This window comes from Pseudonocardia sp. TMWB2A, from assembly GCF_017312135.1.
Map to the genome: position 1 here is coordinate 5,523,955 of NZ_QKQY01000002.1, position 55,168 is coordinate 5,579,122.

Here is a 55,168-nt window from a genome sequence, read left to right on the forward strand (position 1 = left end):
GTCGAAGTCGACGAGCTCCACGGACGTGGTCATGCCCTCACCCCTGCAACCTCCGGGACACGGGCGATCAGCGGACCGCCCTCGTCGGCGTCGCGGGCGGCCTCGAACGCCGCCCCGACGCGGTACATGACGGCCTCGCCGAGCGCGGGGGCCATGATCTGCAGACCGGTCGGGAGCCCCTCGGAGATCCCGTTGGGCACCGACATGCCGGCCACCCCGGCCAGGTTGGTCGGGATGGTGGCCAGGTCGTTCAGGTACATGGCCAGCGGGTCGTCGACCTTGTCCCCGATCGGGAACGGCACGGTCGGCGCGGTCGGCGACACGAGCACGTCGGCCTGGGCGAAGGCCGCGTCGAAGTCCCGGCTGATCAGCGTGCGGACCTTCTGCGCCTGGCCGTAGTAGGCGTCGTAGTAGCCGCTGGACAGCGCGTAGGTGCCGAGCATGATCCGCCGCTTGACCTCGGGCCCGAAGCCCTGCTCGCGGGTGTTGGCCATGACCTCCTCCGCGGAGCGGCCCTCGGCCGCGCGCAGGCCGTAGCGCATGGCGTCGAACCGGGCGAGGTTCGACGACACCTCGCTCGGCAGGATCAGGTAGTACGCGGCCATGCCGTACTCGAAGTGCGGGCAGGAGACCTCGACGATCTCCGCGCCCAGCTTCTCCAGGCTGCGCAGCGACGCGTCGAACGCCGACCGGACGCCGGGCTGGTAGCCCTCGCCCCCCAGCTCGCGCACGACGCCGACCTTCAGCCCCGACAGGTCACCGGTCGCACCCTGGCGCGCGGCCTCGACCACGGCCGGGACCGGCCGGTCGATCGAGGTCGAGTCGCGCGGGTCGTGACCGCCGATGACCTCGTGCAGCAGCGCCGCGTCCAGCACGGTGCGCGCGCACGGCCCGCCCTGGTCCAGCGACGACGCGCAGGCGACCAGCCCGTAGCGGGAGACCTGGCCGTAGGTGGGCTTGACGCCGACGGTGCCGGTGAACGCGGCGGGCTGGCGGATCGAGCCACCGGTGTCGGTGCCGATCGCCAGCGGCGCCTCGAACGCGGCCAGCGCCGCCGCCGAACCGCCGCCGGAGCCGCCCGGCACCCGGGTGGTGTCCCACGGGTTGCGGGTGACGCCGTACGCGGAGTGCTCGGTGGACGAGCCCATCGCGAACTCGTCCATGTTGGTCTTGCCCAGGATCGTGATCCCGGCGGCGCGCAGGCGCGCGGTGACCGTCGCGTCGTAGGGCGGCTGCCAGCCCTCGAGGATCCGCGAGCCGCAGGTGGTGGGCATGTCCGAGGTGGTGAACACGTCCTTGAGCGCCAGCGGCACCCCGGCCAGCGGGGACTCCGGTGCCTCGCCCGCGGCGATCCGCTCGTCGACCAGCGCGGCGCTCGCCAGCGCGGACTCGGCGCCGACGTGCAGGAACGCGTGCACCTCGCCGTCGACGGCGGCGATCCGGTCGAGGTGGGCCTGCGCGGCCTCCACGGCGGAGACCTCACGGGAGTGGATCTTCTCGGCGAGCTCGGCGGCGGTCAGCCGGATCAGGTCGCTCACTGCTCCTCCCCCAGGATCCGCGGGACGCGGAAGCGCCCGTCCTCGGCGGCCGGGGCGCCGGCGAGCGCCTGCGCCTGGTCGAGGCCGGGGCGGCGCTCGTCCGGGCGGAAGACGTTCTCCAGCGGGACGGCGTGCGAGGTCGGCGGGATGTCGTCGGCGGCGACCTCCCCGACCCGGGCCACCGACCCGATGATCACGTCGAGCTGCGACGCGAAGGTGTCCAGCTCGGAGTCGGTGACGGCCAGGCGGGCCAGCCGGGCGAGGTGTGCGACCTCGTCCCGGGTGATGACCCCGCCCGTCCGCTCCGCGGAATCGGCGGTCATGCCCCTCCTCTTCGATGGTGTCCGATGATGACGACGGCGGGTGGACGGTCGCGACGGTGCCGTGGCAGCGGCGACGACGGTGCGACCGCCGGTCCGGCTGCCGACACGACCCGGTCGCTCCCGCGCGCGCCGGTCTACCTGCCCGAGTCTATTCCCGCCGGTCCACCGGCCGATCGCCCCCCGGTGACCGGGCGCGCGCAGCCCGCTGCGGGTGGCGGGTGACCGACGGGCCCGCGGGTGGCAGGATCATCGTTCCCGCCCGGAACCGCTCCCCGCCGCTCCGGTGCGGTGCACACGCGTGCCGACGAGGCGCCCGCTGTCGAGGGAGAGGATCCACTCCGTGTCGTTCCTGCTCCGGGTCGTCCTCCCGGACAAGCCCGGCAATCTCGGCGCCGTCGCCTCCGCCCTCGGCGGGGCCGGGGCGGACATCCTCAGCGTGGACGTCGTGGAGCGCGGCGACGGCCAGGCGGTCGACGACATCGCCGTCGAGCTGCCGACCAACCGGCCGCCGGACGTGCTCATCACCGCCGCCGAGTCGGTGCCCGGGGTGTCGGTGGAGTCGGTGCGCCCGCACACCGGGCAGCTGGACACCCACCGCGAGCTGGAGCTGCTCGACGAGATCGCCGGCGACCACGCCCACGGGCTCGACCTGCTCGCCGCCGAGGTGCCGCGGCTGTTCCGCGCCGGCTGGGCGCTGGTCGCGGTCAGCGAGCACGGCCGCTCCTACCGGATCGCGGAGAGCTCCGCGGCGCCCGAGACCCGGTCCGGGGACCTGCCCTGGCTGCCGCTGGACCGGGCGATCGCCCTCGACGAGAGCCACTGGGTCCCCGAGCCCTGGCGGGCGATGGACACCGAGCTGGCCGCCGCGCCGTTCGGGACCGGGGTGCCGCCGAAGACGCTGGTGGTCGGGCGGCCGGGCGGGCCGGTGTTCCGGCCGTCGGAGCTCGCGCGGCTGGCGCACCTCGCGGGGATCGTCGCGACGGTGCTGAAGGCCTGACCGCCGCTGCCGCCCGCCGTGACCGCGGCGGGCGGCCCGGTCAGACCCGGATCGACAGGGCGGTGCGGACGAGGTCGTCGTTGCCGGTCGCGAGCCAGCCGTCGGGGCGCACCAGGACGTCCTCGAAGCCGATCCGGGTGTCGATGTTGACCCGGGTCGCGTACTCCAGCACCGGCCAGGCGCCCTCCTCCTCGCCGTGCAGCAGCACGGGGACGGGGGGCTGACCGAGCGCGCGCAGGATCCGGATGCCCTCGGCGACGGCGGTCTCCGGGTCGATCACCGTCGACTCCGCGATCACCCGCCGAGTACCCGGGGGCAGCCCGTTCTGGCGGAGGGTGACGGCGTCGCCGCTGGTCCAGACGCCGAGCTCGACGGCGATGCCGACCGACCACGCGGCGTGGCAGACCTCGGTCCAGCCGAGCTCGTGCACGTTGACGCCGCACACGTCGGGCTTGCCGGAGCCGAGCCGGCCCCAGGACAGGACGGTCTCGACGCGGTCCTTCGGGTCGGGCTGGATCCAGCGCCCGGTCGGGACGCCGATCTCGATGCCCGGGGCCTCCTGGCGGATCAGCGACACGACGTCGCCGACCACGGCGGGCTCGATCGACTCGGCACCGCTGTCGTCGCGCGGGTGCACGTGCACCGAGGTGACGCCGAGCCGGGCGACGGCCCGGGCGTCGCGGGCGAGATGGCGGGCCAGGGTCGGCAGCGCCGGGTGCGCGTCCGCCGGTCGTGAGCCGTTGAGCGCCGCCTGCAACACCGTGTGTTCCCCGATCCGAGTGGTCGTCCTCCCGCCGGGAGGACCCCGCCGTGCAACCGAGAGTAGGCGGTGATCGACCGCGGCCCGCGGCCGGGCGCGGGCGCGCCCGGGGGACGTCGACGTCCGGCCGCCGGGCCGCGCCGGACGTCGAACACGCCCGGTGAGCGGTCGCTCACCGTCGGCGTGGCGCACGCCGAGTCGCCGGACGGGACGGACCGGCCGGGTGCCCGGACCGGCGGTCAGGCGTCGGCGGCCTGCTCGCGCGCCGCGTCGGGACCGCGGTCGAGCAGGACCGAGAACCCGGCCTCGTCCAGCACAGGCACCCCGAGCTCGACGGCCTTGTCGTACTTCGAGCCGGGTGCCTCCCCCGCGACGACGAACGCCGTCTTCTTCGACACCGACCCGGCCGCGCGCCCGCCGCGGGCCATGATCGCCTCCTTGGCCTCGTCGCGGGACCAGTTCTCCATCGAGCCGGTGATCACGATCGAGAGGCCCTCCAGGAAGCGGGGCACCGAGTCGTCGACCTCGTCCTCCATCGCGACGCCCGCCGCCCGCCACTTCTGCACGACCTCGCGGTGCCAGTCGACGGAGAACCAGTCCCGCACCGCCGCCGCGATGGTCGGGCCGACGCCGTCGACCCCGGCGATCGGGGCGAGCGCCTCGGCCACGGCCTTCGCCCGGGCGCGCGCGGCCGCCCGCTCCTGCTTCGCGGCCTCGACGGCCGCGGCGTCCGCCTCGTCGGCGTTCTCGTCGGCGTTCTCCGCGCCGTCCGCGCCCGCGGCGTCGTCCGCGCCCGCGGCGTCGTCCACGGCTTGTGGGGAGTCCGCGGCTTGCGGGGAGTCCGCCGCCCCGGCGGTGGCCGCCGCCTCCGCCTCCGCGGTCTCGACGTCGCCGGCCGCCTCGGCGGCGGCGCCCTCGGCCGTCGACGCCGCGGCCTCGGCCGCGGCGTCGTCCTCCCCCGCGGTCCCGTCGGAGACGATGGCGACCCCGGCCGCCTCGGTGTCCGCCTTCGCCTGCGCCGCGGCGCGTTCCAGGGCCTCCATCGAGCCGAACTCGCGGCCCAGCGCCTGCGCGGCGGTCGGCCCGACGTGGCGGATCGACAGACCCACCAGCACCCGCCACAGCGGCCGGTCCTTCGCCGCCTCCAGGTTCGTGAGCAGCTTGCGGCCGTTGACCGTCAGCTCGCCCTTCTGGTTGCGGAACAGCTCGGTCCGCAGCAGGTCGTCCTCGGTCAGGGCGAACACGTCACCCTCGTCGGTCAGCACGCCCGAGGTCAGCAGCGCCACGGCGGCCTCGTAGCCGAGCCCCTCGATGTCGAACGCGCCGCGGCCCGCGACGTGGAACAGCCGCTCCCGCAGCTGCGCCGGGCAGGAGCGGGCGTTCGGGCAGCGCCGGTCGACGTCGCCCGCCTTCTGCTGCACCAGCGCGGTGCCACACTCGGGACAGTGCGTCGGCATCACGAACTCGCGCTCGGAGCCGTCGCGCACGTCGGCCACCGGGCCCAGCACCTCGGGGATCACGTCGCCCGCCTTGCGGATGACCACCCGGTCGCCGATCAGCACGCCCTTGCGGCGCACCTCGTCAGCGTTGTGCAGGGTCGCCATCTCGACAGTGGACCCGGCGACCTTCACCGGCTCCATCACCGCGAACGGGGTGACCCGGCCGGTGCGCCCGACGTTGACCCGGATGTCGAGCAGCCGCGTGGTGGCCTGCTCCGGCGGGTACTTGTAGGCGATCGCCCAGCGCGGGAACCGGGAGGTCGCGCCGAGCCTGCGCTGCAGCGCCACCTCGTCGACCTTCACGACCACGCCGTCGATCTCGTGCTCGACGTCGTGCCGGTGCTCGCCCCAGTGCTCGACGTACTCGATCACTCGTCCGATGCCCTGCAGCACGGTCGTGCGCGGCGAGATCGGCAGGCCCCAGGCGACCAGCGCGTCGTAGGCGTGGGACTGGGTGTCGGGGGTGAACCCCTCCCGCTTGCCCAGGCCGTGGCAGATCAGCCGCAGGTTGCGCGAGCCGGTGACCCGCGGGTCCTTCTGGCGCAGCGAGCCGGCCGCGGTGTTGCGGGGGTTCGCGAACGGCTCCTTGCCGGCCTCGACCAGCGAGGCGTTGAGCCGCTCGAAGTCCTCCAGCCGGAAGTAGACCTCGCCCCGGACCTCGACGAGCCCCGGCACCGGGAACTCCTCGGTGCCGGTGAGCTGCTCGGGCACCTCGGCGAGGGTGCGCATGTTGAGCGTGATGTCCTCGCCGGTGCGCCCGTCGCCGCGGGTCAGGGCCCGGGTGAGCCGCCCGTCGGTGTAGAGCAGGTTCACCGCGAGCCCGTCGATCTTGAGCTCGCACAGGTAGTGGAGGTCCTCGCCCACCTCCTTCGTCACCCGCTCCTGCCAGGTGCGCAGGTCGTCGGGCGAGAAGGCGTTGTCCAGCGACAGCATCCGCTCGAGGTGGTCGTACGCGGTGAAGTCGGTGGAGAACGTGCCGCCGACGCGCTGGCTCGGCGAGTCCGGCGTGACCAGCTCGGGGTGTGCCTCCTCCAGCGCGAGCAGCTCGTGCCACAGCTCGTCGAACTGGCCGTCGGAGACGACCGGCGCGTCCAGCACGTAGTACCGGAACTGGTGGTCGGCCACCTCGGCCGCCAGCTGCGCGTGGCGCTCGCGGGCCTGCGGGGCGTCGGACTGGGAACTCACGACGCGCAGGTTAGCGGCGACCCCCGACAGCCACCCGTCGCCGAGGGCTCCCGGACGGGTGGCGGGCCGGGTCCGGCGGCCCGGCGCGGCGGCCGCGGTGCCCCTACCGTGGTGGGGGTGGACCAGGCGGCCGTGGAACTCGCGCACCGGATGTTCGACCTCGCCCGCGAGGGCGCGGCGGAGCACCTGGGCGCCTACCTCGATGCCGGCGTCCCGGTCGGCCTGACCGATCCCAAGGGCGACACCCTGCTGATCCTCGCCGCCTACTACGGCCACGACGCCGTCGTCGCCGACCTGCTGGCCCGCGGCGCGGAGCCGGACCACACCAACGACCGCGGCCAGACCGCGCTCGCCGCCGCGCTGTTCGCCCGGTCGGCGCCGTCGGTGACCGCACTGCTCGCCGCGGGCGCCGACCCGCACCACGGCAGCCCGTCGGCGTGGGCGACCGTCGAGCACTTCGACCTGCCCGACATGCGGGCCCTGCTGGAAGCGGGGGCCTGAGCCGTGCTGCGGCTCGGGTTCCCGGTCGTCGGCGTCGCCGACCTCGACCGTGCCGCCGCGTTCTGGACCGCCGCGCTGCACCTGCGCGTCTCCGACGAGTGGTCGAGCCCGTCCTGGCGCACCCTGACCGGCCCCGGCGGCGACCGGGTGCTCGGCCTGATGCACAGCGCGTCGCCGCCCGAGCCGCGGCCCCGGCTCCACCTGGACCTCCTGGTCGACACCACCGGCGAGCAGGACGCCGAGGTGGCGCGGCTGAGATCGCTGGGCGCGACCCGGCCGGCCTGGGACGGCTACCCCGCCGAGCCCGACTTCGTCGTCCTCGCCGACCCCGACGGCAACGTGTTCTGCGTGGTCGACCTGAGCCGGGCGCCGTCGTCGGGGACTGTCGGTGGCGGCGCCTAGAATGCGGGTGTGAGCACCACCGAGAGCGACGCCCGGCAGCCCGGATCCGCCACCGACGCACGCGTCGTCGGCGAGACCGCCCGCCGGCGGACGTTCGCGGTGATCTCCCACCCCGACGCGGGCAAGTCGACGCTGACCGAGGCGCTGGCGCTGCACGCGGAGGTCATCGACTCCGCCGGTGCGGTGCACGGCAAGTCCGGCCGCAAGGGCGTCACCTCGGACTGGATGGAGATGGAGCGCGCCCGCGGCATCTCGGTGTCCTCGGCGGTGCTGCAGTTCGCCTACCGCGACTGCGTGATCAACCTGCTCGACACCCCCGGCCACGGTGACTTCTCCGAGGACACCTACCGGGTGCTCGCCGCCGTCGACGCCGCGGTGATGCTGCTCGACGCCGCGAAGGGCCTCGAGCCGCAGACCCTCAAGCTCTTCGACGTCTGCCGCTCGCGCGGCGTCCCGATCGTCACCTTCGTCAACAAGTGGGACCGGCCCGGCCGCGAGGCCCTGGAGCTGCTCGACGAGGTCGAGCAGACCATCGGATTGCGCCCGATGCCGCTGACCTGGCCGCTGGGCATCGCCGGCCAGTTCAAGGGGCTCATCGAGCGCACCACCGGCGAGTACACCGCATTCACCCGCGCCGCGGGCGGCGCGACCAAGGCCACCGCGCAGGTCGTCGACGCCGAGACGATCGCCGCGCAGGAGCCGGAGTACTGGCAGAACGCGCAGGACGAGCTGGGCCTGCTCGACGAGATCGGCGCCGGGTTCGACGAGGAGGGCTTCCGCTCCGGCAAGGCCACCCCGGTGCTGTTCGGGTCGGCGCTGTCGAACATCGGCGTCGCCCGGCTGCTCGACTCGCTGGTCGACCTGGCCCCGCCGCCCGCCCCCCGCCCGGACGTGAAGGGCGACGACCGCCCGCTCGAGGCGCCCACCTCCGGACTGATCTTCAAGGTCCAGGCCGGCATGGACAAGGCGCACCGCGACCGGATGGCGTTCCTGCGGATCTGCTCGGGCCGGTTCGAGCGCGGCATGGTGCTCACCCACGCCGCGACCGGAAAGCCCTTCGCCACCAAGTACGCCCAGTCGGTGTTCGGCGCCGAGCGCAGGACCGTCGAGGAGGCCTTCCCCGGCGACATCGTCGGCCTGGTCAACGCCACCGCCCTGCGCCCCGGCGACACGCTCTACGCCGCCGACCCGGTCGAGTTCCCCTCGATCCCGGCGTTCGCCCCCGAGCACTTCGCGGTGATCCGCGCGAAGGACGCGGGCAAGTACAAGCAGTTCCGCAAGGGGATCGAGCAGCTCGGCAACGAGGCGGTCATCCAGATCCTGCGCTCGGACCTGCGCGGTGACCAGGCGCCGGTGCTGGCGGCGGTCGGGCCACTGCAGTTCGACGTCGTCACCACGCGCCTGGAGACCGAGTTCAACGCCCCGGTCACCCTCGACCGGCTGCCGTACCAGATCGCGCGCCTGGTCGACGCCGAGGCGGTCGAGAAGCTGGCCGGGCAGTCCGAGTGCGAGGTCCTGCGCCGCGACGCCGACGGCGAGCACCTCGCGCTGTTCACCAACAAGTGGCGGATGGACATCATCCAGCGCAAGTTCCCGGACATGCGGTTCGAGGCCATGCCCGCCGGGTCCTCGATCTCCTGATCCGCTGAACACCGTCGCCGCGATCGGCGCCGCGCTGCTGTCGGCGCTGCTCTTCGCGCTCGCCGCCGTCGCCCAGCAGACCTCGGCGGCGGCGGACCCGCACGACCGGGGGCTGCGGATGCTGGCGCGGCTGGTCCGCGACCCGCGCTGGCTGGCCGGGTCGCTGGGTGACACGGCGGCGTTCGCGATGCAGGCCGTCGCGCTCGGGTTCGGGTCGCTGCTGCTGGTGCAGCCGATCATCGTGACCCAGCTGGTGTTCGCGCTGCCGCTGGCCGCGCGCTGGGCCGGGCGACGACCGTCGCGCGCCGAGCTGACCTGGGCGACGGTGCTGGTCGTGGCGCTGGTGCTGTTCGTGACCGTCGGTGAGCCGACCGCGGGGGTGGACCGGGCCGGGCTCGCGGCGTGGGCGCCGACGGGGTCGGTGCTGCTGGTGCTGTTCGCCGCCTGTCTGCTCGCGGCCCGGGTGACGACCGGGACGCCGCGGGCGCTGCTGCTCGCCGCCGCGACCGGTATCGCCTACGGCGTCGTCGCGGCGCTCACCCTCGGCGTGGTGGACACGCTGTCCGACGGGCTGGTCGCGCTGCTGACCTCGTGGGAGACGTGGGTGCTGGTCGTCGCCGTCGTCGGGGGGACGCTGCTGCAGCAGTCCGCCTTCCAGGCCGGCGCGCTGGGGGCGTCGCTGCCGGCGGTGGTCGTCGGGGAGCCGGTCGTGGCGGCCGTGGTCGGTGTGACCGTGCTGGACGAGCGGCTCGACACCGGCGGGGCCGGGTGGCTGCTCGTCGGTGTGCTGGTGGTGGTGCTGGTGGTCGCCACGATCGCGCTGGCCCGGGCGTCGGCGCGGACCGGCAACCGGGTCTGAGCCGCTCAGCCGGTCTCGAGCCCCGCGAGAAGCGCACGCAGCAGGTCGTCGAAAGCGACGCGGTCCGCCGGGCCGAGGGCGGCGAGCATGTCCCGCTCGTTCGCCACGTGCTCGGTGACCAGGCGGTCCACCAGGTCCCGCCCGCCGTCGGTGAGCGTGACCAGGATGCTGCGCCGGTTCTCCGGGTCGAGCCGTCGCTCGACGTGGCCGAGGTCGTCGAGGCGGTCGAGGCGGTGCGTCATCGCGGCCGGGGACAGCATCAGGGTCCGGCTGAGCTGCGACGGGGTCAGCGTGTACGGCGTTCCGGCCCGCCGCAGTGCGGCGAGCACGTCGAACTCGCCGGTGCGCAGGCCGTGCCCGGCGAACACCCGCTCGACGCGTGGCGCGGCGAGCGCCGCGATGCGGCCGAGCCGCCCGATCGTCGCCATCGCGGCCAGGCCGTCGCCGTCCAGGTCCGGGCGCTCCCGGCGCCACTGGTCCACCAGGTCGTCGACGGCGTCGTGATCGGGCACCGGCCGATGGTAGGTCGACGTCGAAAACACTGGAGCTTAATATTTCGATATCGTACTGTTTATAGCATGAATAATCTCACCGTCGCCGCCGAGACCATCGTCGACGCCCCGGCCGCCGAGACCTGGGCCGTTCTCGCCGACTACGCCCGCGACGTGCAGTGGCGCACGGGAGTGCGGCGGATGACCCCCACCCCCGAGGGCCCGGTCCGCGCGGGCACGACGACACACGAGGTGCTGGGCACGGCCGGTCGCACCACGCGCAACGACGGCCTGGTCACCGAGGTCGTCGCCGGGCGCCGGTTCGCGTGGCGCACGACGGCGGGCGTCGACGCCGACGGGACGCGCGAGGTCGTCCCCCTCGGCGGCGACGCCTGCCGGGTCCGGCTGACGCTGCGGGTCCGGCCACCCGGCGTGCTGCGCCTGGTGCCGGGGCCGCTGCGGTGGATGCTCGCCCGCACCCTCCGGTCCGATCTCGCCCGGCTGCGCGTCCTCGTCGAGCTGGGCGGGACCGACCCGGAGCAGACGGACGGCGCCGACCTGACCGGGAGCGGGTTCACCGGCCCGGAGGGTCGCGACGACCGGCGCGACGGCCCCGGGCTGCTCGGCCTGCTCCGCTGACCGGTACGGGTCAGGAGGCGAGGACGAAGAACTCCAGGGCGTTGCCGTCCGGGTCCTTGAAGGACAGCGCGAGCCCGTAGTCGGCCTCGACGATCCCGTCGTGGGCGATGCCGACGGAGTCGAGGTGGTCACGCCACTGCTCGATCTCGCCGCGGTCGGCGACACCGAACCCGACGTGGTCCATACCCGGCCGGTTCGGCGCGAACGTGTCGCCGGTGTCGACCGAGTCGTGCCGGGTCAGGCCGAGCAGCTGGCCCGACGGGAGCGCGAACACACGCCGGTGGAACGGGCCGTCCGACAGGGTCATCGCCGGCTCGGCGCCGATCAGCTTCGTGTACCAGGGCTCGCTGGCGTCCAGGTCGGTGACCGACAGGGCGAGGTGGTGGATGGCGGGGAACTCGGGCACGGGACGACCTCCGGATCGCATGGCGGGACGTGCATGTCCGGGGTTCCCGTTCCGCCCGATGATCAATCGTGCACTACCGGTCTACGTCGCGGCCGGGCGGGCGGGGTGCTGCGGGTCAGCCCGCGGCGTCGGCGGGGTCGCCGAAGCGGGTGTCGAGCGGCCAGGCCCCGGCGGGCAGCCGGTGCAGCCGGGCGTAGTGCTCGGCGATGTCGTCCGGGTCGTAGGCGGTGCCCGGCGCGACCGGGCCGCACACGGTGACGGTCGCCGACCGCACGCCGCGCGGGCCGAACTCGGCGTCGAGCAGCTCGGCCAGCGCACGCAGCCCGGCCTTGCCCAGCGACAGGCTCGTCAGCTGCGGCAGCGGGTGCGGCATGCCGGCCGTCATCAGGTAGCTGCCGCCGTCGCGGTCGGCCATCGCTGGGAGCAGGGCCGCGGCGGTGGTCACCGCGCCGCCGACGTTGACCGCGTACGTGTGGAGCAGCGTCGCCGCGTCGAGCCCGGTGACGGTGTCGGTGCGGATCACCCCGGCGTTGTAGACGACGACCTCGGGCACCCCGAGCCGCGCGACCAGCTCGTCGAGCGCGGCGCGCAGTGCCGCCTCGTCGGCGACGTCGGCGGTGACACCGGCCGCGCCGTCGGGCAGGTCCGTGAGCAGGGCGTCCACGGTGGGCGACGAGCGGGCGAGCACCCCGACCGGATGCCCGGACCCGGCGAAGCGTCGGGCGACCGAGCGGCCGATGCCCGGCCCCGCGCCGACGACGAACACGGCGGCCATCAGTCGGGCAGTTCCGAGACGGACCGCATCTCGGTCACCGCGACCGCGTTCATGTCGCCCCGCTGCGCACCGAGCTCCTGGTAGGCGCGACGGCGGAGCCGGTTGACCGATCCCAGCGGGCGGTGCGCGGCGAGTCCGTGCCACGGCCGGAACGCGAGCCGGTCGTCGGCGAACACCCGGCGTTGCGGCGAGTACGCGTGCTGCGGCCGGAACCTCAGCGTCGCGACGGTGACGTAGGGCGACAGGTCCTGCGGCCAGTCGACCGCGGCGTCCTCCACGGGCATCGCGTCGGCGTCGGTGCGCAGCTGCACCCGGACGTCGAACACGGTGTCGCGGGTGGAGGTCCACTCCTCGACCAGGCTCTGGAGCACGCCGCGGGAGTCGTCGTCGCCGATCTCACGGGACGCGAGACCCTCCTGCTCCGGCGTGCCCGGGTACAGACCGATCTTGGCGACGTAGTCGCCGTGGCGGAACACGCCCTGGGTGTAGTACGCGTGCGCCAGCGGGTGGATGTTCGCGAGCCGACCGAAGGCGCCGAGCTCATGGGCGTCGGGTCGCTGTGCGACCTCCTCGTCGATCTTCTCGGGCTCGGAGAAGTGTCGCTCGCGGATCTCGGTGATCTCCATGAACTTCTTCGCCGTGCCCGGTGGCAGCACGGGCAGGGTGTTGAACAGCAGGTCGTGCACCCGGTGGTCCGGGTCGGACGGGTGCAGGGTCTCGCCCCGGACGTCGAAGACCTTGAGGGAGAACCCGCGCGCGTTGGGCTGCCGGTCGTCGTCGAGCTGGCCGGTCTCGGTCGCGATCCGGGCGACGGCGTCGTACTCGCCGGGGGTCGCGAACAGGCCCTGGGCCAGCTCGGCCGGCAGGTCGCGGTGTACCTGCAGGGTCCCGCGGAGCACGCCGTGGCTCTTGGCGTGCGTCGCGCGGTACCCGTGGCGGTGCAGGTCGAAGGTCATCGCGTTGGTGCGGAGCAGGGAGTCGATGCAGCGCCGGATGTGCTCGTCCTCGTCCGGCTGGAGCTGTTCGACGGCGTCGGTGTAGGGGATCGGTGGCACACCACCGATGTACCCGGGATCAGGTCGTCCATCCCCCCGACACCGGCACGATCTGCCCGGCCATGAAGTCGCTGGCCGCCGACGCCAGCGCCAGCGCGAGCTCTGCGGCCTCGCGCCCCTCCCCGAGGCGCCCGGCCGGGATCTGTGCCTCGAACGACCCGCGGACCTCGTCGTCGTCGAGCATCTCGTCGGTGTAGTACATGTTGTTGCGCACGTGCGCGGGGCCCAGCCCGTTCACCTGCACGTTGAAGGGCGCGGCCTCGGCTCCGACGACCTGCAGGAACGCGTTCTGAGCGCCGCGCGCAGCGGAGTAGACGGCCAGCCCCGGGATGGCCCGCAGCGGGGTCGCGCTCGTCGCGGCGACGATCTTGCCCGACCGTCGCGCGGTCATCGCGGGCAGCGCCGCCCGCACGATCCGCAGCAGCGGCCAGACGAGCTCGTCGAGGTAGTCCTGGAACTCGGCGTCGGTGAACTCGCGGACGTCGCCGATCATGTCGGTGACGGGCATCCGGGCGGGCGGTCCGGCGAAGTTGGCGACGAGCACGTCGATCTCACCGGCGTCGGCGACGACGCGGGGCGCCACGTCCGGGCCGGTCGTGTAGTCGGTGGTGTCGGCGACGACGTCCGCGCCCTCGGCGCGGAACAGCTCCACCACCGGGGGTCCGATGTAGCGGTCGGCGTGGGTGACGAGCACCCGCTTGCCCTCGAGGCGTCCGGTCATGATCCTGATCGTCCCGTTCGTGACGGGGTGCCGCATCTTTAGCGGTCGCGCCGCCAGCGGGCCGGTCCGTCGTCGTAGAGGTCCCCGCCGTGCAGGTCGTCGACCACGAGCACCGGGAAGTCGCGGACCTCCAGCCGCCGGACCGCCTCGGTCCCCAGGTCGTCGTAGGCGATCACCTCGGCCGCGGTGACGCACTGCGACAGCAGCGCCGCGGTCCCCTCGACCGCTCCGAAGTAGACGCAACCGTGCTCGCGCATCGAGGCCTTCACCTCGGCCGAGCGCCGTCCCTTGCCGATCATGCCGCGCAGACCCCGCTCGATCAGCAGCGGTGAGTACGGGTCGCAGCGCGACGCCGTCGTCGGTCCTGCGGAGCCGATCGGGTGGCCGGGGCGGGCCGGGGTGGGGCCGACGAAGTAGATCGTGGCGCCGTCGACGTCGACCGGGAGCGGCTCCCCCGCCCGGATCGCCTCGGCGAACCGGGCGTGCGCGGCGTCGCGCGCGGTCAGCATCTCGCCGGTGAGCAGCACGGAGTCCCCGGCCCGCAGGTCGCCGAGCACGTCGTGGTCCAGCGGCAGGTCGAGGTGCTTCACAGGGTCACCTCCCGGACGCGGTGCGAGTGGCAGTCGAGGTTGATCGCGACCGGGAACGCCGCGATGTGCGTCGGGTACGCCTCGATGTGCACCGACAGCGCGGTCACCGTGCCGCCGAAGCCGGCCGGGCCGATCCCGGTGGCGTTGACGGCGTCGAGGATCTCCCGTTCCAGGTCGGCGATCGCCGGATCCGGCGACGGCGACCCGGTCGGGTCGCGGGTCAGCGCCCGCTTGGCGAGGACCGCGGCCCGGTCGAACGTGCCGCCCATGCCGATCCCGATCGTCACCGGAGGCGACGCCGACGGTCCGGCCCGCTCGACCGTCTCCACCACGAAGTCGGTCATGCCGCCGACGCCCGCGGCCGGCGTGAGCATCCGCAGCGCGCTCATGTTGTCGCAGCCGGCCCCTTGACCAGCAGGGTCAGCCGGACGCCGTCGCCCTCGACGAGGTCGTAGTGCACCATCGCCGGGGTGTTGTCACCGGTGTCGGTGCGGTCCACCGGCGACCGGACCAGCGAGGCGCGCAGGTACCCCTCGCGGTAGCCGGCGGCGACGCCGCGGTCGATCGCCGCCGCCAGCGAACCCCCGGAGAAGTGCACGTCCTGCCCGAACTCCAGGAAGCAGACCGCGTAGCCGGTGTCCTGGCAGAACGCGATGCGCTCGCGAGCGGAGACCTCGGCGTTGGCGAGCAGCCGGTCGAGCACCTCGCGCCCGGTCGGGGACTCCTCGACGTCCCGCGCGCGGCGCAGCGCGGCCAGGTGGTCCGCGCGCAGCTCGTGGTTGGCCTCGACGCACAGGCGTCGCACGGTGTCGGCCACGACGCCGACGTCGATGTCCCGCATCCCGCCATGATCGGGCCGGTCGGCCGGCCCCGCAGATCAGGGCGTGTGGCAGACGTCCGGCGCACAGGCCGGTGTGGTGTCGGTGCCGTCGATCGGGGCGGGCCCCGGCCCGGTGACGGCGAGGATCACGAACGCGGCCAGCCAGATCAGCCCGCCGGCCAGCCCGGCCACCGACAGTCCTGCGGCAGAGATCGCGGTGCGGGACCGGCCCGGGCAGGCGCGGACCGCGCCCAGCGTGCCGAGCACCAGACCCCCGACGGTCAGGACCACCCCGGCGGAGGCGAGTGCGAGACCGGCGACGGTCAGCGGCGACACCGCGGACAGCGCGATCGCGACGGCGACGAACACCGAGCCCAGCGCTCCCAGTACGAGCGCGGACGACCCGAGGCCACCCCGCGGGGTGGTCGGGTGTCGGGTGTCGGACCGGTCTCGGAGCACGGCACCAGAATCGGGGTCGGACGGCCCCACCGCTGTCAGGGACACGACAGATCCTCAGTTCTGGGTACGCGGCGGGCTCCCCGGAACCGTCCTACGGTGGCCGCATGACCTCCACCGCCGAGAAGGCCACGAAGCTGCAGGAGCTGCACGCCGCGTCCGAGCTGCTGCTCGTCGTCAACGTCTGGGACGCGATCACCGCGAAGGTCGTCGCCGAGACGCCGGGCACGAAGGCCCTGGCCACCGCCAGCCACGGCATCGCCGCCTCCCGCGGCTACGAGGACGGCGAGAACATCCCGCGCGACCTCATGATCGCCGAGGTCGGGCTGATCGCGAAGGTCGCGGGCGACCTGCCGGTCACCGCGGACCTGGAGGCCGGCTACGGCGACCCGGGCGGCACCGTGGCCCGCGCGATCGACGTCGGCATCGTCGGGGCGAACCTGGAGGACCAGGTCAAGCCGCTCGCCGACGCCGTGAAGGCGGTCGAGGCGGCCGTCGCCGCGGCGGAGTCGGCGGGCGTGGACTTCGTGCTGAACGCCCGGACCGACGCGTTCCTCAAGGCGGGCGACAAGGACCCCGAGGCCGTACTGGCCGACGCGATCGAGCGCGGGAAGGCCTATCTCGACGCCGGCGCGTCGAACTTCTTCGTGCCCGGCAAGCTCGACGAGACCCAGGTCGGACGCCTGGTCGAGGCGCTCGGCGAGCGCAGGGTCAACCTGATCGGCATCCCCGGGTCGATCCCGCTGAAGACCGCGCAGGAGCTGGGCGTCGCCCGCGTGTCCTACGGGCCGTGGAGCCAGAACGTGGCGCTGACCGCGCTGGCGGGCCTCGCCGAGGACGTCTACGCCGGCGGCGGTCTGCCCGAGGGCACCCGCAAGCTGAACTGAGCGGCACCGGGCCGGCGCCACGCGGCGCCGGCCCGGCCCGGCCTCACATGTCCGGCGCGTCCGCGTTGGACGGTGTCGTCGTCTGGGCGACGATCGCGTCCCAGTTGCGCAGGATGTACTCGCCCGTCCGCTGGGACAGCGCGCCGATGGTGCTCGTCGGGTTGACCGCGGCCCCGGTGGTGAGGGTGCTGCCGTCGCAGACGAACAGGTTCGGCACGTCCCAGGTCTGGCACCACTTGTTGAGCACCGAGTCGCCGGGGTTGTTCCCCATCCGGCAGGTGCCCATGAGGTGCCAGGCCGGCGGCGGGTAGAGCACGCCGGTGTCGTTGGTCTCCACCGCCCCGACCGCCCGCGTGGCCTCGAAGATCTTGTCGATCCCGTACTCCGCGAGCGCGATGTCGTTGGCGTGCAGCTCGTAGTTCACGTGTGCCGCGGGCAGGCCCGAGCTGTCGGTCACGTCGTGGTTCAACGTCACCGTGTTCGTCTCCACCGGCAGGTCCTCACCGAACATGAAGACCATCAGGTGGTTGGCGAAGTGGCCGTCGAAGAACTCGCGGTGCCGCTCGCCCCACGGTGCGGTGTAGCCGGTGTGCGTGCCCATCGCGGCGTAGGCCGGCCCGAAGCTGCGCGCCACCTGCATGCCGAAGCCGTTGACGAATCCCCTGCTCACGTCGGTGTGGTAGAACTCGTGGCTGTACAGGGGCGCGCCGAAGCTGCCCTTGTAGCCCTCGATGGGCTCGTCGAACCACGAGTCGCAGAACGCGAAGACGTGGTGCATCAGGTACTTGCCGACGATGCCGTTGGAGTTCGCCAGCCCGTCCGGATGCCCCTTCTGCGCGCTCTGCAGCAGCAGCCGCGGCGACCCGATCCCGTTGGCCGCGAGCACCACGATCTTCGCCCGGATCTCGTGCCGGTCGCCGGTGTCGCGGTCGATGTAGGTCGCCCCGGTGGCCTTCCCGTTCGCGGCGTTGATCTGCTCGACGCGGGCCATCGTGCGCAGGTCCGCGCCGTGCCGGATCGCATAGGGCCAGTGCGCGTTGGACGGGGTGGACAGCGACCCGGTCGGTGAGCCGGACAGCTCGTTGCCCATAGCCTGGTCGGCCTGCCGGTTCTCCCGGTCCCGCGTGATGATCGCGTTGTCCGACGGCCACCAGTGCCAGCCCAGGTCGCGCGAGGCCTTCGCGTACTTGAGCCCGAGCTTGCCGGGCAGCACCTCCGGGTCACGGACGGCCTGCTTGCGGTCCGGGTAGGACGGGTCACCGATGCGGCCGGAGATGCCGTAGATCTCGTCGTTCTCGTCGTAGAACGGGGCGAGGTCCTCGTAGCTGATCGGCCAGTCGATCGTGCCCTCGAGGCCGTGCTCGGTGCCCTTGCGGAAGTCGACGGGCTTGTAGCGGGGCCAGTGGCCCGCGTAGTGCATCGTCGAGCCGCCGACGTTGTTCATCATGTACGGCGTCGTGACGCCGGTGACCGGGTAGTCCTCGGGCAGCTGCCGGACGTTGGGGTCGTAGGCCCAGCCGCGCTGCTTCTCCAGCTCCCACTCGTCGTGGTAGTGCGGGTGGTCGCTCGGGGTGACCCACGGCCCCTGCTCCAGGCAGGTCACCTTCACCCCGGCCTTCGCGAGCTTCAGCGCGATCCCGGCCCCGCCGGGGCCCGCACCGATGATCAGGACGTCGGTCTCCTCGTAGGCAGCCATGACGTACTCCTCACTTGGTCCAGGACAGCTGGGACAGGTCGACGCGCACGACGTCGTCGGTCTCGAGGTAGGAGCCGTGCTCCTGGGCCTGCGTGAGCAGGTCCTCGTCCCAGGGCTCGGTGGTCTGCAGGTAGCCGTAGGGCAGCGGCGGGCCGTGGTAGTCGCGCCCGGCGGGCAGGTTGCGGTTGATCGCCAGCGTCACGACGGGCCGGGAGTAGTAGCCGTAGTAGACGAGTGCGCGCAGCTGCTCGAACAGCGGGTCCTCGGCCTTCTCCAGCGCGGCGACCGCCTCGGTGCGGGCGACGACGTCACCGTCCACGAAGGACTGCCCGAGCCGGTCGAGACCGGCCTTGAACGCGTCCTCCTCGGCGAACGGGAAGTGCTTGTTGCGGTACCCGGACGGCGTGACGTAGCGGCCGACGAAGGTCACGAGGTCGACCTCGCTCGCGGTCGGCCACGCCGGGTCCGGCGGGATGAGGGTGTCGGCGACGGCGTTCAGCACCGCGGTCTGGGTCCCGTCGAACCGGATCGGGTTCAGCAGGCCGCCGATCCGCGGGCGGCCGCTCTCGAAGAACCCGCCGGCCTCGCCCGGGTTCGCGGTCTCCGCCGGTGCTCCGAAGGGAGCAGGTGCGTCGTTCATCGTGGGTCTCCTCTCCTACAGCGGGGCGCCGGCCCAGTCGCTGCCGGCGCGCAGCGACGGGTCGAGGTTGACGCTGACGTGCTTGACCTGGGTGTATCCGTGGACGGCCTCGAGCCCCTCCTCGCGCCCGGTGCCGGACTGCTTGTGCCCGCCGTGCGGGGTCATCGGCAGCTCGCCGAACCAGTCGTTGATCATCACGCCGCCGACCTGGAGCCGGCGGGCCGTGGAGAGCAGCCGCTTGATGTCGCTGCCGAGCAGCACCGCGAACAGGCCGTAGATCGAGTCGTTGGCCGCCTCGACGAGCTCGTCCTCGGTGGTCCAGGTGTGCACCGAGGCGACCGGGCCGAAGATCTCCTCGCGGGCGATCCGGGCGTCGTGGGCGACGTCGACGAAGACCGTCGGTTCCACGAAGTAGCCGCCCTCGGGCGCTCCGGCGGGGCGGCCGCCGCCGCAGTGCAGGGTGCCCTCGGTCTTGCCGATCTCGATGTAGTCCCGGACGCGGTCGTACTGCTTCTGCGAGACGAGTGGCCCCATCTGGGTGCCCTCGGCGAAGCCGTCACCGACCTGCGTCTGCTCCAGGCGGGTGGTGAGCTTCGCCAGGAACTCGTCGCGCACGTCGGCGTGCACGAACAGCCGGGTCCCGGCGACGCAGACCTGCCCGGTGTGCGAGCAGAACCCCTGCACGGCGGCCTCGACGGCGTCGTCGAGGTCGGCGTCGGGGAACACGATCGTCGGGGACTTGCCGCCGAGCTCCAGGTTGACCTGCGCGACGTGGTCGGCGGCGAGCTTGGCGACGGTCTTCCCGGTCTCGGTGGAGCCGGTGAAGGTGATGCCCGCGACGTCGGGGTGCGCGGCCAGCGAGGCGCCGGCCTCGGTGCCGTAGCCGGTGACGACGTTGAACACGCCGTCCGGGAAGCCCGCCTCCTTGACCAGCTCGGCGAACTTGAGCGCCGACAGCGAGGTGTCCTCGGCCGGCTTCACCACGCAGGTGTTGCCGAGCGCCAGCGCCGGGGCGCAGGACCGGACCATGATCAGCAGCGGGTAGTTCCACGGCACGATGTGCGCGGTCACGCCGAGCGGCTCGAGCAGGGTGAACGACAGCTTGTTGCCGGGCACCTCGATGGTGCGCCCGCCGACCTTGTCGGCCAGGCTCGCCCAGTAGTCGAGCCACAGCGGGATGGCGCCCATGAGCTCGCTCGCCTTGGCGAGGTAGTGCCCGGAGTCGAGTGCCTCCAGCCGGGCGAGCTCGTCGGCGTGCTCGGTGACCAGCGCCGCGAGGTTGCGCAGCAGCGCGGCGCGGGCGATCGCGTCGGTGAACTGCCACTCGACGGCGACCCGCTTCGCCGCCGCGACGGCGCGGTCGACGTCGGTGCCGTCGGCGCGCGGGACCTCGGCGATGGTGCGGCCGGTGTTCGGGTCGACGGTCGGGAAGGTCGCGCCGGCCGCGGCCGGGACGAACTCGCCGTCGACGAACATCGCCACCTGGTCGGCGGTGCGGGCGTCGCTGTCGAGGGTCAGTGCGTGGGTGGTGACGGACATGCTCGGTGGCCTCCTTGCCACGGGGGTACAGGGATCGCCTGTTCAGGGACGCTTGGTGTGCTCGCGCTCGTCGATGACGCGGCGGGCCTTGTGCTCGCTGCGCTCGTAGGTGTCGGGCGCGACGACCTCGACCCCCACCCGCAGCCCGACGACGCGGTGCAGCCCGCTCCCGGCGGCGCTCTCGAAGCGCTCGGCGTGCTCGGGCGCGCACTCCGCCTTGACGACGATCTCGTCCATCGAGCCGGTGCGGGTGACGTGCACGCGGTGCTCGCCGCCGTAGCCCTCGATCTCGCGCAGGACGTTGTCGATCTCGGTGGGGTACACGTTCTCGCCGCGGATGTGGATCATGTCGTCGATCCGGCCGTAGACTCCGGCGGGCAGCCGCGGGTAGGTGCGCCCGCAGCCGTTGGTGCCCATCTCCCAGCGGGTCAGGTCGTTGGACGCGAGCCGGATCATCGGCTGCGAGGTGCGCTCCAGGTGCGTGTAGACCGGGGTGCCCTCGTCGCCGTAGGGGACGGTGCGGAAGGTGGCCGGGTCGCAGACCTCGTGCCAGACGATGTCCTGCCACAGCAGCATCCCGTCCGGGCTGCCCTGCGTGGCCGACGCCGACATGAACGGCGTCATCTCCGCCATCGTGCCGCAGTCGACGACCCGGGCCCCGAAGGCGTCCTCGATCGCCTTGCGGACCGTCGGGACCGAGGCGCCGGGCTCGCCGGAGAAGAACATGACGTCGATGCCGAACTCGCGCGGGTCGACCTTCTCCTGCTCGGCGACCTCGGCGAGGCGCAGCGCGTAGGACGGCGTCGAGTAGAACGCCTTCGGCGTCGTGCGGGCCAGCCACTGCACGGCCCGGGCGGTCATCCCGGAGGCACCGGCGCCGTAGGGGAACACCTTGCAGCGCAGGCGTTCCGCTCCGGACATGGCGCCCCAGGAGCCGAGGTAGAGCGAGAACAGGGCGGAGACGAACACGGTGTCGCCGGGACGCACGCCCATCCCCCACAGGATGCGGGCGTGGTTGTCGGCGATGACCTCCCAGTCCCGGCGGCCCATCGCGAACGCGGTCGGGGTGCCGGTGGTGCCCGAGGTGCCGTGGATGTGGTGCAGCTCGGCGTCGTCGACGCAGACGTAGTCACCGAACGGCGGGGCGTTCTCCTGGGAGGCGCGCAGCTCCTGCTTGGTGACGACCGGGACCTGCTCGAACGCCTCCCAGGTGGTGACGTCACGGACGTCGAGCCCGGCCTCGTCGTACTTGCGCCGGTAGAACGGTGAGCTGTCGTAGGCGTAGCGCAGGACCTCCTGCAGCCGGACCAGCACTGCGGCGTCGCGCTCGGCGGGGTCCATCGTCTCCCGGTGCGGGAACCAGTACGGGCTGTCCGGGTCCGGCAGGTAGCTCTGGTCGTAGCCTGCCGGGAAGTGCCACTCCTCCATCTGCGGGCTCATGCCTTCCTCCGCTCGATCTCGGCGTCGTTCCAGGGGGTGAGGGCCTGGTAGTCCGGCACCCAGCCCAGGCCCTTGCCCGCGTCGGGTGACGGTGCGTCGCGGCTGGTCACGACGTCGATCACGGCCGGAGCGTTGGCCAGGGCCCGCTTGAGCGCGTCGGCCATCTGCCCGGGCTCGGTGACCCGCTCGCCGTGCGCGCCGAGTCCCTCGGCCAGCCGGGCGTAGTCGTTGTGCTCCAGCTCGGTGCCGACGACGAGGCCGTAGTTCTCGGCCTGGTCGTAGCGCTCGATGTTCCAGGCGGCGTTGTTCGAGACGATCACGACGATCGGCGCACCGTGCCGGACGGCGGTGTTGACCTCCATCGCGTTGATGCCGAACGCGCCGTCACCGGTCACCGTGATCGCCGGGCGGTCCGGGTTCGCGAGCGCCGAGGCGATCGCGAACGGCACGCCGACCCCGAGGCAGCCGAACGCGCCGGCGTCGAGGTAGCGGGCCTGCGGCGGGACACCGAGCCGGGCGAAGGACAGCAGGTCCCCGCCGTCGGCGACGACGGTGGCGCCGTCGAGGTCGAGGTCGTGCAGCGCGGCGAAGATGTGGTTCGGGTGCATCAGGCCGTCGCCGCCGGGCGGGGTGGCCGCCAGCTTCTCCCGGTACCCGGAGGAGCGTTCCAGGTGCGCCGCGCGCAGGCCGTCGCGCCAGGTCCCGTCGCCGGCCGCGGTGCCGGCGAGCTCGTCCAGGGTGGACGCGACGTCGGCCAGGATCTCGACCTCGCCGCGGCGGTTGTCGAACAGCTCGCTCGCGGTGTCGGAGATCCGTACCCAGCGCGCGTCGGGGAACGCGGCGGGCGAGCCGAAGCCCAGCTGGTAGTCGAGCTGTCGCCCGACGGTGACCACCAGGTCCGCCTCGCGCATCGCCCGGCTCCGCATCGCCCCCACGACCGCGGGGTGGTCCTGCGGGACGAGCCCGCGGCCCTCCTGGGTGTCGAGGTAGGCGGCGCCGGAGGCGTCGAGGAAGCGCAGCAGCGCCTCCTGGGCGGTGCGGGCGCCGCGGCCGGTGATCACCAGCGGGCGCTGCGCGGCGTTCACCAGCTCGGTGACGGCCATGACGTCGGCCGGGTGCGGCAGCGCGCGGCGGCGCACCGGGGCGCGCAGGTGCTCGTCGAGCACGACCGCGGGCGGCACGGTCTCGCGCAGGACGTCGGTGGGGATCTCCAGGTAGACCGGCCCGGGCTCGCCCGCGTCGCCGAGGGCGCGGGACCAGCCCTCGTCGCACTCGCGGAGCACCTCGTCGGCGACCCGCAGCGTGCGGCTCTGCCGGGTGACCGGCGCGAGGATCGCGGTGTGCGCGATGTCCTGCAACGGGTGCTTGTTGGCCTGCGGCCGCGGCGGGCAGCCCCCGATGAGGATCAGCGGGATCCGCGAGACCGAGGCGTTGGCGACCGCGGTGACGGTGTTGGTCACGCCCGGCCCCGCGGTGGCCAGCGCGATCCCCATCTCGCCGGTCAGCTCGGAGTGGGCGTGGGCCATGTGCACGGCCGCGGCCTCGTCGCGGACGTCGACGATGGCGACGCCGAGGCGGGCCAGCTGGTCCCAGATCGGCTGGATGTGCCCGCCCTGCAGACCGAACACGCGGCGGACCCCGCGCTCGTACAGGAACCGGGCCACCAGTGCGGCGGCGGTGCGCGCCTCTTCGGGCGCAGGGTGCTCGGGCATCGAGCGGGCCTCCTCGGGCGACGACGGCCGGGTGACGTACGCCACCGACTGTGGGCATACTGAATTCAGAAGTCAACCGGAAGGACTGGTGAATCAGCCGCTGGGTAAGCTCGATCCGTTGTCCCACGGGACATCTCACGGCGCGAAAGGACCGGCCCGATGACCGCCCTCCCGGCCCCGCCCTCGCGGGTGCAGCAGGTCTACGACGCGATCGTCGACGACATCTGCACCGGCAAGCTGACGCCGGGGACCCCGCTGCGCCAGGAGCAGCTGGCCGAGCGCTTCTCGGTGTCGCGCCAGCCCGTGCAGCAGGCCCTGCTGCTGCTGCGCAACCAGGGCATGCTCCGCGACTTCGGCCGGCGCGGCCTCGAGGTCGCACCGGTCGACGCCGACTTCGTCCGCCACCTCTACGGACTGCGCGCGGTGCTCGACGGCTACGCCGCCCGCAGCGCGGCCGGGCGACTGACGGCGGACCAGGCGTCGTACGGGTTCTCGCTGGTCGCAGCCGGTCAGCGGGCCGAGACCGACAAGAACTACGCGGGCATGGTCGCCGCCGACATCGACTTCCACCGGTTCGTCACCGAGCACTCGGGCAACCCGCTGCTGGTCGAGAGCGCCGCGGTCATCTGGCGCAACGTGCAGCGCGTGATGGGCGAGCTGCTGTTCCGCGGGAGCGCGCCCCGCTGGGTCTGGGAGGACCACTCGGCGATCTTCGCCGCCGTCGTCGCCGGGGACGCCGACCGGGCCGAGGCACTGGCCCGCCGACACGCCGAACACGGCGAGCAGCTCATCCTGGAGGCGCTCGCGGCCGAGCACTCCGGGGACACCGACACCGCGGCCTCCTGAGCCCCGTGTGACCGCGAGCCGGTCCCGGCCCACGGTTGACTTCTGAATTCAGAATGTCGATGGTGGTCGCCGTCGAGAACCCTCAGCGCCGAGGAGACCGGTCATGGCCGCACGTTCCGACCCCGCCCGCACCCCCGAACGCACCGCCGACGACCGGGTCTACCGGAAGGTCGCGCTCCGGCTCGTCCCGCTGCTGTTCGTCTGCTACGCCGTGTCCTACCTGGACCGGGTCAACGTGGGCTTCGCACGCCTGCAGATGGACGACGAGCTCTGGTTCTCCGACGCCGTCTACGGCATCGGGGCCGGCGTGTTCTTCGTCGGCTACATCCTCTTCGAGGTGCCGAGCAACATCGTCCTGCACCGGGTCGGCGCCCGCCGCTGGATCGCCCGCATCATGGTCAGCTGGGGGCTGGTCTCCGGGATGATGGCGCTGGCGAGCTCCCCCGGCACGTTCTACCTGCTGCGGTTCCTGCTCGGCGTCGCCGAGGCGGGGTTCATCCCCGGGATCCTGCTGTACCTGACCTACTGGTTCCCGGCACACCGCCGCGGCCGGATCACCGCGCTGTTCCTGGCGGCCATCCCGGTCGCGACGATCGTCGGCGGACCGCTGTCCGGCTGGCTGATGCAGGTCTTCGACGGCGTCGGCGACCTGCGTGGCTGGCAGTGGATGTTCGTCGTCGAGGCGGTCCCGGCGGTGCTGCTCGGCCTGGTCGTGCTGCGCAGGCTCGACGACCGGGTGGCCGACGCGACCTGGCTGACCCCCGCCGAGCGCGACCTGGTGGCGGCCGCCGTCGCCGCCGACGAGGACGCCAAGCCCGGCGCGCACGCCTCGGTCCGCGACACCCTGCGCAGCCCGGTGGTGTGGCTGCTCGGCGGGATCTACTTCGCGGTGGCGCTGGGGATCTACACGATCAGCTTCTGGCTCCCGACGATCATCTCCCGCAGCGGTGTGGAGTCCACCCTGGCCGTCGGGCTGCTGTCCGCCGTGCCCTACCTGGTCGCGGTGGTGGCGATGGTCGCGGTCGCCACGCACGGCGACCGCACCGGCGAGCGACGGTGGCACACCGCGGTGCCGACCGTCGTCGGCGGGCTCGGGCTCGTCGCGGTCGGGCTGACCCAGTCGAGCACGGTGCTCGCCCTCGTCGCGCTGACGGTCGCCGCGGCGGCGATCTCCAGCGCACAGGCCGCGTTCTGGAGCCTGCCCGCCGCGCTGCTGTCCGGCGTCGGGGCGGCCGCCGGGATCGCCCTGGTGAACTCGATCGGCAACGTCGCCGGAGCCGTGAGCACCTCGCTGGTGGGACTCGTCTCCGACGCCACGGGGTCGACCGCGAGCAGCCTGTACCTGTTCGGCGGGGTGCTCGTCGCGGGTGGGCTGCTGGTGCTCGCGGTGCGCCCGGAGCAGGTGAACGGGCAGCGCTGACCGGCGCGGGTCCCTCCTCACCGCGCGGTGATCCGCCCGCCGTGCGGTGATCCGTCCGCCGCGCAGTGATCCGTCCGCCGCGCAGTGATCCGCCCGCCGCGCGCGTCCGGACACGCGCGCGGAGCGGATCAGCGCGCGCGGAGCGGATCAGCGCGCGCGGAGTGGATCAGCTGGCGGGGGTCGGTGCATCGCAGGGCGCGCAGCGCGTGCGAGGGGTCAGCGCTCGTCGGCGGGCGGGACCTCGTCGGGGTCGGCGAAGGCCTTCCCCAGCTCGCGGGACAGGGCGAGCGCGCGGTGCGCCCAGGCCGGGGTCGCCCCGGCGAGCCCGCAGGCGGGCGTCGGGACGGCGAGCCGGGCCAGGCGCGGCCGGTCGAAGCCCAGCCGGTCGGCGAGGTCGTAGCCGATGCGGGCGAGGTCGCCGATCGCCGGTTCGCGGCCCGGCGCGGTGCCGGGCAGCAGCCCGAGGAACAGCGGGACACCGCTGTCCCAGGTCTCACCGATCGCGTCGAGGGCGCGCGGCTCGGCGGTGGCCCCGGCGAACGCCGGCCGGGTGGCGTCGATCCCGACCGCGGCCGCACCGGTCCCGGCGAGCAGTCGGATCGGCGGGCGGTCCGCGCAGCAGTGCACGACGACCGGGGTGTCGATGCCGGCGATCAGGTCCCGGAGCAGGTCCTGGGCGTCCGGCGCGGCGATCGAGCGGACGGTGCCGTAGCCGGACGCGGTCGGCAGCGACCCGGCGAGCACGGCGGGCAGGCCGGGCTCGTCGAGCTGGACGACGACCGTCGCCCCGGTCCGCTGCGCCACCTCGGCGACGTGGGCGCGCAGCCCCTCGGTCAGGCTGGCGGCGAACTCGCGGACGGCGCCGCGGTCGGTGAGCACCCGGTGCCCGGCGGCGAGCTCGACCGAGGCGGCGAGCGTCCACGGGCCGGTGACCTGGACCTTCACCCAGGACGGGCGGATGCGGTCGCAGGCGTCGTCGAAGGCGTCCAGGTCGCCGGACATCAGGTCGCGGGCCCGGCGCAGGTCGCGCCCGGGGTGGGCGGTGACCCGCCAGCCGGTCGGCACGACCTCGACGGCGAGGTCCACGAGCAGCCCGGCCGTGCGGCCGACCATGTCCGCGCCGACACCGCGGGCGGGCAGCTCGGGCAGCGCCGGGAACTCCGGGTTCTCGCCGGTGACCAGCGCACACGCCTCGCGGACGTCGGTGCCGGGCAGCGAGCCGACGCCGGTGCCGACGCCCGCGGGCCACAGGGCGCGGGGCGCGGCGGGCTCGGCGGGGGCGTCGTCGACGACCTCGATGCGCGGCGGGGGCGGGAGGGTCTCGCCGGGACGCACGTCGCCGAGTCCGGCGGCGGCGAGCGCGGCGGCCAGCGGGTCGGTGGGGTCCGGGACGGTCACACCCCCAGTGTCCTCCGCCGTCCCGTCCGGGTGCGTGCGCCCCCGGTCCGGCGTCGGCGGGCATGATCGCCGGGAGTGGAGTGCGGCGGCGGGTGGGCTGCGCCCGGCGCTCCACTCCTGGTGATCACCGCAGGGCGGACACCGGTGGTGGGGTGCGGCGGCGAGCTCGGCATCGGATCCTGGCGGTCACCCCAGGGCGAACACCGGGTGGCGGGGTGCGGCGGCGGCGAGCTCGGCGTCGGTGGAGGCGGGACCGACGTCGTCGAACAGCATCCCGGCGGCCCGGCCGAGTCCGCGCAGGTAGGCGCGCAGTACGGGGACGGCCGCCGCGGCGTCGAGCTCGGTGGCGGACACCGGCTCCGCTCCCCCACGGCCGCGCAGCTCGGCGCTCCCGCCGGCCGCGCGCAGGTTGCGGACCCAGTCGGTCTCACCGCGCGGCGAGATGAGGTGGCGGGTCCCGTCGAGCAGGACCGGGGTCAGCGGGACGGTGCGGACCGTGCCGCTGCGCCGGCCGCGGACGGCGAGCACGGCCGTGTCACCCGGGGTGATGCCGCGCTGGGCCAGGGCCCCGACCAGCGGGTTGAGGACACGGCGCACCAGCAGGCCGGGTGCTCGGTAGTCACGGTCGCTCATGGCGACAGCCTCTCACCGATCACCGTGTCCTTCGCTCCGATGATCCCTCTCCCCGGAGCCCACGGCGCCCGCGAGGGCGCTCCCGGCTCCACGGAGAAGGATCATGCGGCCAGGATGAAGATCGGGTGGCGGTGGGCGACGGCGGCGATCTCGGCGTCGGACGAGGAGGCGTCGACCCCGTCGAAGAACGCCCCGACCTCCCAGGCCCAGCGACGCAGGTACTCCCGCAGCACCGGGACGACGGCGGCCGGCTCGGTCAGCTCGGTCGCGGCCACCCGCTCGGTGCGACGGCCGACGGTCAGCTCCGCCTCCCCCGCGACGCGGAGGTTGCGCACCCACTGGGTCTCGCCGCGCGCGGCGACGAGGTAGCGGGCTCCGTCGTGGCGCAGCGGGTTGACCGGCGTGGTGCGGACCTCGCCGGAGCGGCGGCCGCGGACGCCGAGCACCGCGGAGCCGGCGAGCGGGAGGCCGAGCCGGGTCAGCCCGGCGACCAGGGGGTTCATCACCCGGCGGGTGATGCGGCCGGGGGCGAGGTAGTGGATCTGAGAGCGCTGGTTCGTCATGAGAGCAGTGTTCACCGTTTGACGCACGAAAGCAAGAGCGGTGCTCTCGCTGGGGTTGGTGCGACAGGCCCGGGTTCACCGAGATGCAGGTCAGCGGGCTGGAACGGCTCCGCGCGGCCCGCTGGGGTGCATCTCGGCGCACGGGCGACGGCGGGCCCGGTCGGTCAGGCGCCACCGGCCGGACGCCGCCGGGCGACCTCGGTCAGGCCGTCCCGGTGATCGTCGCCGACCCCAGGACGACGTCGCCGTCGTCGTCGGGGCGGTAGAAGGCGACGGCCTGCCCCGGGGCGACACCGCGCAGCGGCTCGGACAGCTCCACCTGCACGGCGGAGTCGAGCGGGGTGACCGTGGCGGGTGCGGTGCCGCCGTGCGCGCGGACCTGCACGACGCAGCCGAACGGTGCGTCCGGCGCCGCGCCCGAGGTCCACACGGGGGTGCGCGCGGTGATCGCGGTGACGTCGAGCGCGGCCTCCGGGCCGACCCGCACGGTGCCGCTGACCGGCTCGATGCCGAGCACGTAGCGGGGGCGGCCGTCGGCGGCCGGCCGGTCGATCCCGAGGCCCTTGCGCTGCCCGACGGTGAAGCCGTGCACGCCGTCGTGGGTGCCGAGGGTCTCGCCGGAGGCGGCGTCGACGAGCGCGCCGGGGGTGGTGCCCAGGCGGTCGGCCAGGAAGCCGCGGGTGTCGCCCGTGGGGATGAAGCAGATGTCGTGGCTGTCGGGCTTCCCGGCGACGCGCAGCCCGAGCCGGGCGGCCTCGGCCCGGATCTCCGGCTTGGGGGTGTCGCCGACCGGGAACATCGCGTGCCGCAGCTGGTCGGCGCGCAGCACGGCCAGCACGTAGGACTGGTCCTTGCCCGCGTCGGCCGAGCGGCGCAGCACCGGCCCGGCCGGGTCGAGCCGGGCGTAGTGGCCGGTGCAGACGGCGTCGAAGCCGAGGGCGAGCGCCCGGTCCAGCACGGCCGCGAACTTGATCTTCTCGTTGCAGCGCAGGCAGGGGTTCGGGGTCTCCCCCGCGGCGTAGGCGGCGACGAAGTCGTCCACGACGTCGCGGGTGAACTCCTCGGACAGGTCCCAGACGTAGTACGGGATGCCGAGGACGTCCGCGGCGCGGGCGGCGTCGCCCGCGTCCTCCTTGGAGCAGCAGCCGCGCGACCCGGACCGCATCGCGTCGCGGGTGCGGGACAGCGCGAGGTGCACGCCGACGACGTCGTGCCCGGCGGCGACCGCCCGCGCGGCGGCCACCGCGGAGTCGACGCCGCCGCTCATCGCAGCGAGGACCCGCACGGCTCAGCTCGTGACCGACGCGGGGGTGCGACGGCTCGCGTTGCGGGCGCGCTCCACGACCGACCCGATGGCCCCGGCGACCGCGGCCACGTCGGCGGAGGTGCTGGTGTGCCCCAGGGAGAAGCGCAGCGACCCGCGGGCGGTGCACTCGTCGGCGCCCATCGCCAGCAGCACGTGGCTGGGCTGGGCGACGCCTGCGGTGCAGGCCGAGCCGGTGGAGCAGTCGATGCCGTTGGCGTCGAGCAGCATGAGCAGGCTGTCGCCCTCGCAGCCGGGGAACGACAGGTGCGCGTTGCCGGGCAGCCTGCCGGGACCGCCGTCGACCCGGGAGTCGGTGGTGTCGCCGTTCAGGACCGCGTCGGGCACCTCGGTGCGCACGACGCGGACCAGCTCGTCGCGCAGCCCGGCCAGGTGCACGCGGCGGCGCGGCGCGGCGGCCACCGACTCGACGACGGCCGTCGCCAGCCCGGCCAGCGAGGGCACGTCCAGGGTGCCGGAGCGGACGTCGCGCTCCTGGCCGCCGCCGTGCAGCAGCGGGGTGCAGGTGACCTCGCGGCCGAGCAGCAGCGCGCCCGCGCCGTAGGGGCCGCCGAGCTTGTGCCCGGTGAGGGTGAGGGCGTCGGCGCCGCTCGCGGCGAAGTCGACGTCGAGGATGCCGACGGCCTGCACGGCGTCGGTGTGGAACGGCACCCCGAACTCGTGGGCGACGGCGGCGAGCTCGCGCACCGGGTTGACGGTGCCGACCTCGTTGTTGGCCCACATGACCGAGACCAGGGCGTTCCCGTCCGGGTCCTCGGCGAGCGCGGCGCGCAGCGTCTCCGGGTGGACGCGGCCGGTCGCGTCGACCTCGAGCAGCCGCAGCCGGGCGCCCTCGTGGGTGGCCAGCCACTCCGCCGCGTCGACGACCGCGTGGTGCTCGACGGCCGAGACCAGCACCCGGGTGCGGCGCGGGTCCGCGGCCCGGCGGGCCCAGAACAGGCCCTTGACCGCGAGGTTGTCGCTCTCGGTGCCGCCGGTCGTGAACACGACCTCGGACGGGCGCGCGCCGACCGCCTCGGCGATCCGCTCGCGCCCCTCCTCGACCGCGCGCCGGGCGCGGCGGCCCGACGAGTGCAGCGACGACGCGTTGCCGGTGCGGCCGAGCGCGTCGCTCATGGCGGCGACGGCAGCGGGCAGCATCGGTGTGGTCGCCGCGTGGTCCAGGTACGTCATCGGCCTCCAGGGTAGACCCCGTCCTGACAGCGGTGCGTGCCGAACCCGTCGTGGACGACCGTCCGTCTCACACGGCCGTGGCGGTCGTGGCCGGGCGCGGGTGACGGACCCGGTCGCGGGCGCGGGCGGCCAGCGCGCGCCGGTCGCTGTGCGGGCCCGGCTCGACGAGTTCGCCCACGGTGACCTCGCAGACCAGGCCGGGCAGCCGCAGCACCCGGCCGACGGTGTCGCCGAGGGTCTGCTCGCCGACGAACGCGGCGGCCGTCGTCGGCCGCCCGTCCGGGGTGGTGATCGCGACGGTGACCGGCCGGACCGGGGCGCCCGCGTCGATCGCGGCCTGGAACGGTGCGCGCCGGTAGTCCCCGGAGATCGCGCCGCACCACGTCGTCGCCTCGGGGAAGACACCGACCAGCGTGCCGTCCCGCAGCGCGTCGGCGCAGGTGGCGACGGTGCCGGGCAGCCGGGACAGGCCCTCGCGGTGCACGAACAGGGTGCCGATGCGGGCGGCGAGCGCGCCGATCAGCGGCCAGTCCCGGACCTCCCGCTTGGCGAGCATGGTGACCGGTCCGATCGCACCGAGCGCCGGGATGTCGATCCACGACGTGTGGTCGGCCACGACCAGCGCGCCCCGCCCGTCCGTGGGCGCGAGCGGCCCGCCGCGCACGACGAGCCGGACCCCGGCGGCGCGGAGCACCGCGCGGTGCAACGCCCGCAGGACCGGGTCCAGCACGCGGGCGCCGAGCAGCGCGGCGGCCGGGACGACGGTCACGGCCACCGCCAGCACCGAGAGCAGTGCCGCGGTACGGCGGGCCAGGCGCAGCGTGCCGGTCGTCGCACGCGGGGGCAGGCACTCCTGCGGGGTGCACGGCGACCAGGCCGCCCACGGCCCGCCGGGACGCCGCGACGCGGGCGGTGCCGGCGGGTGCGTGGGGTGGTCGACGAGCGGGTGCACCGGGGTCCGCAGGGCGGCGCGGGCCGGGTGGTGCACGGCACCACGGGGGTCCCCCGTCGCCGGGACCACCGGGGCAGCCGGGGCAGCCGGCGGAGCGGACGACAGCACCGCGGCCCCGGCGGACGGGACGGCGGAGGCACGGCCGCGCGGACGGAACCGGCGGCGCGGGCGGAGGGGCGCGCCGGCGTCGCCCTCCGGCCCGGCGGCGAGGGTCATGCGCCCGTCACCCCGGCGGCGTCCTCGCCCAGGAAGAAGCGCAGGTAGCGCTGGTCGATGTGGTCCATCCCCAGCAGCACCGGGAAGTCCGCGACGCCGAAGTCCGGGTCGTGCGCGGGCGGCCCGCACACCCAGGTGTTCAGGCGCAGGTAGCCGCGCAGCAGCGGCGGGATGCCGCCGCCCCGGCCCGCGGGCGCGCCGGTCGGGTCCCAGGGGCGGTGCGGGACGGTGCGGTACTCCTCGGGCGCGAGGTGCTTCGCGCGGACCCGGTCCCAGACCGCGGCGGCCTGGGTGCCGCCGTCGGCGAGGGAGACGCTGGCGCAGCCGATCAGCCAGCGGTGCCCGATGAGCAGCATGTAGCGGGCGAGCCCGGCCCACACCAGCCCGACGACGGCGCCGCCGCGGTGGTCGGGGTGCACGCAGGAGCGCCCGGTCTCGACGATCCCGGGGCGCAGCGGGTCGAGGTTGGTGAGGTCGAACTCGCCGTCGGCGTAGAGGCCGCCCGCGGCGCGCGCCCGCTGCGGCGGGAGCATCCGGTAGGTGCCGACGATCTCGCCGGTGGCGTCCTCGCGGACCACGAGGTGGTCGCAGTGGGCGTCGAAGCGGTCGACGTCGCGGCCGGGGACGGGGCTGTCGAGCCGGGCGCCCAGCTCACCCGCGAACACCCGGTGCCGCAGCGCCTGCGCCGCGGCGACGTCGCCGTCGTCGGTCGTGAGGAGCAGGGAGTACCGCCGGGCCGCGGTCTCCGGGGTCGAGACGATCACCTGGTTCACACCCGGCTTGGTACCGGCCGGGTGCGACACCCGGACGGTTCCGCGACGACACGTCGGTGGCATCGGGGTGAACGGACCCGGACAGGTGTCGTCGCAGGCAGGAGCGGGTGAACAGGCCCCGCACACACGTCGACGCCCGGGTGCACGCAGCACCCGGGCGTCGACGCGGTGGAGGACCGGAAGGGGTCAGCCCTTGCGCTTGGCCACTTCCTCCTGCAGCTGCGGCGCGACCTTGAACAGGTCGCCGACGATGCCGAAGTCGGCGATCTCGAAGATCGGCGCCTCCTCGTCCTTGTTCACCGCGACGATCGTCTTCGACGTCTGCATGCCGGCGCGGTGCTGGATCGCGCCGGAGATGCCGAGGGCGATGTAGAGCTGCGGCGAGACCGACTTACCGGTCTGGCCGACCTGGAACTGTGGCGGGTAGTAGCCGGAGTCGACCGCGGCACGCGAGGCACCGACGGCGGCACCGAGGGAGTCCGCCAGGCCCTCGACGACGGTGAAGTCGTCGGCCGAGCCCACGCCGCGCCCACCGGAGACGATCACGGTCGCCTCGGTCAGCTCCGGACGGGACCCGCCCTGGATCGGCTCGCGGCCGGTCACGGTCGCGGCACGCCCGGACGGGGCCGGGACCTCGACGCTCTCGCGGGCACCCGCACCGGCGGCCGCCTCGATCTCGATCGAGCCCGGGCGCACGGTGATGACCGGGTGCTCGGTGTTCGACTTGGCCTCGGCGGTGTAGGCACCACCGAAGATCGAGTGCGACACACCGTCCGCCGAGACGCCGACGACGTCGGACAGCAGCCCGGAGTTCGTCCGGACGGCGAGCCGACCGGCGACCTCCTTGCCGTTGCCGGTGGCCGCGAGCAGCACCGCGGCCGGGGACGCCGACCCGATGAGCGACTCCAGGACCGTCGTCTCCGGGGAGAGGAAGTCGGTGGAGTCGGTCTCGGCGACGTAGATCTTCTCGGCGCCGTGCTCGGTCAGACCGTCGGCCAGCTTGTCCGCGGTGCCTGCGGCACCGACGACGACCGCCGACGGCTCGCCCAGCGCGCGGGCGGCGGTCAGCAGCTCGTAGGTGGTCTTCTTGATGTCACCGTCGACATGGTCGACGAGGACCAGAACCTCAGCCATGATTCTCTATCTCCAAACGAAGAGGGAAGCCAGGAAGAACCGGGGTCAGATCAGCTTCTGGCCGACCAGGAACTCGGCGATCTTCGCGCCGCCGTCGCCCTCGTCGGTGACCTTCTCGCCGGCCTGCTTCGGCGGCTTCGGCGAGGCGGAGACGACCGTGGTCAGGGCGTTCGCCAGACCGACCTCGGAGGCGTCGATCCCGGCGCCGGCCAGGTCGAGGGTCTCCACCGGCTTCTTCTTCGCCGCCATGATCCCCTTGAACGAGGGGTAGCGCGGCTCGTTGGACTTCTCCCCGATCGACACCACGACCGGCAGCTCCGCGGTCAGGTGGGTGACGCCCTCGTCGGTCTCCCGCTTGGCCTTCACCGTGGTGCCCTCGACCGAGAGCTCGTTGGCGTGGGTCAGCGACGGCACACCGAGCAGCTCGGCGATCATCGCCGGGACCGCACCGATCTGGCCGTCGGACGCCGAGTTGCCCGCGATGACCATGTCCCAGCCGTCGACGGTGCCGATCAGCTTGGTCAGCGCCTTCGCGGTCTGCACCGCGCACGAGCCGTGGATGGCCTCGTCGGACAGGTGCACCGCGGAGTCCGCGCCCATCGACAGCGCCTTGCGGATCGCGTCGGTGGCCCGGTCCGGGCCCATGCTCACGACGACGACCTCGGAGCCGTCGTGAGCCTCCTTCAGCAGCAGAGCCTGCTCCACCGCGCGCTCGTTGATCTCGTCGATCACCGCCTCGGCACCCTCACGGTCGAGGGTGTGGTCGGAGTCGGACAGCTTCCGCTCCGAGTAGGTGTCGGCCACCTGCTTCACCAGGGTCACGATCTTCATAGGACCTCTTCGACCTCCTGCCGCGGCGGCCTGCGCCCACGCGCACACCGCGTCGTCCTTCGTCGCGTCCCGGTCCCGGTCGTCCCGGGTCCGGACCGTCTCGCGTCACCGTGACGGTGCTGCGCCGCGCGCTCTCGATCAGAGCGGGGGTGGGCCGCGGCGTCGCGCCCGTCGTAGCCGGTGACTCTGCCATTGCTCGTGCCGTAACGGCACGCCGTGCCACTGTGACGTTCATTGTTACCAACGAGTAGCGTCCCGGCAAACCGGGGCAGGTCGTGACCGTACTCACGCGCGGCCCTCCTCACCTGGTGCGCGCACGAGGTCACACGCCGCAACCCCTGATCGGGGGTCCGGTTTCGCTACCGTCGGCACCTCGCGCACTCGGCAGGAGGGAGCCGTCGTGCAGGTGACGGGGTTCGACGACCGTCTGGGGACCGGCTACGTGCTCAGCACGGGGCCGCACGCCGACGAGGACGTACCGGGCAGCCGGACCGTGGAGCACGGCGGTCGCACCGTCCGGGCCACCGACGGTCTGGCCGCGATGCTGGAGGACGCGCTGGTCCACCGGCCGACCACCCGTCTGGGGTGGGGCGGACCGGAGGTCCCGCTGACCCTGGAGGACGCGACGCTGCTGGCGTGGCTGCGCCAGGACATCGGCGGGGTGGTGGCCGTGAGCGGGGAGCCCGAACCCGTCTGACCCGCCCTCAGCGGCCCAGGTGGGCGAGCGCGCGACGCGCGGCGTGCGCGCCGCACATCCCGTGCGCACCCGGGCCGGGCGGCGTCGCGGCCGAGCAGAGGAAGTGGCCCGGCGCCCCCGTGTCGTAGGGCTGCAGCGTCGTCCGCGGCCCGAGCAGCAGCTGCCGCAGGTCCTTGGACCCGGTCAGGATGTTGCCGCCGACGAAGTTCGGGTTGCCCGCGAACGCGGCCGGGTCGGTGACCATCGTGCCCACGACCCGCTCCCGGAACCCGGGCGCGAACCGTTCGATCTGCGCGGTGACCGCCTCGGTGGCGTCGCCGGTGTACCCGCGGGGGACGTGCGCGTAGGCCCACACGGGGTGGACGTCGCCCGCCGACCGGGACGGGTCGGCCAGGTACTGCTGCCCGACCAGGACGAACGGCCGCTCCGGCATCCGGCCCGCGTGCACCTCGCGCTCGACGAGTGCGTTCTCCGCCGCCGACCCGACGACGTGCAGCGTCCCGGCCCGTCGCGCGTCGGGGTGCGTCCAGGGCACGCCGCCCGCCACCGCGTAGTCGACCTTGAACGCGGCCGGGCCGTGGCGGAAGCGCCGGTAGGCCCGCGCGACCCGCGCCGGCAGCCGATCCCCCAGCAGGGCGGGCAGCCGGTCCGGGCCGACGTCCCACACCACGACGTCCGACGGCGGCAGCTCGTCCGCCGACCGCACGTGCACCCCGGTCTCGACCTTCGCCCCGTGCTCGGCGAGCACCGCGGCGAGCGCGTCGGAGATCGCCCGCGACCCGCCCTCGGCGACGCCCCAGCCGTGCCGGTGCCCGGCGGTGAACAGGCCGAGCCCGATCGCCGAGGACAGCGGCCGGTTCAGGGGCCGGAACGCGTGCGACGCCGACCCCAGGAACAGCGCCCGCCCGCGCTCGGTGCGGAACGCCCTGGCCAGCACCTCCGCCGGGAGCACGGTGGGCGCACCGAACCGGGCCAGCAGCAGCGGGTGGCGCGGGATCCGCACGAGCGGGCCGAGGAAGTCCGGGGAGAAGGTGTCGTAGTCGCGCACCGGTCCGGTGAACAGCGCACGCCACAGCGCGCCGTCGGCCCCGAGGCCGGCCGCGGTATCGGCGACCGAGCGGACCAGGACGCCGGCGTCGCCGCCGTCGAGGGGGTGGGCGCAGTCGACCTCCGGCAGCCGCCACCGCAGCCCGTACCGGTCCAGGTCCAGCTCCTCGAGCACCGGCGAGCCGACGGCCATCGGGTGCACCGCCGAGCAGTGGTCGACCAGCAGCCCCGGGACGATCGCCTCCACCGTGCGGGTGCCGCCGCCGATCTCGTCGGCGGCCTCCAGCACGGTCACCGCCACCCCGGCGCGGGCCAGCACGGCCGCGGCCACGAGCCCGTTCGGCCCGGATCCGACGACGGTCGCGGTGGTCATGGCGTCCTCCTGGGGTACCGGGTCAGAGCAGCGACGCGTCGAGGCCGCCGTCGAGCACGAGCCCGCTGCCGGTGCAGAAGCGGGACCGGTCGCTCGCGAAGAAGAGCGCGGCCTCCGCGACGTCGTCGGGGGTGCCGTAGCCGCCCTGCTTCTGCTCGATCAGCCCGTCGAAACCACCGGCGGGCAGGCCGAGCGCGGCCTCGAAGCCGGGCCGGGCCGACGTCACCAGGTCGGTGTCGACGAAGCCCGGCAGCAACGCGTTGACCCGCACACCGTACGGCCGCAGCTCGGTCGCCGCGGTCCTGGTCAGGTTGACCACGCCGGCCTTGGCCGCGGCGTAGTGCCCGATCAGCGGGGAGCCCGCCGTCGCCGTGACCGAGGCGAGCGTGACGATCGTGCCGCCGCCGGAGGCGATGATCGCGGGCGCGGCGTAGCGGATCGAGAGGAAGACCCCGTCGAGGTTGACCGAGGTGACCTCCCGCCAGTCGGCGAGGCTCATCTCCAGCAGCGGCTGCGGACGCCCGACCCCGGCGTTGGGCACGAGGACGTGCAGCCCGCCGTGCCGCTCGACGGTGTGCGCGACGAGCTCCTGGACCTGCTCCTCGTCGCGGACGTCGCAGGACAGGTGCGTCGCGTCGGGGATCTCCTCCGCGGTGCGCCGCGCGGCGTCGCCGTCGATGTCGGAGACGACGACGGTCGCCCCCTCCTCGGCGAAGCGCCGGGCGATCGCGCGGCCGAGGCCCTTGCCCGCGCCGGTGACGAGCGCGACGCGGCCGTCCAGTGCGTCTCCCATGTCGTGTCCCTCTCGTCGTGTGGTGTCGCTCCGGCGGGACGGGCGGGCTGCGGTGTCTCCGCCCGTCCCGCCGGGTCTCAGGGGGTCGGGGCCTCGACGCCGTCGCCGGCCGTCGCCCGCTGCGGGGCGCGCCAGGTGACGGTCAGCGGGATCGGCCCGTTCGGCAGCCACGGCTGCTCGGCGACGGCGTCGGCGACCTTCCAGTACCCGCGCTCGACCACGCCGAGGGCGGCGTCGATCAGCTGGTAGTGCTGGACCGACGAGTGGATGGCCTGGGACTCCACCCAGCAGACGACGAACTCGCCGGGCGCGAACCCGATCCGCTTCTGCAGGGCGGCGATGAGCTGGGCGTCGTGCAGGTGGCCGTCGCCGAAGTTGAACCCGATGACGGAGTTGCAGCCGAACTCGGCCTCGCGGACGGTGCGGGAGTCCAGGTCGTCGAGCCGGGCGGCCAGGACCGAGAACAGGCCGCGGCCCTGGGAGTGCATCGACCGCCAGGCGATCGTCTGCTGCATGGTGACCTCGGCGACCGCCGGCGGGTAGCCCAGTGCCTGCAGCTGGTCGACCTGGTTGGTGGTGGGCCGGTGCGGCAGCCGGTTCAGCTTCTCCTCCGCGCCGGGGGTGAAGGTCCACAGCGCCGAGGCCCAGTTGCCGGCGTACTGGCGCATCGACGGCAGGAACGACACCAGGTCGGGTCGCAGGTTGCCCAGCACCGGGAAGAACGCCAGGCAGGCCACGATCGCGACGGTCAGCACCGGGGAGGACATGTCGCCGACGCCGAAGCCGTCGCCGTTGGGGAAGCCGAGGAACAGGAAGATCGCCAGGTAACCGAACAGGATGTTCCACTCCAGCGGCACCGCGAGCGGGAACGTCGAGGTGATGAACAGGTGGAACACCACCATCAGCACCACCCCGGCCAGGGTCAGCCGGTGGTCGGTCGAGAACAGCAGCACCAGCGGGGTGATGATCTCCACCGTCGTGCCGCCGACGTGGGCCATGAACGTCGCGAGCCGCGAGGGCCGCAGGTCGCCCGAGGCGTCCCGGTAGTGCGCCCGCTTGATCCACTTCGAGGGGATGCAGGGGCTGTTGGACACCATCGGCGGGATGACGTTGGTGAAGTGCCTGCCGAACTTCGACACGCCCGCACCGATCCACACCATGCAGATCAGCAGCTTCGCCGCGACGATCATGTCGACGAACGGCAGCGTCCCGAAGAACATCATCGCGGGCAGGTACTGCTCGCCGCGGGCGGCCAGGAAGATCGTCTTGTCGCGCAGGCCGCACAGGACCAACAGCACGATCGGCGCGATCATCAGCCACGGCGCGACCAGCCCGGAGGTGTTGTCGGGCAGCACCGCCGACAGCGACGCGCTCGGCACGCCGGGCAGCACCACCGCGGTCAGCAGCGAGGCGACCAGGCCCAGGTAGAGCACGACGTCGAGCACGGTGCGGGTGTCGCCGTCGGTACCGGGGACGGCCTTCCACGGGCGGAGCCGGATGGTGCCGGGGCGGGCCCAGAACAGGATGCCGCCGGTCATCGGCCTGAACTTGCCCGCGATCGGCCCCCAGGACCCGGCGACGCCGACGACCTCCAGCAGCACCGTCCAGAGCACCAGCTTCTGGTAGACGACCGGCTGGTCCCACCAGCCCGACACCTCCCAGAACGGGCCGACGCCGGAGGTCCAGGTGATCAGCGCGGTCCCGATGACGCCGTAGAGGACCAGCAGCTTCACGACGTAGGTCGTCGGGATCATCTTCGGCGACCCGAAGCCGTACTGCGTCCAGTGCAGGGCGAGCGCCTTGGTCCGCTCGAACAACGGCCTGTCGAGGAAGGTGTCGAGATCGACCGGGGGGAAGTCCCCCGTCTTGAACCCCATCGTTCGGTCCTCTCCGGTGGAAACGTTCGGTGGCCGTCCGCGGGCGGTGTCCGGGCAGGACGGCTCCCCCGCCGGACCGTGCGGGTCCGCGGGAGATCGGTGGGTGCCGGGGTCAGCCGGCGGGGACGGGCGCGCGCCGCAGCGCGGGTTTGTCGACCTTGCCGACGGCGTTGCGCGGCAGGGTGCCGACGAGCGCGATCCGGGTGGGGACCTTGATGCGGGCGAGCCGCTGCGCGCAGTGCGCCGCGAGGTCCTCCGGCGTCGCGGCGACGCCGGGGCGCAGGACGACGTGGGCGACCGGGACCTCGCCGAGGACCGGGTCGGGCACGCCGACCACAGCGGCCTCGTGCACGGCGGGGTGGGCGTACAGCGCGTTCTCGATCTCCTGGGGGTAGAGGTTCTCCCCGCCCCGGATGATCATGTCCTTGATCCGGTCGACCAGGACGAGGTAGCCGTCGTCGTCGAAGCGGCCGACGTCGCCGGTGTGCAGCCAGCCGTCGCGGATCGTCTCGGCGGTGGCCTCGGGCAGGTTCAGGTAGCCGCGCATCACGTTGGGCCCGGAGACGACGACCTCGCCGGGGCCGTCGTCGACGAGCCGGCCCTCGGGGTCCATCAGCGCGACCCGCTGACCGGGCAGCGGCAGCCCGACGGTGCCGGGCTTGCGGAGGCCGTCCCACGGGTTGATCGTCGAGGCGCAGGTGCCCTCGGACAGGCCGTAGCCCTCCACCAGCGGCACCTGGAAGCGCTCCTCGAAGCGGGCGACGAGCTCGGCGGGCATCGGCGCGGCCCCGCAGATCACCCGGCGCAGCGAAGAGGTGTCGGCCTCGCGCGCGGGCAGCGCGGTGAGCATGGCGTAGATCGCCGGGACGGCGGAGAAGTAGGTGGGCCGGACCCGGGCGACGGTGTCGAGGAAGGTCTCGGCGCGGAACCGGCCGGCGATGGTGGTGCGGCCCCCGGCGAGCAGCGGCGACAGCACCGAGACGGTGATGCCGTTGACGTGGAACAGCGGCAGCACGAGCAGGCTGTGGTCGTCGGCGCCGAGACCGATCCCGGCGATGACCATCCCGCACATCGCGCGGACGTTCGCGTGGTCGAGCACGACGCCCTTGGGGCGCCCGGTGGTGCCGCTGGTGTAGATCAGCAGGGCGGTCGCGTCGTCGTCGGTGACCGGGTCGGGTGCGGCGGCCGGGTCCCCGGCCAGCTCGGCGACGTCCAGGGTCACCAGCGGCGAGGCCGCCCGCTCCCCCACGACGACGACCGCCCCCGAGTCGGTGATCTGGTGGCCCGCCTCGTCGGCGGTCAGCGCGGGGTTCACCGGGGTTACGGCCGCGCCGAGCCGCCAGGCCGCGAACAACGTCACCACGAGCTCGACGCGGTTGGGCAGCACGACGGCGACGACGTCGCCCGCCCCGGTCCCCGCAGCGTGCAGCGCGCCCGCCGCCGCGGCGACGGCGGCGGCGAACCCGGCGTTGTCGAGCGCGCGGTGCTCGTCGGCGAGACAGGGCGCCTCCGGCGCGGTGCGCGCCCGTTCCCGCGGCAGCACGGCGATGTGCATCGGACTCCCCCTCGGCGTCGTCGGAACCGGTGTGGGGGAAACGTAGGTCCGCGGTGTGACCGACACCATGTACGTCGATCACGAATCGTGGCGGGCCCGTTGTGCCGGGGACACAACGCGTCGTACCCGCCGGCCCGGGGACCGGCCGACCCGCTAGCGTCGCGCGGGTGTCCGCCCACGTCGACGAGGTCGTGGCGGCCGTCGCCCGCGACGTCGAGGCCCGGCTGCCCGAGCTGACGACCGCGATGACCGACTGGTTCGTCGAGGTCATCCCCGAGTTCCGGCACGACGAGACGCTGCGCAGGCTGATGGTCGCGAGCACCTCGGCGAACCTCGTCGCGATCATGGACATGCTCGTCCACTCGATCCCGATGGACCGCATCACGGTGCCGCCCGCGGCCGCCGAGTACGCCCGCCGGTTCGCCCAGCACGACCTGTCGCTGGAGGCGCTGCTGCGGGCCTACCGGCTCGGCGAGCAGATGTTCGCGCAGTGGGCGCTGGACGCGCTGCGGGCCGGGCCGCACCACGGGGACCCGGACGTGCTCGACGCGGTGTCGGTGCTGAGCGAACGCACGAACCGCTACATCGACGAGGTCATCGCCGGGCTCATCGACATCTACGAGGCCGAGCGGCGGCGGTGGAGCACCCGGTCCGGGGCGGGGCTGGCGACCCGGGTCCGGATGGTGCTCGACACCGACCCGCTGACCGACGCGGCCGCCTCGGAGCTGCTGGGGATCCCGGTGACCGGCCGGCACACCGCGGCGCTGGTGTGGACCCCCGCGTCCGGCGACGGCCCCGCCGACGGGCACGCGCTGCAGGCCGGGGCCCGGCTGCTCTACGAGGCGTCCGGGCGGACCCCGCTGACGGTGCTCGCCGACAGCCGCACGCTGTGGGCGTGGCTGTCCGGGCCCGACGAGGTGCGGCTGGACGTCGGCCTGCTCCGCGACCGGCTCCCGGCCGGGGTGCGGATCGCCGTCGGCGGGTCGGCTGCCGGGATCGACGGGTTCCGCGGCTCGCTCGCCGAGGCGCAGCGGGCCCGTGCGGTCGCCGAGACCGCCGAGGACCGGCCCGCGGTCGTCCGGTTCGACGACGTCGCCGTCGCCGCACTGCTCACCGACCGGTCCGAGGACCTGCGCCGCTGGGTCGCCCGCACCCTGTCCGGCCTGACCGCCGACGAGCCCGGCACCGACCAGCTGCGCGAGACGCTGCGGGTGTTCCTGGCCGCCGGGGGCAGCTACATCCAGGCCGCGGCCCGGCTGCACCTGCACAAGAACACGGTGCACTACCGGGTGCGCAAGGCCGAGGAGCTGCTCGGGCGCCCGGTCGGGGAGGACCGGCTGCAGGTCGAGGTGGCGTTGCTGGCGGCGTCGCTGCTGCGGGGACGGCTGTAGTTCCGCCCGCCCTCGCTCAGCTCACGCGGCGGCCGGGCGGGGGCTCGGCGTGGACGCGGTCCTCCTCGGGCACGACCATCGACAGCACCTCGCCGAGGGCCTCGTCGTCCATCGCGCGCGGCTCGACCGGCTCGTCGCCGAGCACACCCGACACCACCCAGGACCCGGACCGCCCGGTGATGGTGAGCGACAGCGTCTCGTTCTCGTCCGCCGGATCGTTCATCCTGGGCTCCTCTCGGCACGACGCCGTCGGCGTCACCCCTGGCCCGCACGGGCCCGGGGAACGGCGGATACCCGTCGGTGGGCAGTTGATACCCGTCCGGGGACCGACCGCACGCCGACCGGCACGAACCGTGCGCCGACCGCGAACCGGACGTGCGCGACCGGACTGCAGCTCAGCCCGGGTGACGGCGGCCGGGCGCGGGCGCCGGGCACGCGGGACCGTGCGCGGCCGACGGTGCCACCGGCAGCATCGCCCACAGCATCTCGGCGAGCGCGCCGTCGTCCAACCCCTTGAGCGGCAGCGGTTCCCGGCCGAGCACACCCGACACCAGCCAGGATCCGCTACGGCCGGTGATGGTCAGCGTCACCGTGTCCTCGTCGGTCGCGATGTCGGTCATGTGTCCCCCTCCGTCGTGCCTGGCGGGATGTCAGTCGGGCTCCACATCATCAGACGTCCGTGGTGACACTGCGTTGCCCCGCGTCGACGAGCGGTAGCGCACGCGAGGGGACCGGTGCGAACTCCCCCCGACGGGCGTGGTGAAGTCGGTGGGTGACCAGCAGCCTGCCCCTCACCGGAGAGCGCACCGTCCCGGGCATCAGCCACGAGAACTACTGGTTCCGCCGCCACGAGGTGGTCTACGCGGCCATCGCCGCCGACTGCTCGGGCGTCGCCGTGCTGGAGGCCGGCTGCGGCGAGGGCTACGGCGCCGACCTGCTCGCCGGGGCCGCCGGCTCGGTGCTGGCGCTGGACTACGACGAGACGACCGTGACCCACGTCCGGGCCCGCTACCCGCGGGTGGGCGTGGCCCGGGCCAACCTGGTGGCGCTGCCGGTGCCCGACGGGAGCGTCGACGTCGTCGTGTCGTTGCAGGTCATCGAGCACCTGTGGGAGCAGGAGCGGTTCCTGCGCGAGTGCAGGCGGGTGCTGCGCCCCGGCGGGCGGCTCATGGTGTCGACGCCGAACCGGATCACCTTCTCCCCCGGCCGGGACACCCCGCTCAACCCGTTCCACACCCGCGAGCTCGACCCGCGCGAGCTGGCCGGCCTGGTCGACGACGCCGGGTTCGGCCGTGTCGTCGTGCAGGGGCTGCACCACGGTCCGCGGCTGCGCGAGCTCGACGCCCGCCACGGTGGCCTGATCGAGGCGCAGACCCGGCTGGCGCTGTCCGGGGAGCCGTGGCCGCATGCGCTGGCCGTCGACGTCGCCGGGGTGCGGTGCTCGGACTTCGTGCTGCGCACCGGCGACCACGCCGACCTCGACGCCTCGCTCGACCTGCTGGTCACGGCGACCCGGCCGTGAGCGGCGCGCCCGTCGGGACGTTCTGCCTCGTCCTGCACTCGCACCTGCCGCTGCTGGCCCGGCACGGCCGGTGGCCGGTCGGCGAGGAGTGGCTCTACCAGTCCTGGGCGCACTCCTACCTGCCCGTCGTCGCGACGCTGCGGGAGCTGGCCGAGGAGGGCCGCACCGGGCTGGCCACCCTCGGGGTGACGCCGGTGCTGGCCGCGCAGCTCGACGACCCGCACTGCCTGCGCGGGGTGCACGACTGGCTCGGCGGGTGGACGCTGCGCGCGCACTCGGCGGCGGGCCGCCTGCCGGACCTGGCCGCGCACGAGCACCGGGTGTCGACGACGGCGACGGCCGAGTTCGAGCGGCACTGGCGCCACGGCGGGTCGCCCGCGCTGCGCCGGCTGCGCGACTCCGGCGCCGTCGAGCTGCTGGGCGGGCCGGCCGCGCACCCGTTCCAGCCGCTGCTCGACCCGCGGGTGCGGGCGTTCTCGCTGCACGCCGGGCTCGACGACCACGCCCTGCGCCTGGGCGCCCGGCCGGCCGGGATCTGGGCGCCCGAGTGCGGCTTCGCACCCGGGATGGAGCACGACTACGCCGCCGCCGGGGTGCGCCGCTTCCTCGTCGACGGCCCCGCGCTGCGCGGCGACACCGCGTTCGCCCGGCCGGTCGGGACCTCCGACGTCGTGTGCGTCGGCCGCGACCTGGAGATCACCTACCGGGTGTGGTCGCCCCGCAAGGGCTACCCCGGCTCGGCCGAGTACCGCGACTTCCACACCTGGGACCACGAGTCCGGCCTCAAGCCGGCGCGGGTCACCGGACGGCGGGTACCGACCGAGCGGAAGAAGCCCTACGACCCCGCGCTCGCCGCCCGCGCCGTCTCCCGCGACGCCGACGACTTCGTCGACACCGTCGTCGCGCGCCTGACCGCGCTGCGTGCCGAGCGCGGCCGCCCGGCGCTGACCGTCGCCGCGTTCGACACCGAGCTGTTCGGGCACTGGTGGCACGAGGGACCTGCCTGGCTGGCCGCCGTGCTCCGCAGGCTGCCCGAGGCCGGGGTCGCCGTGCGCACCCTCGGCGACGCCGTCGACGACGGTCTGGTCGGCGACCCGGTCGACCTGCGGGAGTCGTCCTGGGGCTCGGGCAAGGACTGGCGGGTCTGGTCCGGGCCGCAGGTCGCCGACCTGGTCGCGCGGAACGCCGAGGTCCAGTCCGACCTGCTCGCCGCCCCGCTGCCCGGACCCGTCCGGGACCCGCTGGCCGACCTGCTCGCCGACCAGGCGCTGCACGCCCTGTCCAGCGACTGGGCGTTCATGGTCAGCAAGGACTCCGCCGCCGGGTACGCCCGCTCCCGCGCCGACCTGCACGCCGGACGGGTGGCGGAGCTGTCCGAGCTGCTGCGCGCCGGGCGGCGGCGGGCCGCACAGCGCCGGGTCGCGGCCTGGGCGGACGCGCCGCTGCCGACCTTCGGACACGTGGACGCCCGGGACCTGGGACGGGTCTGACCGCGAACTCGCTTACCGGGTAAGCGGATTCGGTGGGGTCGGGGTCGGGGTCGGTGGGGCACCGGCCCCGGACGCCCCGCGCCACGGATCCCGCCCCGCGCCACGGATCCCGCCCCGCCAGGCGCGGCTCGCGACCACCCGCGCCATCGCCTCCGCTGCGCCAGGCGCGGCTCACGGCCGCCCGCGCCATCGCTCCCGTTCCGCCGGGCGCGGCGTGGCGATCACACGGTGTGGCGACCTGCCGCCCGGCGCGGCGACCGCCGCGCGGGGTGCCGCGCAACGGGGCGGGGTGCCGCGCAACGGGCCTCTGCTCCCACCGGCGTGGCCTCCCGGCCGCGCCGGGGCGGCGCGACACCGCCGGACGTGGCACCCGATCGCACGATGTGGCTACCTGTCGCCGGGCGCGGCGACCGCCGGGCGGGGTGCCACGCGACGGGGCGGGGTGCCACGCAACGGGCCCCCCACCCGACCCCCGTGCCACGTCCCACCGGCCGGCCGATGGACGCGGCCGCATCCGGAGAACGCGCTCCCGATCGGACGCGCGTTCTCCCAACCCCCGCGCGTCGACGGTTCGGCGCGGGACGCCGGCGCGACGCGACCGGGTGCCGCGGCGGGTCGAGCGGGCGCGGCTGGGCGGAGGTCGGTGCGATAGGCACGGTGGGCACGGCGCCCCGGGGGTTACCGCCGGTCCGGCATTTGTCAGGATCTAGCGATGCGGGTGCTGATGGTCAGCTGGGAGTTCCCGCCGGTCGTCGTCGGCGGGCTGGGCCGGCACGTGCACGCGCTGTCCCGCGAGCTCGTCGCGGCCGGGCACGAGGTCGTCGTGCTGTCCCGGGCCCCCACCGGCACCGACGCCGAGACCCACCCGACCCGCGCCGAGACCGTCGACGGGGTGCGGGTGCTGCGGGTGGCCGAGGACCCGCCGGAGCTGGAGTTCGCCACCGACCTGGTCGCGTGGACGCTCGCGATGGGGCACGCGATGCTGCGCCACGCGCTGACCGCACTGCTGCCGGGCTGGCGGCCGGACGTCGTGCACGCCCACGACTGGCTCGTCGCGCACCCGTCGATCGCGCTCGCCGACGTCCTCGGGGTCCCGCTGGTCGCGACCGTGCACGCCACCGAAGCGGGACGGCACTCCGGCTGGCTGCCGGGGCCGCTGAACCGGCAGGTGCACTCCACCGAGTGGTGGCTCGCGCAGCGCGCGGACGAGGTCATCACCTGCTCCGGCGCGATGCGCACCGAGGTGTCGGCACTGCACGACCTCGACCCGGCCGCCGTCCACGTGGTGCACAACGGCATCGACCCGCGTCGCTGGCGGTCCCGCGCCGCCGCCCCCGCGCACGCCGGCGACGGGCCGCGGATCGTCTACTTCGGACGTCTGGAGTACGAGAAGGGCGTCCAGGACCTGATCGCGGCGCTGCCCCGGATCCGGCGGCGGCACCGCGGGACCCGGCTGCTCGTCGCCGGGAGCGGGACGCAGCAGGAGATGCTGGCCGAGCGCGCGGCGCGGCACCGGGTGACGCGTTCGGTGACCTTCCTCGGCCACCTGCCCGACGGCGAGCTGACCGCCCTGCTGCGCGGCGCGGACGCCGTCGTGCTGCCGAGCCGCTACGAGCCGTTCGGGATCGTCGCGCTGGAGGCCGCCGCGGTGGGCGCGACGCTCGTCGCCTCGACCGCGGGCGGGCTCGGCGAGCTGGTCCGCGACGGCGAGACCGGCCTCGGGTTCACCCCCGGCGACGTCCCCGGGATCGCCGACGCCGTCGACCGCGCGCTGGCCGACCCGGCCGCCGCCCGCCGCCGGGCCCGCGCGGCCCGGGCCCGGCTGCGCACCGACTTCGCCTGGCCGGTCATCGCCGGGCACACCGCCCGCATCTACGCCGGCGCCACCGCGGCCGGGCCGCGGGAGCTCCCCCGCCCGAAGATCCCCACCGGGAACCTGTTCGACGCCTGAGCCGGCTCAGGCCCGGTCGAGCCGCGCCTGCAGGGCCCGGTCGGCCTTGCGTGCCATGTCCGCGACCGCGGCGCGCTCGGCGGCGGCGGCCTCGTAGTCGGCCCGCCGGTCGCGCACCACCCGGGCCGGGGTCCCGACGGCGATCGACTCCGCGGGGATGTCCCCCCGCGCGACCGCGTGCGCCCCGAGCACGCTGCCCGGGCCGATCCGGGTGCCGCGCAGCACCGAGGTCTTCACCCCGAGCCAGCAGCCCTCGCCGATCCGGACCGGCGACTTCACGATGCCCTGGTCCTTGATCGGGCGCCGGACGTCCTCGGTGCGGTGGTCGAAGTCGGTGACGTAGACCCAGTCGGCGACGAGCGTCGTCGCGCCGATCTCGACGTCGAGGTAGCAGTTGACGGTGTTGTCCCGGCCGAACACGACCTTGTCACCGATCCGCATCGAGCCCTCGTGGCAGCGCAGCGCGGTGCCGTCGCCGATGTGCACCCAGCGGCCGATCTCGAGCCGGCCGAACCCGGGGCGGGCCTCGATCGTCACGTCCTTGCCGAGGAACACCATCCCGCGCAGCACGACGTGCGGGTGCCGCAGCCGCAGCTTCGCCAGCCGCCAGTACCGCCGCAGGTACCAGGGGCTGTACGCGCGGTGGCGCAGGATCCAGCGCAGCGAGGTGAGGCTGAACAGCTTCGCCTGCTCCGGGTCGGCGTCGGGGATCGGCGGACGTCGCACCCGTCAGACCCTAGGCGTGTGCACCCTTGCGGCGCCGGGTACCTCCCGGGGACCACGTCCCCCATCCGAGAGGTCCGCCCGTGAGCGACCACCGCCAGCCCGACGACGGCACCGACGTCGGTACCGACGAACTGACCTCCGGAGGCGGCGGCACCTCCCGCGCCGACACCGACAAGGCGGGCAACCCCCGCCCCGACGCGACGACCGACGACTCCGGAGCGACCGGAGCGGCCGCCCGCGAGGTCGAGGCCGAGAACGAGGACGAGCCCACCCGCAGCGAGTGATCCCCCCGGCGGGCCGGTCGTAGGCTCGCCGGTGTGCCCCGCCCGTTGATCATCTCGACCGACCCCGGTGTCGACGACGCCGTCGCGCTCGTGCTGGCCCTGCGCAGTCCCGAGGTGGACGTCCGGGCCGTCGTCGCCACGTTCGGCAACGTCGGCCTGGACGCCACCCTGCCCAACGCCGGACGGCTGCTCGCCCTCGCCGGACGCCCGGACGTCCCGCTGGGGGGCGGCGCCGCCCGGCCGCTGGTGCACCGGCGCGAGCAGCGGGCCGGGCACGTGCACGGCTCCGACGGGCTCGGCGGGCGCGCCGCGGCGCTGCCGGAGCCGGTCGCGCCGGTGGCCGGGGCCGGGGTCGCCCTGATGGCGCGGGTACTGGAGGAGGCGACCGAGCCGGTCACGATCGCCTCGATCGGCCCGCTCACCGACACCGCGATCCTGCTGGCCGCCCGCCCGGACCTGGTGGGGCGGATCGAGCGGGTCGTCGTCATGGGCGGAGCGATCGGCGGCGGGAACGTCACCGGTGCCGCCGAGTTCAACGTCCACGCCGACCCGGAGGCCGCGCACCGCGTCCTGGCCCAGGACCCCGGCGAGGGCTCCGTGCCGGTCGCGCTGGTGCCGCTGGAGACCACGCTGGGCTGTGCCGCGGGCCCGGAGTGGGTCGCCGCACTGGGCGACGCCGACCCGGTCGGCGCCGAGCTGGCCGCGATGATCGCCCCCTACATGCGGTTCTACCAGGAACGCTACGGCCGCGACGCCGTCGCCCTGCACGACGCGACGGCGCTGCTGGAGTGCGTCGCACCCGGCTCGCTGACCCCGACGCCGACGGCGCTGACCGTGGACACCGGGTTCGGCCCGGCCCGCGGGGCGACCGTGCCCGCCGGACCCGGCACCCGCCCGGTGGACGTGCTGTCCGCGCCCGACGTGCCGGCCGTCCTCGACGCGGCGCTGGCCCGGCTCACCGCGCACCCGTAGCGGGCTCAGCCCGCCCACACCGCCGCGGCGAGCAGCAGGACGGAGACCACGAGCCCACCCCAGGCCGTGACGGCGCGCCGCGGCGGGACCGTCGGGAGCTCCCGGCCGCGCAGCACCGCGACCACCAGGGCCGCCGCGGCCGGGGCGAGCGCCAGGCCCCAGACCCAGCCGCCGACCGTCGCCCACGGGCCGCGGTTCCACAGCAGCACCAGCCCGAACGCCGCCGTCAGCAGGCCGTCGGCGATCGGCAGGCGCGCGCCCGCCCGGACCGCGCGACGCAGCGCGAGCAGCGAGAACAGCGCGGCGATGCCGACCGGCACCCAGACCAGCGGGTGCGGGGCGTCCTCGGACGGCGGCGTGCCGAACAGCAGTGCCGCGGCGACCGGCTCGACCCCGGCCGTGGTGTCGCCGAGGACGACCACGGCCCGCCCGGTCTCGCGGTCGAGGGCGAGCATGCTGCGGAACCCGCCGGTCCCGCCGTTGTGCCAGACGAACGGGTGCCGGGCGCCGTCCCCGCCGGTGGCCGTGCTGGTGACCCAGATCCAGCCGATCGAGGTGTCGGGGTCGTCCTGCGCGGTCGGGGTCAGCGCCGCGGTCCCCGGTGCGACGCCGGTGAGCTGGGCCTGCGCCCAGCGCGCCAGGTCGTCGGCGGTGGAGAACGTGGAGCTCCCGGCGGGCAGGTAGCCCTCGCCGGACCAGCGCGGTGCCGGGCGGCCGTTGTCGAGGTGGCCGGGCACCGCGTCCGGCGGGATCTGCGCGTCGGTGGCGGCGAAGGTCGTCGCGGTCATGCCGAGCGGACCGGTGATCCGGTCCCGGACCAGGGCCGGGTAGTCCGTGGCGCCCGCCGCGCGGACGAGCGCCGTCCCGAGCAGGGCGACCCCGAAGTTCGAGTAGGTGGGGGGCTGCTGCGGCTCGACGGGGGCGCTGCGGGCGTCGTCGATCAGCTGCGCGGTCGTCGTCGACAGGTAGGGGTTGCCGTTGACCGCCCGCGCGGCCAGGGCGCCCGTGGCGGCGGTGGCGCCCAACGGCGGCAGGCCGGAGCGGTGCTGGGCGATCGACCCGAGGGTCACCCCGCCCGCCGAGGTGCCCGCCAGCTCCCCGAGCACGCGGTCGAGGCGCTCGTCCGGGCGGACCTCGCCGCGGGTCACGGCGTCGGCGAACAGCGCGGCGGTGAAGGTCTTGGTGACCGACCCGATCTCGAACGGCGCCCCGGGGGCGGCGGGGCCGAGTGCGGCGGTGGTGACCGCCGTCGGCGTGACCTCGGCGACGGCGAGCGACCGCAGGCCGCCGAGCGGGCCGGCGGCGGCCCGGACCCGGTCGGCCAGGGCCGGGTCCCCGGCGCCCTGCGGGCCGAGCCGCTGGCGATCCGGGCCGGCGAGTGCCCCGACGAGCACGGCCAGCACGGCGACGACGGCCGCGACGATCCCGATCCGGTGCCCGGTGACGGAGGTGGTCATGACGGTTCCCCTCATCGGTGCGCGGCCAGGACGGTGACGAGCAGCGGGACGACCCGGGCGGCCGGGACCTCGTAGTGGCCGCGCCGGGTCGAGGCCAGCCAGCCGGCGGCGACGAGCTGGCGCAGGTGGTGGTGCAGCTGCCCGGTCGTGCCCACCGAGGGTTGTTCCAGCAGCTCGGCGGTGCTGTGCACGCCACCCAGCACGTGCTGCAGGATCGCGAGCCGCGCGGGGTGGGCGAGCGCGTCGAGGGTCGCGCTCAGCTCGGACCAGTCGGCGTCGAGCAGGACCTCGCTCGGGCGGGCGTACTGCCAGCGGACGGTGCCCTCGTCGCCGGGGAGCCCGACGCTGCCGGCCATCAGCACCGCGCCGGGGCTGCGGGCCTCCAGCTCGGTCAGCGCCCAGAGGGCGCCGTCCGCGGGCGCCGCCGCCGGGGTGTCCCCGCCGGTCGGGCGGAGTGCGTCCTGCAGGTCCGCGACGGCCTGTTCGACGGCGCGCAGCCGCTCCTCGATCTCGCTCATGCCCCCAAAGTACGGAAGTACGTGGAAACGCACAAACGACGGTTCAGGCGAGTCCGTACTCGATGGCGTGCCGGACGAGGGCCGCGCGGCCGGGCACCTCGAACTTGCGCAGCAGCCGCTGCACGTGGTTCTCGACCGTGCGCGGGGACAGCACGAGCCGGGCCGCGATCTGTTTGGCGGTGAGCCCCTCGACCACCAGCCGCAGCACCTCGGACTCGCGCGGGCTGAGCTCCGGTACCGCGTGCGTGGGGGCCGCGACCGACTCCAGGACGACGTCGGCCAGCCCCGGGGAGAACGCGGGACGCCCGGCGGCGGCTGCGGCGGCGACGGCGGCCAGCTCCCGGGGGTCGGCACTGGTCGCGACGCCGGTCGCGCCCGCCCGTACCGCGTCGAGCACCCGGGCGTGGTCGGCGACCGCACCGGCGACGGCGAGCACCGCCGCGTCCGGCACCCGGGCGAGCACGGCGGCGATCACCGCGGGCGCCACACCCTCGGGGCCGGTCAGGTCGACCAGGACCAGACCGGGCCGGGCGCGGTCGACCGCGGCCGCGGCCCCCTCGGCGGGCGCGGGCGGCACGTGGGCCACGACCTCGACCCCCGGCGGCACCACCGGCCGCCCCACCGCCACCGCCGAGACCCGGTCGCCGTCGTCGTGCACGTCCTCAGTTCTCCCCGCCCCGTTCGTCCGGACGGCCCAGCTTGCCATGTGCCGCAGCACAGTAGGCCGTCCGAACGGCGCGGAACCCGCCGGTTCGACGCGACGGGTCGGGCGGGCGTCAGACCGCGACGACGGGGCGGCGCAGCCGCAGCAGCGCCTTGGCCGCTGCCGCCGCGGAGGCGACGAGCGCCGCGAGGACGACCCCGGCGAGCACCGACATCAGCGGGTCGCCGTGCGTGATCGGCCCGACCAATACGCCGATGCCGGTCATCCAGGTGCTCCACACCAGCGCGCTCGCGACGGTCGCGGGCAGGAACGCGCGCAGCGGCAGCCGGACCCGGCCGGCCGCGGACACGCTCGCCAGCCGTCCGCCGGGCAGCAGCCGGGTCGCGACCAGCGCGGCGACCGGCCGGCGGTGCAGGTGGCGGCGGACCCAGGCGCCGATCCCGTCGCCGCGACGGGCGCCCCGGACGACCGAGTTGGAGCTGCGTCCGGCGCCGTAGAGCACCGCGTCGCCGAGCAGGGACCCGACCACCGCGGCGCCGAACAGGGCCGCGATCCGCCACCGGTCGCCGTCCGCCAGTGCGGCGGCCGTGGCGCTGAACAGCACCGGCTCGCTCGGCAGGAACGGGAACGGCCCGTCGCACATCACGGCGACGGCGAGCAGGGGCACCAGCCAGGGGCTCTGGAGCAGGTACCCAATCAGGGCGCTCGGGTCGGTCACGGGCTCTCCGGAGGTCGAGCGGCGGGGGCGGAGCCGAGTGTGCCCGGTCCCGTGACCTGTTCGTGATGGGGGTGGCCCCCGTTACGGGTTTGCCTCCGCTCACCGCAGGGAACGGACCGTCCCGCTCGTTCAGTCCGCGAGGCCCTGCTCGATGGCGTAGCGGACGAGCTGGCTGCGGTTGTGCAGCTGCAGCTTGCGCAGGGTGTTCTGCACGTGGCTCTCGACGGTCCGGTGCGAGACGACGAGCTTCGCCGCGATCTGCTTGGCCGTCATGCCCTTCGCGACCAGGCGCAGCACCTCGGTCTCGCGCTCGGTGAGCGCCGGGACGGCGGGCGCGCCGTCGGCGGGGCGCGGGGCGTCGGCGAGCCGCCGGTACTCCCCCAGCACCAGCCCGGCCAGCCCCGGGGTGAACACGGCGACGCCGTCGGCGGTGCGCCGGATCGCCTCGAGCAGCTCGTCGACCCCGGCGGACTTCACCAGGTAGCCGAGCGCACCGGCCTTGACCGCCTCCAGGACGTCGGCGTGCTCGCCGGAGGCCGACAGCACCAGCACGCGGCTGTCCGGGCTCTGCTGCCCGATCGCGGCGATCGCGTCCACGCCGGAGGTCGCGCCCAGGTTGAGGTCCATGAGGATCACGTCCGGCCGCACGGCCGTCGCGATCCGGACGGCCGCGGGCGCGTCCGGGGCCGTCGCGACGACGTCGAGGCCGCGCTCGGCGAGGTCGCGGGCCACGCCCTCGCGCCAGATCGGGTGGTCGTCGACGACCATCACCCGGATGCTCATGTGTCCTCCCTGGGGACCCGGATGACCCATTCGGTCCCGATGTCCGGTCCGGTGTCCAGCGTCAGTGTCCCGCCGACGTCGCCGACGCGGCCACGGATGGAGCGGGACACCCCCATCCGGCCCTGCGCCTCGGCCTCGGCGAGGCGGCCCTCGGGGATGCCGGGGCCGTCGTCGCGGACGCTGACCTCGACCGTCCCGGGCAGCTCCTCGACCAGCACCCACGCGCGCGCGTCCGGGCCGGCGTGCAGCGCGACGTTCGCGAGCGCGGCCCGCACCGCGCCTTCCACCTCGTCGACGACCGGCCCGCCCAGCTCGACCGGGCGTCCGGGGGCCGAGACGGTGACCCGGTCCGAGGCGAGGATCCGCAGCGCGGCGGCGAGGTCGCGGAGCCCGGACGCGTCGGTGGTCCCCGGCCCGGACAGCAGCGCACGCAGCGCGGTCTCCTGCTCCCCGGCGAGCACGCCGAGCTCGGTCGCCCCGCCGCCCAGCTCCGCGCCGCGGCGCTGGACGTGCGCCAGCACCTGCAGGACGCCGTCGTGCACGGCCCGGGTGAGCCGCTCGCGTTCGGCGGTGGCGGCCTGTTCGGCCACGAGGCGGCGCAGCCGGGCGGCGGTGCGGTCGAGCACGTGCGCGGCGAACCCGACGGTCAGCCCGGCCAGCAGGAGCAGCTGCATGTCGCCCAGCTCCAGCACCCCGAACCGCTGCTTGGACAGCACCAGGGCCGCCGAGATCACGGCGGCGGCGAGCACCCCGCCGGTGATCCGGAACGCGACCGCGCAGGCCAGCACCGCGCCGGAGGTCCAGATCGACCCCATGCCGGGGCCGCCCTCGTCGAGGTGGGCGACCCGCACGACCAGCGGCGTCGTCGCCATGATCGCGACGCAGACGCCGAGGTCGGCGAGCGCGAGCAGGCCGCGGCGGTCCGGGGCGCCGGGCAGCCCGCCGAGGTAGCCCCACGACGTCACGGCCGTCCACACCGCCATCACGACGAGCACGCCGACCGCGGCCAGCGGGCGCTCGTAGCCGGTGCGCAGGTGGTAGAGCGTCACACCGACGACGGTCAGCAACGTCAGCAGGCGGTAGGCGATGACGCCGCGCCAGAACGGCTCCAGCGGGTGCTCCACGTCGTCCATGCTGACCGACAGCGCGCCGCGCCGGGGCCGATCGCTCATCTCGGCTTGGTACCGGTGATCAGGGCGTTGTAGAACCAGCTGCGCGGCACGACCCGGTTCAGGACGTGCTCGTCGAGCCAGGACAGCCGCTGCCAGCCGTGGTAGGCGAACATCGCCCAGTTCCAGCCGAGCTTGCCGGGCGGGACGGCCGCCTCGAAGGTCCGGACCGGCCAGCCCAGCATCGCGGCGGCGAACTCCTCGGTGGAGGCCCGCACCCCCTCGGCCCCGGCCCGGGTCGCGGTGCGCTCCAGGTCGGCCGGGTCGAAGGTGTGGATGTCGACGACCGACTCCAGCGCGGCGGCGCGGGAGGACTCGTCGAGCTCGTGCTGGGGGCGGCGCCAGC

General features: G+C 74.5%; 56 protein-coding genes and 1 pseudogene (2 of these 57 running past the window's edge). 16 read left to right on the top strand and 41 right to left on the bottom strand.

What is annotated here, in order from left to right; translation table 11 throughout:
* The 3 genes in view from gatB to gatC are tightly spaced (each overlapping or abutting the next) and all read right to left on the bottom strand, a layout consistent with a single transcriptional unit that may run on beyond the window.
* A protein-coding gene (gatB, locus tag DMP17_RS40450) for an Asp-tRNA(Asn)/Glu-tRNA(Gln) amidotransferase subunit GatB (RefSeq protein ID WP_062397175.1) crosses the window boundary here: on the bottom strand, positions 1-33 show its 5' end (the start). 1,470 nt of this gene lie to the left of the window's left edge; only the first 33 of its 1,503 coding nucleotides appear in the window; it begins with the start codon at positions 31-33; the stop codon falls past the left edge of the window.
* Complete coding sequence (gene gatA, locus DMP17_RS40455; RefSeq protein ID WP_226350188.1) at positions 30-1,538, bottom strand: Asp-tRNA(Asn)/Glu-tRNA(Gln) amidotransferase subunit GatA; 1,509 nt, start codon at positions 1,536-1,538, stop codon at positions 30-32. Before gatA ends, gatB begins: the two co-directional genes overlap by 4 nt.
* Positions 1,535-1,861, bottom strand: a complete 327-nt coding sequence (gatC, locus tag DMP17_RS40460) for an Asp-tRNA(Asn)/Glu-tRNA(Gln) amidotransferase subunit GatC (RefSeq protein WP_226350187.1) — start codon at positions 1,859-1,861, stop codon at positions 1,535-1,537. Before gatC ends, gatA begins: the two co-directional genes overlap by 4 nt.
* A 340-nt stretch (positions 1,862-2,201) precedes the next feature.
* Here gatC and DMP17_RS40465 point away from each other — a divergent pair, with 340 nt between their 5' ends.
* On the top strand, positions 2,202-2,858 hold the full coding sequence (locus DMP17_RS40465) for an amino acid-binding protein (RefSeq protein WP_073578441.1): 657 nt from the start codon (positions 2,202-2,204) through the stop codon (positions 2,856-2,858).
* 40 nt (positions 2,859-2,898) lie between these two features.
* On the opposite strand, the gene DMP17_RS40470 is transcribed toward DMP17_RS40465, so the two are convergent.
* Both DMP17_RS40470 and ligA read right to left on the bottom strand, forming a co-directional pair.
* Complete coding sequence (locus tag DMP17_RS40470) at positions 2,899-3,618, bottom strand: 3-keto-5-aminohexanoate cleavage protein (protein WP_062397181.1); 720 nt, start codon at positions 3,616-3,618, stop codon at positions 2,899-2,901.
* A gap of 239 nt (positions 3,619-3,857) precedes the next feature.
* Positions 3,858-6,311: an NAD-dependent DNA ligase LigA gene (gene ligA / locus DMP17_RS40475; protein WP_443217994.1), complete on the bottom strand. Its 2,454-nt coding sequence runs from the start codon at positions 6,309-6,311 to the stop codon at positions 3,858-3,860.
* 108 nt (positions 6,312-6,419) lie between these two features.
* Between ligA and DMP17_RS40480 the strand changes: the two genes are divergently transcribed.
* The 4 genes from DMP17_RS40480 to DMP17_RS40495 are packed head-to-tail and all read left to right on the top strand — an operon-like array spanning position 6,420 to position 9,705.
* Positions 6,420-6,803, top strand: a complete 384-nt coding sequence (locus DMP17_RS40480; RefSeq protein WP_226350185.1) for an ankyrin repeat domain-containing protein — start codon at positions 6,420-6,422, stop codon at positions 6,801-6,803.
* A gap of 3 nt (positions 6,804-6,806) precedes the next feature.
* Complete coding sequence (locus DMP17_RS40485) at positions 6,807-7,205, top strand: VOC family protein (RefSeq protein ID WP_226350184.1); 399 nt, start codon at positions 6,807-6,809, stop codon at positions 7,203-7,205.
* A 9-nt stretch (positions 7,206-7,214) separates the two neighbouring features.
* A complete protein-coding gene (locus DMP17_RS40490) occupies positions 7,215-8,846 on the top strand; it encodes a peptide chain release factor 3 (protein WP_337832323.1) in 1,632 nt (543 codons plus the stop codon).
* Between the two features lie 37 nt (positions 8,847-8,883).
* Positions 8,884-9,705: a DMT family transporter gene (locus DMP17_RS40495; RefSeq protein WP_337832798.1), complete on the top strand. Its 822-nt coding sequence runs from the start codon at positions 8,884-8,886 to the stop codon at positions 9,703-9,705.
* Between the two features lie 5 nt (positions 9,706-9,710).
* Here DMP17_RS40495 and DMP17_RS40500 read toward each other — a convergent pair whose 3' ends face one another.
* Positions 9,711-10,217: a MarR family winged helix-turn-helix transcriptional regulator gene (locus tag DMP17_RS40500; protein WP_226350182.1), complete on the bottom strand. Its 507-nt coding sequence runs from the start codon at positions 10,215-10,217 to the stop codon at positions 9,711-9,713.
* 66 nt (positions 10,218-10,283) lie between these two features.
* On the opposite strand from DMP17_RS40500, the gene DMP17_RS40505 reads away from it, so the two are divergent.
* Positions 10,284-10,835: an SRPBCC family protein gene (locus DMP17_RS40505; RefSeq protein WP_226367401.1), complete on the top strand. Its 552-nt coding sequence runs from the start codon at positions 10,284-10,286 to the stop codon at positions 10,833-10,835.
* A gap of 10 nt (positions 10,836-10,845) precedes the next feature.
* Here the strand turns inward: DMP17_RS40505 and DMP17_RS40510 are convergent, their stop codons facing one another.
* The 7 genes and pseudogenes from DMP17_RS40510 to DMP17_RS40545 form a co-directional block, all read right to left on the bottom strand.
* Complete coding sequence (locus tag DMP17_RS40510) at positions 10,846-11,241, bottom strand: VOC family protein (RefSeq protein ID WP_226350180.1); 396 nt, start codon at positions 11,239-11,241, stop codon at positions 10,846-10,848.
* Positions 11,242-11,356: 115 nt separating this feature from the next.
* Positions 11,357-12,016 (bottom strand): SDR family oxidoreductase, encoded by a 660-nt coding sequence (locus DMP17_RS40515; RefSeq protein WP_337832324.1) that lies wholly within the window; start codon positions 12,014-12,016, stop codon positions 11,357-11,359.
* A complete protein-coding gene (locus DMP17_RS40520; protein WP_337832325.1) occupies positions 12,016-13,071 on the bottom strand; it encodes a catalase family protein in 1,056 nt (351 codons plus the stop codon). The genes DMP17_RS40515 and DMP17_RS40520 overlap by 1 nt, the downstream gene beginning before the upstream one ends.
* Positions 13,072-13,090: 19 nt before the next feature.
* A complete protein-coding gene (locus DMP17_RS40525) occupies positions 13,091-13,792 on the bottom strand; it encodes an SDR family NAD(P)-dependent oxidoreductase (RefSeq protein WP_226350177.1) in 702 nt (233 codons plus the stop codon).
* 38 nt (positions 13,793-13,830) lie between these two features.
* Entirely contained in the window at positions 13,831-14,382 is a 552-nt protein-coding gene (locus DMP17_RS40530) for a FumA C-terminus/TtdB family hydratase beta subunit (RefSeq protein WP_226350176.1), read from the bottom strand.
* Positions 14,379-15,223: pseudogene (locus tag DMP17_RS46580) on the bottom strand (fumarate hydratase). The gene DMP17_RS40530 and the pseudogene DMP17_RS46580 overlap by 4 nt, the downstream one beginning before the upstream one ends.
* Before the next feature lie 36 nt (positions 15,224-15,259).
* Positions 15,260-15,706 carry a hypothetical protein gene (locus tag DMP17_RS40545; protein WP_337832328.1) on the bottom strand — a complete coding sequence of 149 codons (447 nt, stop codon included), beginning with the start codon at positions 15,704-15,706 and terminating at the stop codon, positions 15,260-15,262.
* A 59-nt stretch (positions 15,707-15,765) separates the two neighbouring features.
* On the opposite strand from DMP17_RS40545, the gene DMP17_RS40550 reads away from it, so the two are divergent.
* The gene (locus tag DMP17_RS40550) at positions 15,766-16,545 is read left to right on the top strand and encodes an isocitrate lyase/PEP mutase family protein (protein WP_226367404.1); all 780 of its coding nucleotides are present in this window, start codon (positions 15,766-15,768) and stop codon (positions 16,543-16,545) included.
* A 43-nt stretch (positions 16,546-16,588) separates the two neighbouring features.
* On the opposite strand, the gene DMP17_RS40555 is transcribed toward DMP17_RS40550, so the two are convergent.
* The 5 genes from DMP17_RS40555 to DMP17_RS40575 are packed head-to-tail and all read right to left on the bottom strand — an operon-like array spanning position 16,589 to position 23,617.
* A complete protein-coding gene (locus DMP17_RS40555; RefSeq protein ID WP_226367405.1) occupies positions 16,589-18,241 on the bottom strand; it encodes a GMC family oxidoreductase in 1,653 nt (550 codons plus the stop codon).
* A 10-nt stretch (positions 18,242-18,251) separates the two neighbouring features.
* Entirely contained in the window at positions 18,252-18,881 is a 630-nt protein-coding gene (locus DMP17_RS40560) for a gluconate 2-dehydrogenase subunit 3 family protein (protein WP_226367406.1), read from the bottom strand.
* 15 nt (positions 18,882-18,896) lie between these two features.
* Positions 18,897-20,420 (bottom strand): aldehyde dehydrogenase family protein, encoded by a 1,524-nt coding sequence (locus DMP17_RS40565; protein WP_337832329.1) that lies wholly within the window; start codon positions 20,418-20,420, stop codon positions 18,897-18,899.
* A gap of 42 nt (positions 20,421-20,462) precedes the next feature.
* A complete protein-coding gene (locus DMP17_RS40570; RefSeq protein ID WP_337832330.1) occupies positions 20,463-21,860 on the bottom strand; it encodes a phenylacetate--CoA ligase family protein in 1,398 nt (465 codons plus the stop codon).
* On the bottom strand, positions 21,857-23,617 hold the full coding sequence (locus tag DMP17_RS40575; protein ID WP_337832331.1) for a thiamine pyrophosphate-binding protein: 1,761 nt from the start codon (positions 23,615-23,617) through the stop codon (positions 21,857-21,859). Before DMP17_RS40575 ends, DMP17_RS40570 begins: the two co-directional genes overlap by 4 nt.
* 114 nt (positions 23,618-23,731) lie before the next feature.
* Here DMP17_RS40575 and DMP17_RS40580 point away from each other — a divergent pair, with 114 nt between their 5' ends.
* Complete coding sequence (locus DMP17_RS40580; protein WP_226367410.1) at positions 23,732-24,418, top strand: GntR family transcriptional regulator; 687 nt, start codon at positions 23,732-23,734, stop codon at positions 24,416-24,418.
* A gap of 103 nt (positions 24,419-24,521) precedes the next feature.
* Positions 24,522-25,838, top strand: a complete 1,317-nt coding sequence (locus tag DMP17_RS40585) for an MFS transporter (protein ID WP_337832332.1) — start codon at positions 24,522-24,524, stop codon at positions 25,836-25,838.
* A 216-nt stretch (positions 25,839-26,054) separates the two neighbouring features.
* On the opposite strand, the gene DMP17_RS40590 is transcribed toward DMP17_RS40585, so the two are convergent.
* The 9 genes from DMP17_RS40590 to DMP17_RS40630 all read right to left on the bottom strand — a co-directional run bounded on the left by DMP17_RS40590 (position 26,055) and on the right by DMP17_RS40630 (position 34,835).
* The gene (locus DMP17_RS40590) at positions 26,055-27,137 is read right to left on the bottom strand and encodes a methionine synthase (RefSeq protein ID WP_443217995.1); all 1,083 of its coding nucleotides are present in this window, start codon (positions 27,135-27,137) and stop codon (positions 26,055-26,057) included.
* A gap of 285 nt (positions 27,138-27,422) precedes the next feature.
* A complete protein-coding gene (locus DMP17_RS40595; protein ID WP_226350165.1) occupies positions 27,423-27,869 on the bottom strand; it encodes a nitroreductase/quinone reductase family protein in 447 nt (148 codons plus the stop codon).
* A gap of 101 nt (positions 27,870-27,970) precedes the next feature.
* Positions 27,971-28,432, bottom strand: a complete 462-nt coding sequence (locus tag DMP17_RS40600) for a nitroreductase family deazaflavin-dependent oxidoreductase (protein WP_226350164.1) — start codon at positions 28,430-28,432, stop codon at positions 27,971-27,973.
* Between the two features lie 202 nt (positions 28,433-28,634).
* Positions 28,635-29,717, bottom strand: coding sequence for a tRNA 2-thiouridine(34) synthase MnmA (mnmA, locus tag DMP17_RS40605; protein WP_226350163.1), 1,083 nt, complete (start codon positions 29,715-29,717; stop codon positions 28,635-28,637).
* A 3-nt stretch (positions 29,718-29,720) separates the two neighbouring features.
* Positions 29,721-30,929, bottom strand: a complete 1,209-nt coding sequence (locus tag DMP17_RS40610; protein ID WP_337832333.1) for a cysteine desulfurase family protein — start codon at positions 30,927-30,929, stop codon at positions 29,721-29,723.
* A 67-nt stretch (positions 30,930-30,996) separates the two neighbouring features.
* On the bottom strand, positions 30,997-32,097 hold the full coding sequence (locus DMP17_RS40615) for a lysophospholipid acyltransferase family protein (RefSeq protein WP_337832334.1): 1,101 nt from the start codon (positions 32,095-32,097) through the stop codon (positions 30,997-30,999).
* Positions 32,094-32,861, bottom strand: a complete 768-nt coding sequence (locus DMP17_RS40620) for a GNAT family N-acetyltransferase (RefSeq protein ID WP_337832800.1) — start codon at positions 32,859-32,861, stop codon at positions 32,094-32,096. The genes DMP17_RS40615 and DMP17_RS40620 overlap by 4 nt, the downstream gene beginning before the upstream one ends.
* A 195-nt stretch (positions 32,862-33,056) precedes the next feature.
* On the bottom strand, positions 33,057-34,004 hold the full coding sequence (locus DMP17_RS40625; protein ID WP_226350160.1) for an electron transfer flavoprotein subunit alpha/FixB family protein: 948 nt from the start codon (positions 34,002-34,004) through the stop codon (positions 33,057-33,059).
* Between the two features lie 45 nt (positions 34,005-34,049).
* A complete protein-coding gene (locus tag DMP17_RS40630; protein ID WP_226350159.1) occupies positions 34,050-34,835 on the bottom strand; it encodes an electron transfer flavoprotein subunit beta/FixA family protein in 786 nt (261 codons plus the stop codon).
* A gap of 400 nt (positions 34,836-35,235) precedes the next feature.
* Between DMP17_RS40630 and DMP17_RS40635 the strand changes: the two genes are divergently transcribed.
* A complete protein-coding gene (locus DMP17_RS40635) occupies positions 35,236-35,532 on the top strand; it encodes a hypothetical protein (protein WP_062397226.1) in 297 nt (98 codons plus the stop codon).
* Positions 35,533-35,539: 7 nt separating this feature from the next.
* Here the strand turns inward: DMP17_RS40635 and DMP17_RS40640 are convergent, their stop codons facing one another.
* From DMP17_RS40640 to DMP17_RS40655, 4 genes are all read right to left on the bottom strand, one after another.
* Entirely contained in the window at positions 35,540-36,952 is a 1,413-nt protein-coding gene (locus tag DMP17_RS40640; RefSeq protein ID WP_337832335.1) for a phytoene desaturase family protein, read from the bottom strand.
* A 22-nt stretch (positions 36,953-36,974) separates the two neighbouring features.
* Positions 36,975-37,745: an SDR family NAD(P)-dependent oxidoreductase gene (locus DMP17_RS40645; protein WP_226350157.1), complete on the bottom strand. Its 771-nt coding sequence runs from the start codon at positions 37,743-37,745 to the stop codon at positions 36,975-36,977.
* Between the two features lie 77 nt (positions 37,746-37,822).
* Complete coding sequence (locus DMP17_RS40650; RefSeq protein ID WP_337832336.1) at positions 37,823-39,622, bottom strand: DUF3556 domain-containing protein; 1,800 nt, start codon at positions 39,620-39,622, stop codon at positions 37,823-37,825.
* 112 nt (positions 39,623-39,734) lie between these two features.
* On the bottom strand, positions 39,735-41,177 hold the full coding sequence (locus tag DMP17_RS40655; RefSeq protein ID WP_226350155.1) for a class I adenylate-forming enzyme family protein: 1,443 nt from the start codon (positions 41,175-41,177) through the stop codon (positions 39,735-39,737).
* A 167-nt stretch (positions 41,178-41,344) separates the two neighbouring features.
* On the opposite strand from DMP17_RS40655, the gene DMP17_RS40660 reads away from it, so the two are divergent.
* Positions 41,345-42,568, top strand: coding sequence for a PucR family transcriptional regulator (locus DMP17_RS40660; protein WP_226350154.1), 1,224 nt, complete (start codon positions 41,345-41,347; stop codon positions 42,566-42,568).
* A gap of 16 nt (positions 42,569-42,584) precedes the next feature.
* Here DMP17_RS40660 and DMP17_RS40665 read toward each other — a convergent pair whose 3' ends face one another.
* Both DMP17_RS40665 and DMP17_RS40670 read right to left on the bottom strand, forming a co-directional pair.
* Positions 42,585-42,791 carry a hypothetical protein gene (locus DMP17_RS40665; RefSeq protein WP_062397236.1) on the bottom strand — a complete coding sequence of 69 codons (207 nt, stop codon included), beginning with the start codon at positions 42,789-42,791 and terminating at the stop codon, positions 42,585-42,587.
* A gap of 172 nt (positions 42,792-42,963) precedes the next feature.
* Positions 42,964-43,188, bottom strand: a complete 225-nt coding sequence (locus DMP17_RS40670) for a hypothetical protein (protein ID WP_337832337.1) — start codon at positions 43,186-43,188, stop codon at positions 42,964-42,966.
* A 152-nt stretch (positions 43,189-43,340) separates the two neighbouring features.
* Here DMP17_RS40670 and DMP17_RS40675 point away from each other — a divergent pair, with 152 nt between their 5' ends.
* The 3 genes from DMP17_RS40675 (at position 43,341) to DMP17_RS40685 (ending at position 47,531) form a co-directional block, all read left to right on the top strand.
* The gene (locus DMP17_RS40675) at positions 43,341-44,090 is read left to right on the top strand and encodes a class I SAM-dependent methyltransferase (RefSeq protein ID WP_337832338.1); all 750 of its coding nucleotides are present in this window, start codon (positions 43,341-43,343) and stop codon (positions 44,088-44,090) included.
* On the top strand, positions 44,087-45,580 hold the full coding sequence (locus DMP17_RS40680) for a 1,4-alpha-glucan branching protein domain-containing protein (RefSeq protein WP_337832339.1): 1,494 nt from the start codon (positions 44,087-44,089) through the stop codon (positions 45,578-45,580). The genes DMP17_RS40675 and DMP17_RS40680 overlap by 4 nt, the downstream gene beginning before the upstream one ends.
* Before the next feature lie 712 nt (positions 45,581-46,292).
* Positions 46,293-47,531: a glycosyltransferase family 4 protein gene (locus tag DMP17_RS40685; RefSeq protein ID WP_226367421.1), complete on the top strand. Its 1,239-nt coding sequence runs from the start codon at positions 46,293-46,295 to the stop codon at positions 47,529-47,531.
* Positions 47,532-47,537: 6 nt separating this feature from the next.
* Here the strand turns inward: DMP17_RS40685 and DMP17_RS40690 are convergent, their stop codons facing one another.
* The gene (locus DMP17_RS40690; protein ID WP_224401605.1) at positions 47,538-48,257 is read right to left on the bottom strand and encodes an acyltransferase; all 720 of its coding nucleotides are present in this window, start codon (positions 48,255-48,257) and stop codon (positions 47,538-47,540) included.
* 80 nt (positions 48,258-48,337) lie between these two features.
* Between DMP17_RS40690 and DMP17_RS40695 the strand changes: the two genes are divergently transcribed.
* Both DMP17_RS40695 and DMP17_RS40700 read left to right on the top strand, forming a co-directional pair.
* Positions 48,338-48,541: a hypothetical protein gene (locus DMP17_RS40695; protein ID WP_226350149.1), complete on the top strand. Its 204-nt coding sequence runs from the start codon at positions 48,338-48,340 to the stop codon at positions 48,539-48,541.
* Positions 48,542-48,574: 33 nt separating this feature from the next.
* The gene (locus DMP17_RS40700; RefSeq protein ID WP_226350148.1) at positions 48,575-49,513 is read left to right on the top strand and encodes a nucleoside hydrolase; all 939 of its coding nucleotides are present in this window, start codon (positions 48,575-48,577) and stop codon (positions 49,511-49,513) included.
* A 5-nt stretch (positions 49,514-49,518) separates the two neighbouring features.
* On the opposite strand, the gene DMP17_RS40705 is transcribed toward DMP17_RS40700, so the two are convergent.
* From DMP17_RS40705 to DMP17_RS40735, 7 genes are all read right to left on the bottom strand, one after another.
* Positions 49,519-50,970: a serine hydrolase domain-containing protein gene (locus DMP17_RS40705; RefSeq protein ID WP_226350147.1), complete on the bottom strand. Its 1,452-nt coding sequence runs from the start codon at positions 50,968-50,970 to the stop codon at positions 49,519-49,521.
* A gap of 11 nt (positions 50,971-50,981) precedes the next feature.
* Positions 50,982-51,488 (bottom strand): ArsR/SmtB family transcription factor, encoded by a 507-nt coding sequence (locus tag DMP17_RS40710; protein ID WP_337832340.1) that lies wholly within the window; start codon positions 51,486-51,488, stop codon positions 50,982-50,984.
* A gap of 43 nt (positions 51,489-51,531) precedes the next feature.
* Positions 51,532-52,194: a helix-turn-helix transcriptional regulator gene (locus DMP17_RS40715; protein WP_226350145.1), complete on the bottom strand. Its 663-nt coding sequence runs from the start codon at positions 52,192-52,194 to the stop codon at positions 51,532-51,534.
* Positions 52,195-52,264: 70 nt separating this feature from the next.
* The gene (locus DMP17_RS40720; protein ID WP_226350144.1) at positions 52,265-52,870 is read right to left on the bottom strand and encodes a DedA family protein; all 606 of its coding nucleotides are present in this window, start codon (positions 52,868-52,870) and stop codon (positions 52,265-52,267) included.
* 129 nt (positions 52,871-52,999) lie between these two features.
* Positions 53,000-53,653: a response regulator gene (locus tag DMP17_RS40725; protein ID WP_226350143.1), complete on the bottom strand. Its 654-nt coding sequence runs from the start codon at positions 53,651-53,653 to the stop codon at positions 53,000-53,002.
* A complete protein-coding gene (gene macS, locus DMP17_RS40730; RefSeq protein ID WP_226367425.1) occupies positions 53,650-54,825 on the bottom strand; it encodes a MacS family sensor histidine kinase in 1,176 nt (391 codons plus the stop codon). Before macS ends, DMP17_RS40725 begins: the two co-directional genes overlap by 4 nt.
* Positions 54,822-55,168, bottom strand: partial view of a class I SAM-dependent methyltransferase gene (locus tag DMP17_RS40735; protein WP_337832341.1) — the 3' portion only. 610 nt of this gene lie beyond the right edge of the window; 347 of the gene's 957 nt are visible here — the last part of the coding sequence; the start codon falls outside the window, past its right edge — the gene reads right to left on this strand; its stop codon occupies positions 54,822-54,824. The genes macS and DMP17_RS40735 overlap by 4 nt, the downstream gene beginning before the upstream one ends.

What these genes read in the sequence shown, in the direction of transcription:
- gatC (WP_226350187.1), bottom strand. Translation starts at nt 1,861, where the DNA reads ATGACCGCCGATTCCGCGGAGCGGACGGGCGGGGTCATCACCCGGGAC.
- DMP17_RS40505 (WP_226367401.1), top strand. Translation starts at nt 10,284, where the DNA reads ATGAATAATCTCACCGTCGCCGCCGAGACCATCGTCGACGCCCCGGCC.
- DMP17_RS40515 (WP_337832324.1), bottom strand. Translation starts at nt 12,016, where the DNA reads ATGGCCGCCGTGTTCGTCGTCGGCGCGGGGCCGGGCATCGGCCGCTCG.
- DMP17_RS40525 (WP_226350177.1), bottom strand. Translation starts at nt 13,792, where the DNA reads ATGACCGGACGCCTCGAGGGCAAGCGGGTGCTCGTCACCCACGCCGAC.
- DMP17_RS40550 (WP_226367404.1), top strand. Translation starts at nt 15,766, where the DNA reads ATGACCTCCACCGCCGAGAAGGCCACGAAGCTGCAGGAGCTGCACGCC.
- DMP17_RS40555 (WP_226367405.1), bottom strand. Translation starts at nt 18,241, where the DNA reads ATGGCTGCCTACGAGGAGACCGACGTCCTGATCATCGGTGCGGGCCCC.
- DMP17_RS40560 (WP_226367406.1), bottom strand. Translation starts at nt 18,881, where the DNA reads ATGAACGACGCACCTGCTCCCTTCGGAGCACCGGCGGAGACCGCGAAC.
- DMP17_RS40565 (WP_337832329.1), bottom strand. Translation starts at nt 20,420, where the DNA reads ATGTCCGTCACCACCCACGCACTGACCCTCGACAGCGACGCCCGCACC.
- DMP17_RS40570 (WP_337832330.1), bottom strand. Translation starts at nt 21,860, where the DNA reads ATGAGCCCGCAGATGGAGGAGTGGCACTTCCCGGCAGGCTACGACCAG.
- DMP17_RS40580 (WP_226367410.1), top strand. Translation starts at nt 23,732, where the DNA reads ATGACCGCCCTCCCGGCCCCGCCCTCGCGGGTGCAGCAGGTCTACGAC.
- DMP17_RS40585 (WP_337832332.1), top strand. Translation starts at nt 24,522, where the DNA reads ATGGCCGCACGTTCCGACCCCGCCCGCACCCCCGAACGCACCGCCGAC.
- DMP17_RS40595 (WP_226350165.1), bottom strand. Translation starts at nt 27,869, where the DNA reads ATGAGCGACCGTGACTACCGAGCACCCGGCCTGCTGGTGCGCCGTGTC.
- DMP17_RS40600 (WP_226350164.1), bottom strand. Translation starts at nt 28,432, where the DNA reads ATGACGAACCAGCGCTCTCAGATCCACTACCTCGCCCCCGGCCGCATC.
- DMP17_RS40610 (WP_337832333.1), bottom strand. Translation starts at nt 30,929, where the DNA reads ATGACGTACCTGGACCACGCGGCGACCACACCGATGCTGCCCGCTGCC.
- DMP17_RS40615 (WP_337832334.1), bottom strand. Translation starts at nt 32,097, where the DNA reads ATGACCCTCGCCGCCGGGCCGGAGGGCGACGCCGGCGCGCCCCTCCGC.
- DMP17_RS40625 (WP_226350160.1), bottom strand. Translation starts at nt 34,004, where the DNA reads ATGGCTGAGGTTCTGGTCCTCGTCGACCATGTCGACGGTGACATCAAG.
- DMP17_RS40630 (WP_226350159.1), bottom strand. Translation starts at nt 34,835, where the DNA reads ATGAAGATCGTGACCCTGGTGAAGCAGGTGGCCGACACCTACTCGGAG.
- DMP17_RS40640 (WP_337832335.1), bottom strand. Translation starts at nt 36,952, where the DNA reads ATGACCACCGCGACCGTCGTCGGATCCGGGCCGAACGGGCTCGTGGCC.
- DMP17_RS40645 (WP_226350157.1), bottom strand. Translation starts at nt 37,745, where the DNA reads ATGGGAGACGCACTGGACGGCCGCGTCGCGCTCGTCACCGGCGCGGGC.
- DMP17_RS40650 (WP_337832336.1), bottom strand. Translation starts at nt 39,622, where the DNA reads ATGGGGTTCAAGACGGGGGACTTCCCCCCGGTCGATCTCGACACCTTC.
- DMP17_RS40655 (WP_226350155.1), bottom strand. Translation starts at nt 41,177, where the DNA reads ATGCACATCGCCGTGCTGCCGCGGGAACGGGCGCGCACCGCGCCGGAG.
- DMP17_RS40665 (WP_062397236.1), bottom strand. Translation starts at nt 42,791, where the DNA reads ATGAACGATCCGGCGGACGAGAACGAGACGCTGTCGCTCACCATCACC.
- DMP17_RS40670 (WP_337832337.1), bottom strand. Translation starts at nt 43,188, where the DNA reads ATGACCGACATCGCGACCGACGAGGACACGGTGACGCTGACCATCACC.
- DMP17_RS40685 (WP_226367421.1), top strand. Translation starts at nt 46,293, where the DNA reads ATGCGGGTGCTGATGGTCAGCTGGGAGTTCCCGCCGGTCGTCGTCGGC.
- DMP17_RS40705 (WP_226350147.1), bottom strand. Translation starts at nt 50,970, where the DNA reads ATGACCACCTCCGTCACCGGGCACCGGATCGGGATCGTCGCGGCCGTC.
- DMP17_RS40710 (WP_337832340.1), bottom strand. Translation starts at nt 51,488, where the DNA reads ATGAGCGAGATCGAGGAGCGGCTGCGCGCCGTCGAACAGGCCGTCGCG.
- DMP17_RS40715 (WP_226350145.1), bottom strand. Translation starts at nt 52,194, where the DNA reads ATGGCAAGCTGGGCCGTCCGGACGAACGGGGCGGGGAGAACTGAGGAC.
- DMP17_RS40725 (WP_226350143.1), bottom strand. Translation starts at nt 53,653, where the DNA reads ATGAGCATCCGGGTGATGGTCGTCGACGACCACCCGATCTGGCGCGAG.
- macS (WP_226367425.1), bottom strand. Translation starts at nt 54,825, where the DNA reads ATGAGCGATCGGCCCCGGCGCGGCGCGCTGTCGGTCAGCATGGACGAC.